The 57,671-nt window shown below is 37.1% G+C and carries 54 protein-coding genes (1 of these 54 running past the window's edge); 24 read left to right on the top strand and 30 right to left on the bottom strand.

Annotated elements, in window-relative coordinates:
- Nucleotides 1–3,098, bottom strand: partial view of an ATP-dependent RNA helicase HrpA gene (gene hrpA, locus CBE70_RS11020; RefSeq protein WP_100159383.1) — the 5' portion only. It extends 799 nt beyond the left edge of the window; the window shows 3,098 of its 3,897 coding nt (coding positions 1–3,098); it begins with the start codon at nt 3,096–3,098; its stop codon lies off the left edge, out of view.
- 233 nt (nt 3,099–3,331) lie between these two features.
- Between hrpA and CBE70_RS11015 the strand changes: the two genes are divergently transcribed.
- The 5 genes from CBE70_RS11015 to CBE70_RS10995 all read left to right on the top strand — a co-directional run bounded on the left by CBE70_RS11015 (nt 3,332) and on the right by CBE70_RS10995 (nt 8,603).
- On the top strand, nt 3,332–3,955 hold the full coding sequence (locus tag CBE70_RS11015) for an FMN-dependent NADH-azoreductase (RefSeq protein WP_100159382.1): 624 nt from the start codon (nt 3,332–3,334) through the stop codon (nt 3,953–3,955).
- 350 nt (nt 3,956–4,305) lie between these two features.
- Nucleotides 4,306–4,866 carry a fimbrial protein gene (locus tag CBE70_RS11010; protein WP_157926007.1) on the top strand — a complete coding sequence of 187 codons (561 nt, stop codon included), beginning with the start codon at nt 4,306–4,308 and terminating at the stop codon, nt 4,864–4,866.
- Between the two features lie 90 nt (nt 4,867–4,956).
- Nucleotides 4,957–5,658, top strand: coding sequence for a fimbrial biogenesis chaperone (locus CBE70_RS11005; protein WP_100159380.1), 702 nt, complete (start codon nt 4,957–4,959; stop codon nt 5,656–5,658).
- Nucleotides 5,648–8,017: a fimbria/pilus outer membrane usher protein gene (locus CBE70_RS11000; RefSeq protein ID WP_100159379.1), complete on the top strand. Its 2,370-nt coding sequence runs from the start codon at nt 5,648–5,650 to the stop codon at nt 8,015–8,017. The genes CBE70_RS11005 and CBE70_RS11000 overlap by 11 nt, the downstream gene beginning before the upstream one ends.
- Nucleotides 8,018–8,039: 22 nt before the next feature.
- A complete protein-coding gene (locus tag CBE70_RS10995) occupies nt 8,040–8,603 on the top strand; it encodes a fimbrial protein (protein ID WP_100159378.1) in 564 nt (187 codons plus the stop codon).
- 84 nt (nt 8,604–8,687) lie between these two features.
- On the opposite strand, the gene CBE70_RS10990 is transcribed toward CBE70_RS10995, so the two are convergent.
- From CBE70_RS10990 to CBE70_RS10980, 3 genes are read right to left on the bottom strand one after another with little or no spacing between them, the layout of a single operon-like run.
- The gene (locus tag CBE70_RS10990; RefSeq protein ID WP_100159377.1) at nt 8,688–9,020 is read right to left on the bottom strand and encodes a YdbL family protein; all 333 of its coding nucleotides are present in this window, start codon (nt 9,018–9,020) and stop codon (nt 8,688–8,690) included.
- 10 nt (nt 9,021–9,030) lie between these two features.
- Nucleotides 9,031–9,237, bottom strand: a complete 207-nt coding sequence (locus tag CBE70_RS10985) for a YnbE family lipoprotein (protein WP_100159376.1) — start codon at nt 9,235–9,237, stop codon at nt 9,031–9,033.
- A complete protein-coding gene (locus CBE70_RS10980; protein WP_100159375.1) occupies nt 9,234–11,870 on the bottom strand; it encodes a YdbH family protein in 2,637 nt (878 codons plus the stop codon). The genes CBE70_RS10985 and CBE70_RS10980 overlap by 4 nt, the downstream gene beginning before the upstream one ends.
- A gap of 149 nt (nt 11,871–12,019) precedes the next feature.
- Here CBE70_RS10980 and CBE70_RS10975 point away from each other — a divergent pair, with 149 nt between their 5' ends.
- Nucleotides 12,020–13,018, top strand: a complete 999-nt coding sequence (locus tag CBE70_RS10975; protein ID WP_100159374.1) for a 2-hydroxyacid dehydrogenase — start codon at nt 12,020–12,022, stop codon at nt 13,016–13,018.
- An 87-nt stretch (nt 13,019–13,105) separates the two neighbouring features.
- Here the strand turns inward: CBE70_RS10975 and CBE70_RS10970 are convergent, their stop codons facing one another.
- From CBE70_RS10970 to CBE70_RS10960, 3 genes are all read right to left on the bottom strand, one after another.
- Nucleotides 13,106–14,818, bottom strand: coding sequence for a methyl-accepting chemotaxis protein (locus CBE70_RS10970; protein WP_100159373.1), 1,713 nt, complete (start codon nt 14,816–14,818; stop codon nt 13,106–13,108).
- A 519-nt stretch (nt 14,819–15,337) separates the two neighbouring features.
- Nucleotides 15,338–15,814 (bottom strand): NUDIX hydrolase, encoded by a 477-nt coding sequence (locus CBE70_RS10965; protein ID WP_232797391.1) that lies wholly within the window; start codon nt 15,812–15,814, stop codon nt 15,338–15,340.
- A gap of 66 nt (nt 15,815–15,880) precedes the next feature.
- A complete protein-coding gene (locus CBE70_RS10960) occupies nt 15,881–16,501 on the bottom strand; it encodes a TetR family transcriptional regulator (protein ID WP_100159372.1) in 621 nt (206 codons plus the stop codon).
- A gap of 90 nt (nt 16,502–16,591) precedes the next feature.
- Here CBE70_RS10960 and CBE70_RS18625 point away from each other — a divergent pair, with 90 nt between their 5' ends.
- The 4 genes from CBE70_RS18625 to fetB all read left to right on the top strand — a co-directional run bounded on the left by CBE70_RS18625 (nt 16,592) and on the right by fetB (nt 20,228).
- Complete coding sequence (locus CBE70_RS18625; protein WP_100159371.1) at nt 16,592–17,506, top strand: helix-turn-helix domain-containing protein; 915 nt, start codon at nt 16,592–16,594, stop codon at nt 17,504–17,506.
- Nucleotides 17,507–17,688: 182 nt separating this feature from the next.
- The gene (locus tag CBE70_RS10950) at nt 17,689–18,609 is read left to right on the top strand and encodes an alpha/beta hydrolase family protein (protein WP_100159370.1); all 921 of its coding nucleotides are present in this window, start codon (nt 17,689–17,691) and stop codon (nt 18,607–18,609) included.
- A 144-nt stretch (nt 18,610–18,753) separates the two neighbouring features.
- Nucleotides 18,754–19,404 (top strand): iron efflux ABC transporter ATP-binding subunit FetA, encoded by a 651-nt coding sequence (gene fetA, locus CBE70_RS10945; protein WP_100159369.1) that lies wholly within the window; start codon nt 18,754–18,756, stop codon nt 19,402–19,404.
- A 50-nt stretch (nt 19,405–19,454) separates the two neighbouring features.
- Nucleotides 19,455–20,228 (top strand): iron efflux ABC transporter permease subunit FetB, encoded by a 774-nt coding sequence (gene fetB, locus CBE70_RS10940; RefSeq protein ID WP_088496032.1) that lies wholly within the window; start codon nt 19,455–19,457, stop codon nt 20,226–20,228.
- Nucleotides 20,229–20,347: 119 nt separating this feature from the next.
- On the opposite strand, the gene CBE70_RS10935 is transcribed toward fetB, so the two are convergent.
- From CBE70_RS10935 to CBE70_RS10920, 4 genes are read right to left on the bottom strand one after another with little or no spacing between them, the layout of a single operon-like run.
- Nucleotides 20,348–20,791, bottom strand: coding sequence for a YcgN family cysteine cluster protein (locus tag CBE70_RS10935; protein WP_100159368.1), 444 nt, complete (start codon nt 20,789–20,791; stop codon nt 20,348–20,350).
- 36 nt (nt 20,792–20,827) lie between these two features.
- Nucleotides 20,828–21,484, bottom strand: coding sequence for a fumarylacetoacetate hydrolase family protein (locus CBE70_RS10930; RefSeq protein ID WP_100159367.1), 657 nt, complete (start codon nt 21,482–21,484; stop codon nt 20,828–20,830).
- 53 nt (nt 21,485–21,537) lie between these two features.
- Nucleotides 21,538–22,665 (bottom strand): lytic murein transglycosylase, encoded by a 1,128-nt coding sequence (locus CBE70_RS10925; protein WP_100159366.1) that lies wholly within the window; start codon nt 22,663–22,665, stop codon nt 21,538–21,540.
- A gap of 24 nt (nt 22,666–22,689) precedes the next feature.
- Complete coding sequence (locus CBE70_RS10920; RefSeq protein WP_069369136.1) at nt 22,690–22,977, bottom strand: YcgL domain-containing protein; 288 nt, start codon at nt 22,975–22,977, stop codon at nt 22,690–22,692.
- Between the two features lie 133 nt (nt 22,978–23,110).
- Here CBE70_RS10920 and minC point away from each other — a divergent pair, with 133 nt between their 5' ends.
- From minC to minE, 3 genes are read left to right on the top strand one after another with little or no spacing between them, the layout of a single operon-like run.
- A complete protein-coding gene (gene minC, locus CBE70_RS10915) occupies nt 23,111–23,812 on the top strand; it encodes a septum site-determining protein MinC (protein WP_023582091.1) in 702 nt (233 codons plus the stop codon).
- A 22-nt stretch (nt 23,813–23,834) separates the two neighbouring features.
- A complete protein-coding gene (gene minD / locus CBE70_RS10910) occupies nt 23,835–24,647 on the top strand; it encodes a septum site-determining protein MinD (RefSeq protein ID WP_023582090.1) in 813 nt (270 codons plus the stop codon).
- A 3-nt stretch (nt 24,648–24,650) separates the two neighbouring features.
- Complete coding sequence (gene minE / locus CBE70_RS10905) at nt 24,651–24,920, top strand: cell division topological specificity factor MinE (protein ID WP_023582089.1); 270 nt, start codon at nt 24,651–24,653, stop codon at nt 24,918–24,920.
- 372 nt (nt 24,921–25,292) lie between these two features.
- Here minE and rnd read toward each other — a convergent pair whose 3' ends face one another.
- From rnd to CBE70_RS10880, 5 genes are all read right to left on the bottom strand, one after another.
- Nucleotides 25,293–26,411 (bottom strand): ribonuclease D, encoded by a 1,119-nt coding sequence (gene rnd / locus CBE70_RS10900; RefSeq protein WP_100159365.1) that lies wholly within the window; start codon nt 26,409–26,411, stop codon nt 25,293–25,295.
- Nucleotides 26,412–26,509: 98 nt separating this feature from the next.
- Nucleotides 26,510–28,198: a long-chain-fatty-acid--CoA ligase FadD gene (gene fadD, locus CBE70_RS10895; RefSeq protein ID WP_100159364.1), complete on the bottom strand. Its 1,689-nt coding sequence runs from the start codon at nt 28,196–28,198 to the stop codon at nt 26,510–26,512.
- Between the two features lie 301 nt (nt 28,199–28,499).
- Complete coding sequence (locus CBE70_RS10890; protein ID WP_100159363.1) at nt 28,500–29,096, bottom strand: Slp family lipoprotein; 597 nt, start codon at nt 29,094–29,096, stop codon at nt 28,500–28,502.
- A 92-nt stretch (nt 29,097–29,188) separates the two neighbouring features.
- The gene (tsaB, locus tag CBE70_RS10885) at nt 29,189–29,890 is read right to left on the bottom strand and encodes a tRNA (adenosine(37)-N6)-threonylcarbamoyltransferase complex dimerization subunit type 1 TsaB (protein ID WP_100159362.1); all 702 of its coding nucleotides are present in this window, start codon (nt 29,888–29,890) and stop codon (nt 29,189–29,191) included.
- 92 nt (nt 29,891–29,982) lie between these two features.
- Nucleotides 29,983–31,926: an ATP-dependent DNA helicase gene (locus CBE70_RS10880; protein WP_100159361.1), complete on the bottom strand. Its 1,944-nt coding sequence runs from the start codon at nt 31,924–31,926 to the stop codon at nt 29,983–29,985.
- A gap of 85 nt (nt 31,927–32,011) precedes the next feature.
- On the opposite strand from CBE70_RS10880, the gene CBE70_RS10875 reads away from it, so the two are divergent.
- Nucleotides 32,012–32,356: a RidA family protein gene (locus tag CBE70_RS10875; protein ID WP_100159360.1), complete on the top strand. Its 345-nt coding sequence runs from the start codon at nt 32,012–32,014 to the stop codon at nt 32,354–32,356.
- Nucleotides 32,357–32,497: 141 nt separating this feature from the next.
- Here the strand turns inward: CBE70_RS10875 and mdtI are convergent, their stop codons facing one another.
- From mdtI to zwf, 3 genes are all read right to left on the bottom strand, one after another.
- Nucleotides 32,498–32,830 carry a multidrug/spermidine efflux SMR transporter subunit MdtI gene (mdtI, locus tag CBE70_RS10870; protein WP_023582084.1) on the bottom strand — a complete coding sequence of 111 codons (333 nt, stop codon included), beginning with the start codon at nt 32,828–32,830 and terminating at the stop codon, nt 32,498–32,500.
- Nucleotides 32,831–32,832: 2 nt separating this feature from the next.
- Nucleotides 32,833–33,273 carry a multidrug/spermidine efflux SMR transporter subunit MdtJ gene (mdtJ, locus tag CBE70_RS10865; RefSeq protein ID WP_075671146.1) on the bottom strand — a complete coding sequence of 147 codons (441 nt, stop codon included), beginning with the start codon at nt 33,271–33,273 and terminating at the stop codon, nt 32,833–32,835.
- A gap of 586 nt (nt 33,274–33,859) precedes the next feature.
- Entirely contained in the window at nt 33,860–35,335 is a 1,476-nt protein-coding gene (zwf, locus tag CBE70_RS10860) for a glucose-6-phosphate dehydrogenase (RefSeq protein WP_088495462.1), read from the bottom strand.
- 351 nt (nt 35,336–35,686) lie between these two features.
- Between zwf and CBE70_RS10855 the strand changes: the two genes are divergently transcribed.
- Together CBE70_RS10855 and pyk are read left to right on the top strand one after the other, a co-directional pair.
- Complete coding sequence (locus CBE70_RS10855) at nt 35,687–36,529, top strand: MurR/RpiR family transcriptional regulator (RefSeq protein ID WP_100159359.1); 843 nt, start codon at nt 35,687–35,689, stop codon at nt 36,527–36,529.
- Nucleotides 36,530–36,759: 230 nt separating this feature from the next.
- Nucleotides 36,760–38,202 carry a pyruvate kinase gene (gene pyk, locus CBE70_RS10850; RefSeq protein ID WP_100159358.1) on the top strand — a complete coding sequence of 481 codons (1,443 nt, stop codon included), beginning with the start codon at nt 36,760–36,762 and terminating at the stop codon, nt 38,200–38,202.
- Between the two features lie 81 nt (nt 38,203–38,283).
- Here pyk and lpxM read toward each other — a convergent pair whose 3' ends face one another.
- From lpxM to znuA, 3 genes are all read right to left on the bottom strand, one after another.
- Nucleotides 38,284–39,258, bottom strand: a complete 975-nt coding sequence (lpxM, locus tag CBE70_RS10845) for a lauroyl-Kdo(2)-lipid IV(A) myristoyltransferase (protein WP_100159386.1) — start codon at nt 39,256–39,258, stop codon at nt 38,284–38,286.
- 105 nt (nt 39,259–39,363) lie between these two features.
- A complete protein-coding gene (gene mepM, locus CBE70_RS10840; RefSeq protein ID WP_100159357.1) occupies nt 39,364–40,689 on the bottom strand; it encodes a murein DD-endopeptidase MepM in 1,326 nt (441 codons plus the stop codon).
- Between the two features lie 12 nt (nt 40,690–40,701).
- On the bottom strand, nt 40,702–41,646 hold the full coding sequence (znuA, locus tag CBE70_RS10835) for a zinc ABC transporter substrate-binding protein ZnuA (protein WP_100159356.1): 945 nt from the start codon (nt 41,644–41,646) through the stop codon (nt 40,702–40,704).
- 74 nt (nt 41,647–41,720) lie between these two features.
- Here znuA and znuC point away from each other — a divergent pair, with 74 nt between their 5' ends.
- Entirely contained in the window at nt 41,721–42,446 is a 726-nt protein-coding gene (gene znuC, locus CBE70_RS10830) for a zinc ABC transporter ATP-binding protein ZnuC (protein ID WP_100159355.1), read from the top strand.
- Complete coding sequence (gene znuB / locus CBE70_RS10825) at nt 42,439–43,224, top strand: zinc ABC transporter permease subunit ZnuB (protein WP_100159354.1); 786 nt, start codon at nt 42,439–42,441, stop codon at nt 43,222–43,224. The genes znuC and znuB overlap by 8 nt, the downstream gene beginning before the upstream one ends.
- A gap of 114 nt (nt 43,225–43,338) precedes the next feature.
- Here the strand turns inward: znuB and ruvB are convergent, their stop codons facing one another.
- The 6 genes from ruvB to aspS form a co-directional block, all read right to left on the bottom strand.
- A complete protein-coding gene (ruvB, locus tag CBE70_RS10820) occupies nt 43,339–44,346 on the bottom strand; it encodes a Holliday junction branch migration DNA helicase RuvB (protein ID WP_099075472.1) in 1,008 nt (335 codons plus the stop codon).
- Nucleotides 44,347–44,358: 12 nt separating this feature from the next.
- Complete coding sequence (gene ruvA, locus CBE70_RS10815; RefSeq protein WP_075671063.1) at nt 44,359–44,979, bottom strand: Holliday junction branch migration protein RuvA; 621 nt, start codon at nt 44,977–44,979, stop codon at nt 44,359–44,361.
- A 103-nt stretch (nt 44,980–45,082) separates the two neighbouring features.
- Entirely contained in the window at nt 45,083–45,604 is a 522-nt protein-coding gene (ruvC, locus tag CBE70_RS10810) for a crossover junction endodeoxyribonuclease RuvC (RefSeq protein WP_006536599.1), read from the bottom strand.
- A gap of 124 nt (nt 45,605–45,728) precedes the next feature.
- Entirely contained in the window at nt 45,729–46,484 is a 756-nt protein-coding gene (locus CBE70_RS10805; RefSeq protein WP_023582074.1) for a YebC/PmpR family DNA-binding transcriptional regulator, read from the bottom strand.
- 27 nt (nt 46,485–46,511) lie between these two features.
- Nucleotides 46,512–46,946 (bottom strand): dihydroneopterin triphosphate diphosphatase, encoded by a 435-nt coding sequence (gene nudB / locus CBE70_RS10800; RefSeq protein WP_198585716.1) that lies wholly within the window; start codon nt 46,944–46,946, stop codon nt 46,512–46,514.
- Between the two features lie 3 nt (nt 46,947–46,949).
- Entirely contained in the window at nt 46,950–48,734 is a 1,785-nt protein-coding gene (gene aspS, locus CBE70_RS10795) for an aspartate--tRNA ligase (RefSeq protein ID WP_100159352.1), read from the bottom strand.
- A 266-nt stretch (nt 48,735–49,000) separates the two neighbouring features.
- Between aspS and CBE70_RS10790 the strand changes: the two genes are divergently transcribed.
- The 5 genes from CBE70_RS10790 (at nt 49,001) to CBE70_RS10770 (ending at nt 54,064) form a co-directional block, all read left to right on the top strand.
- The gene (locus tag CBE70_RS10790; protein WP_023582071.1) at nt 49,001–49,399 is read left to right on the top strand and encodes an MAPEG family protein; all 399 of its coding nucleotides are present in this window, start codon (nt 49,001–49,003) and stop codon (nt 49,397–49,399) included.
- 187 nt (nt 49,400–49,586) lie between these two features.
- A complete protein-coding gene (cmoA, locus tag CBE70_RS10785; RefSeq protein WP_100159385.1) occupies nt 49,587–50,339 on the top strand; it encodes a carboxy-S-adenosyl-L-methionine synthase CmoA in 753 nt (250 codons plus the stop codon).
- The gene (cmoB, locus tag CBE70_RS10780) at nt 50,339–51,313 is read left to right on the top strand and encodes a tRNA 5-methoxyuridine(34)/uridine 5-oxyacetic acid(34) synthase CmoB (RefSeq protein ID WP_100159351.1); all 975 of its coding nucleotides are present in this window, start codon (nt 50,339–50,341) and stop codon (nt 51,311–51,313) included. Before cmoA ends, cmoB begins: the two co-directional genes overlap by 1 nt.
- Before the next feature lie 128 nt (nt 51,314–51,441).
- On the top strand, nt 51,442–52,257 hold the full coding sequence (locus tag CBE70_RS10775) for a hypothetical protein (RefSeq protein ID WP_100159350.1): 816 nt from the start codon (nt 51,442–51,444) through the stop codon (nt 52,255–52,257).
- A gap of 235 nt (nt 52,258–52,492) precedes the next feature.
- Entirely contained in the window at nt 52,493–54,064 is a 1,572-nt protein-coding gene (locus tag CBE70_RS10770) for an ATP-binding cassette domain-containing protein (protein ID WP_100159349.1), read from the top strand.
- Between the two features lie 49 nt (nt 54,065–54,113).
- Here the strand turns inward: CBE70_RS10770 and cutC are convergent, their stop codons facing one another.
- Nucleotides 54,114–54,866: a copper homeostasis protein CutC gene (cutC, locus tag CBE70_RS10765; protein ID WP_100159348.1), complete on the bottom strand. Its 753-nt coding sequence runs from the start codon at nt 54,864–54,866 to the stop codon at nt 54,114–54,116.
- A gap of 154 nt (nt 54,867–55,020) precedes the next feature.
- Nucleotides 55,021–55,575: a VOC family protein gene (locus CBE70_RS10760; protein WP_100159347.1), complete on the bottom strand. Its 555-nt coding sequence runs from the start codon at nt 55,573–55,575 to the stop codon at nt 55,021–55,023.
- Nucleotides 55,576–55,747: 172 nt separating this feature from the next.
- On the opposite strand from CBE70_RS10760, the gene argS reads away from it, so the two are divergent.
- Nucleotides 55,748–57,478: an arginine--tRNA ligase gene (gene argS, locus CBE70_RS10755; protein ID WP_100159346.1), complete on the top strand. Its 1,731-nt coding sequence runs from the start codon at nt 55,748–55,750 to the stop codon at nt 57,476–57,478.
- The last annotated feature ends 193 nt before the right edge of the window (nt 57,479–57,671 follow it).

Genomic DNA, 57,671 nt, shown 5'->3' with positions numbered 1-57,671 from the left:
TAGCCACCCCGTTTTTGCTCATAACGCTGAGGCAAATCACCAAAACTCCAAATATGTAAATTTTGTTGTTCAATACCATCATCCGCGACTGCTGATAATGTTTCTTGCACTTTTTCCTTTAAGTTCTCTTTTAATTTATTGAGATCTTTACTTTCTGCCAGCGTTTTATTTTTATCGCCAACGACACGAAATGTCATTTTTAAGTGATCAGCAACTTGGTCAAGTTGCCAACTCTCCCTATCAACAGTCACTCCTGTCATACGACGCAATTCTTTTTCAAGTCTATCGAGTAAATCACCTTCAACTTGAGGTACACGCTCTAAAAAAGCTGAAGCATAGTTAGGTGCAGGTACAAAATTACGGCGAATAGGTTTTGGTAACGACTTAATTAATGCCACTATTAATTCATGACGGATACCCGGAATTTGCCAATCAAAACCTTCGTCTTTTACCTGATTTAAAATAGGTAATGGAATATGAACGGTGACACCATCAGCCGCAGTACCCGGTTCAAATTGATAGGTTAAGCGTAATTTAAGATTATCTTGATGCCAATAATTTGGATAATCTAGTGCGCTAACGCGTTTGGCATCATCTTTGATAAGCATACTTTTTTCAAAGTTAAGCAGATCAGGTGATGCCTTTTGCGCCTCTTTCCACCATTTATCAAAATGACGAGACGAAACGACATCCTGAGGTATTCGTTGATCGTAGAAAGTAAACATTGTTTCATCATCAACAAGAATATCTCGACGACGAGATTTATGCTCTAACTCTTCAACTTCTGTCCGTAGTTTTAAATTGTCACGGAAAAATGCATGACGAGTTTGCCAATCGCCCTCCACTAACGCATGGCGGATAAATAGCTCACGACATAAAAGCGGATCAATTTGACTGTAATTAATAGGTCGAGAAGCAACAATTGGCAAACCATATAGGGTCACTTTTTCATTAGCCATTACAGCGCCTTGCGCTTTTGACCAATGAGGTTCGCTATACTGATGTTTCACCAAATGTTCAGCAATAGGTTCAATCCATTCGGGTTCAACGCGCGCCGCAATTCGCCCCCATAAACGAGACGTCTCGACTAACTCTGCTACCATTGTCCATTTTGGTGGTTTTTTAAATAAACCCGAACCAGGATAAATAGAAAAACGGGCATTCCTTGCACCAGTAAACTCTTGTTTATCCGCATCTTTCTGTCCAATATGTGACAATAAGCCACTGAGTAGTGCAACATGAATACTTCTAAAATCAGCCGGTTCACTATTAACTGGAAAGCCTAATTCTTTAACAACTTGTCGCAATTGCGTATAAACATCTTGCCATTCTCGAACACGCATAAAGTTTAAAAATTCTTGGCGACACAGCTTTCTAAATTGGGAATGACTCAACTCTTTTTGTTGAGTTTTTAAATAATCCCACATATTTAAAAAAGACAAGAAATCAGAATCTTTATCTTGGAAGCGTCGATGTTTTTCATCAGAAGCTTGTTGTTTATCCATCGGTCTTTCACGAGGATCTTGAATTGAAAGTGCAGAAGTAATTACCATCAACTCTTTCACAGCACCATATTTACGTGCTTCAAGTACCATTCTCGCCAAACGAGGATCAATAGGAAGTTGTGCAAGTTGTTTTCCCATTGGGGTTAGACGATAAGCACCATTGTGGTCGGTTTCGTCTTGTAAGGCGCCTAGTTCCTCTAATAAACGAACACCATCTTGAATATTACGTTTATCGGGTGGCTGTACAAATGGGAAAGCACTAATATCACCTAACCCTATTGACGTCATTTGCAAAATAACAGATGCAAGGTTAGTTCTTAATATTTCAGGATCAGTAAATTCAGAACGTGAAATAAAATCATCTTCTGAATAAAGGCGAATACAAATACCATCAGAAACACGACCACAACGCCCTTTTCTTTGATTTGCTGAAGCTTGAGAAATAGGCTCTATTGGAAGTCGTTGTACTTTAGTACGATAACTATAACGGCTAACACGAGCAAAACCGGTATCAATAACATACTTAATACCCGGTACAGTTAATGAAGTTTCGGCAACGTTAGTTGCTAAAATAATTCGTCTGCCATTATGAGGATGAAAAATTCGATTTTGTTCACTGTTAGATAAGCGGGCAAATAAAGGCAATACTTCAGTATGGCGAAGTTGTAGTTTATTCAGCGCATCAGCAGTATCACGAATTTCTCGCTCACCGCTCATAAAAATAAGAATATCACCCGCACTTTCTCTACTTAATTCATCAATAGCGTCAACAATGCCATCTGTCATATCCTTATCACTATCAAGTTCGTCACCACCAATAGGGCGATATCTCACTTCAACAGGATAAGTCCGACCAGACACTTCTATAATCGGTGCTTGATTGAAATGTTTGGAAAAACGTTCAGGATCAATGGTTGCAGAAGTAATAATTACTTTTAAATCAGGACGTTTAGGTAATAGCTGCTTTAAATAGCCAAGAATAAAGTCGATATTTAAACTACGTTCATGGGCTTCATCAATAATAATAGTGTCATATTGTAATAACAGCTTATCTTGCTGTAATTCAGCCAATAAAATACCATCTGTCATTAGCTTAACGAGGGTATTATCACCGACATGATCACTAAAGCGAACCTTATAACCTACAGATCCGCCTAACGTACTTTTTAATTCATGAGCGATACGTTCAGCCACTGAGCGTGCAGCTAAACGACGAGGCTGAGTATGACCAATAAAACCCTTGATCCCTCGTCCTAATTCAAGACAAATTTTAGGGATCTGTGTTGTTTTACCAGAGCCTGTTTCCCCTGCAATAATAACGACTTGGTTATCTCTTATTGCATCATAAATGGCATCTTTCTTTTGACTAACAGGCAGGTTTTCTGGGTAAGTAATTTCAGGGCAATTGGCACGACGGTGAATTATCATCTGTTGTGCTGCTGTAATATCGTCTTTAATTGCACTTAATACCGCTTGTTTAGACTCTTCATTATTAATTTTAGCGACGCCACGTAGACGTTTTCTTAATCGTTGCTGCTCCCGCAACGATAATTGCTCTATTTCTTGATAGAGCGTGGCAGATGATAATGTCACCTTTTATTATCCTTTTTGAGGTTATTTTAATCAAAACTATTGAGTTCATAATATCACAACAGGCTATTTGCACATAAAGGCTTGATTAAATTTCTTAGTATATGATTTCATATAATCAATAATTTTGAATAGCATATTCAAAGGATTGTGATGTGATATTTTAAAGATTGGGTAAACTACTATTAACTAATAAATTTAAATAAATAGAACATTTTATAGACCACGAGAAAATAATGAAAAAGATCCTTGTACTGAAATCCAGCATTTTAGATAGCTATTCACACAGTAATAAAATGACCGATTACTTAATTGAAAATTGGCAAAAAAACCATAAAGATGACCTGATTACAGTACGTGATCTTGCTAAAAATCCTGTGCCTGCTTTAGATCAAGCTACACTATTTGCTTTTGGCAAAGAGGCAGCAATGCTATCGGATGAACAAAAAATAGCCAGAGCATTGTCGGATAAATTAATTAGTGAATTAAAAGCACACGATATGATTGTGATTGCTGCACCAATGTATAACTTCTCAATTTCAGCGCAATTAAAACATTATATCGATTTTATTGCTCGTGCAGGCGAAACATTTACTTATACAGAAGCGGGTGCTGTTGGTTTACTCGAAAACAAACAGGCTGTTGTATTAACAAGTCGTGGTGGTGTTCATAAAGATAAGCCTTCTGATTTGATTGTTCCATTCCTTACACAGTTTTTAGCTTTTATCGGTATCAATGACGTACAATTTATTATGGTTGAAGGTACAGCCTTTGGTGAAGAGTACGCACAGCAATCTCACCTACAAGCACAAAAAGAAATAGATACTGTAATTAGTATAAAAAATATTACCGCAAAATAATTAATTTTATCTTTTTATAAAAGCACCTAACTAGGTGCTTTTTTTATATCTAAATATTAAAAACATATCAATACCACTTAATTGTTTTTATAAAAAAGACATTATTAAATTATAACTAAAAAACATTAAAAGAAGATAATTCCAAGATAAGCCAATTTATTAAATAAATAGTTTAACACCTATATCTTCAATAAGATTTTATTACTATTTATTCTTTCATTCACCATAAAAATAAACATATTTAATTCAATTAAATTTGATTTTAAAAAGATACATTAATAATATTTTTTGGCTTCTAGAGATAAGAAGATTACTAAATAATTTTATTAATCCAACAAATGGAATTTGAAATGAAAAAAAATTTACTCTCAATATTCATTCTATCTACAACTTTTTTATCAGCTCAATCAAATGCTGTTGAATATAAAGATGATATAGGAGGTTCGGTTGATATTTCTGGACGAGTAACGACAAGTCTTAAATGTACATTACAACCTATAGCACCGGTCCGATTACTTCCCGTTCAATCAAATAATTTTACAGAAACTCATTTAGCTAACGTAGACTCACAATCAATTGAAATAATTTTTTCAAATTGTGATGACTCATTAAGAAATATAAAACTAGAAGTTAAAAATCAAGGAAGAAGTACATTACAAAATACAACAACGACCGATAATAATGGTAGTAATGTGTCTGTTGCCATTTTAGATACAGATGGAAATATAATCGATTTATCACAGGATAACCCTCTAGCGCTTAAAACAAATATTGATCAAGAACAACGCACTGCAAATTATACATTTGCTGCTAATTATAAAAAACCAGAGGATACCGAAGCTACACCAGGAATCGTAACAGCTAGCCTAAATTTTGATGTCATTTATTCTGATGTCGCTAGACAAGACTAATTTAAAATTAGACAAAACTGGGTCTCCAGTTTTGTCTTAACATTACATATTTATTATTAATAATATTACCTTAGCAGAAAATAATAAAAAATGATTGATAAAATAAAACTTACCATATTATATATAGTTATCACTTTTCCTATTTATGGTTATACATCAATAGAAATAAATAAGGATAAATTTATTTTTATTGAGAGTAAAGAACAAGAAATTATTGAAATAAAAAACAGTACAAATAGTGATTATTTTATACAAAGCTGGATTTCAAATTATGATGATAATAATAATGCTGAGTTACCTTTTATGATCACCCCGCCACTCTTTAAAATAGAGAAAGATGAAAATTACTCTTTGAAGATTATAAAAACAGACGAAGTAAAACAAAAAGATAGAGAAACATTATATAGAGTAAATATTAAAAGAATACCTTTACTATCTGACTCAGATGAAGACAAAAATTTATTACATATCTCAATGAATTCTATTTACAATTTAATATATAGACCGATATCAATCGAGAAAGATGCAATGGATGCATATGAAAAAATACAATTCTTAAAAAATGAAAAGAATGAATTTGTTGTAAACAACCCTACACCTTATTTTATAACTTTAATTAAAGTCAATTTTGAAGGAACTCTTTTTATTGATCAAAGTAAAACTATCCCACCCTTTAAAAAATATAATACAAAAAAAATAATCAAAAAAAATGGATTGATAAAATGGAAAACAATTGATCAATATGGTATGGAAATAAACGCAACTGAAAAGGTAATTATTAATGAATATTAATTCAAAAAAAATAGAGATCACTTTCTTTATTTTAATGATTACTTTCAACAACAATTCTATTGCTAAAAATAAACATCTTTCTCTTTATTCTCATTCATTTTCTAATGTTAATGATGAAACAATAAAACTTCTTCTTGAAAATAAAAAACCTGAAGGATTCTATCATTCTATTATTCATATTAATAATAGAAAAAAAATGGTGAAACTTCTCTATTATAAAGATGTAAAAAATAAATTAACGCCATGTCTTTCTGTCAACGACTTACTAACACTTGGTATTGATACTGATTTTTATAAAATCACAAAAGAAAATCAGGAAATAACTCCTTTAAGCGATTATTCTATTGATTTTAAATACCAATTTTCCAATCAAAAATTAAATTTAATCATTCCGCAAAAAGCATTAATCAAAAAAACAGACTATGTCATCAATGAACAAGATTGGGATGACGGAATTACTGCATTATTCACTCAATATTCCTATTGGATTAAATATCATCAGAAAAAATCGACTGAACAAAAACTAAATTTACACTCAGGTATTAACATGGGAGCTTGGCGTGTACGTAGTCAAAGTAGATTTAATTGGAGGAAAGATCGTTATCAATCTAAACTGTCATCAATTTACACCTATCGTCAAATTAATTCTTTTTCTTCTCTTTTTTATGGGGGCAAATTTTCACCTACAACACGAATATTATCAAATGATAAAATTATTGGCTTTCAATTAATATCCAATAATTTAATTGCAAACAAAAGTCTTTATGCTAACAGCCCAATTATTGAAGGCATTGCTGATACTCAAGCTGATATTATCATAAAACAAGGTGATAAAGTCATTTATGAAACAACGGTTCCTCCCGGCCCTTTTCTTTTAAATTCATTACCTTCAATAGGAAGTGAAAAACTCACTTTGGAGATCAAAGAAACAGACGGAAGAGTAAAAGTTTCGACACACTATTTCACATCATTACCTAATCAATTAAATAAAGGGAGTTATCAATATAATATCATCTCAGGCACATTACCTGACCATCCTAATAACAAAAAACCTCTTTTTCTTTTAGGTGAATTTTCATATGGCCTTAGCCAAAAAATCACTTCTTACAGCGCAATAAAAAAACATGATAAAAGACAAAGCTATTTATCAGGACTATCTCTAGATTTAGGTATTTTAGGTGGTTTAGCAACAAATATAAGTTATGAAAAAAATGATAATAATAAAATAAAATATCAATTTCGTTATCAAAAAAATATACCAATAGCACAAACTTATTTTACTTCTAGACTGTCATTTTATCATTATTTAGATGATTTTTTATTAGAGGATAAAATTAAAAAAGATCGCTCATTCTCTTTATCTAAAGATATTAATGAACTAGGTTATTTTTCTTTACACTATCATGATAAATCATATCATAACTCATCTAAAATATTTGAAATTGGAACGTCATTTTCATCTTCAGTAAATAAAATAAACTATAATTTAAAGTATGATTTTAAAAAAGAGAAATATTTTTCTGATCACTATTTTTCATTTAATTTTCATATTCCTATAGGTAATATTGAACATCATCATTGGATGAATAATCAAACTAGTTATCAAGTCAATGATAAGCGTTATACAAATAGTACAAATGTAGGCGGTTCATTGCTTAATAATAATTTAGGATATTCTATAAACTATCAACATTCACATCACCCTAAAAGAAAATATAATCAATTTTCTGCTAACTCACGCTATCAAAATAATTTTCAATCTTATAGTTTCTCTGGAAGAAAATCAGAAAATCATTATAACTTTAACTTATCAGTTAATGGTGCATTAGTACTCCACTCAGAAGGGATTACTCTAACACCCCGTCTAAGTAAGACCTTTGCTTTAGTGAATACACAGGGTATTACAGGTATTAAAACATCATTTTCACCTCATTTAGAAACAGATATTTTTGGGAACTTAGTTTTAAATAACATAACACCTTATCGAATAAATAAAATCAAACTAAATGCGGCGACACTCCCCCAATCCGTTGAAACCGAATATTATAGTAAAAATATTATTCCGACATTAGGTGCAATATCTAAAATTACTTTTCCAATGAAAATAGGCTATCGTATTATTTTTAAATCAATAACATCCCTTCCCTTTGCCTCAAAAGTTACCGTACTAGATAAAGAGAATAATATTATTTCACAAGGATTAGTGTCAGAAAATAATATTATTTTTCTTTCTGGAATTCCTGAACATGGATTAATAAAAGTAAAATGGGGAGAAGATAAACATTGTCAATTTAATTATAATTTGAGTTCCGATGAAAATAAAAAAAGCCTGATAAAAAAAGAAGTTAATTGTCTTTAATTCAAAAACAAAAGTACTAAATATGAAAAATAAAAAATATTTCGCCTATTTGATTATAATTTTACTCTATTCATCATTCTCATTTTCATCACCTCCAAGGCGTGGTGATCACGATATCCCACTAAGTTGCGATATGGACTATATATATGAAAATACGAATGATCGCTTTTCTATTAGCGAAAATGATTTTTTATCATATGAGAAAGGAGAGTTAGCGAATATTGATCCTCATATCATTCTTATTACTATAAAAGAATGTTCGAAAAGTAACGGGAATATTCGTTTAAAAATTGAAAACTCGAGTATTGATAATACAACAGGTTATTTGAAAAATATGATTAGTGCCTCTAATGCAAGCAGTAATATCGCTTTTCAATTATTGTACAATGATGAAGAAAGACCCATAAATCTTAATAAAGAAAGTGAATTTACTGAAGAACTGATTGATGGAGAAGCTGAGTTCTATTTTTTAGTTAACTACGTTAAAAAAGATAATAAGCCCCCCGCTTCTGGTTATATACGTTCAAATATTCATTTTATTGCCATGATTAATGACGATATTGTTAATTTCAATGGTAATGACTAATAATAAAAAAGCACGATAGAAATTTATCATATATCGTGCTTTTAAAATAAATAAGATAAAGTTAAATATACATTTAAGAATTAACTATTTCTTTACCCATTTTCCATTAATACCCTTTACAAACTCACCTTCATTAGCTCTTGCGACTAATTTTTCACCTGCAAGTCGAGCAACTGAATCAGGTGTTACTTGGTTAGTTTTAGCAATTTCAGCATATTTTGCTTTTCTTGCTTGATTTACTTCATCAACAAGTTGTTGCGCTTGTTTGTTATTTGTCTGTACAAGCTCAATATAACCGCTAAAGGTTTCCCCAACTAACCCTTGTGATCTCGCTTCATCAAGTGTTAATGCCACGGCATTGGTACTCGCTAAAGTCAACATTAGCGCAAAACTTAAGAGATATTTTTTATAATTCATCATTTATCCTTTAAAAAATGGCGCTGTTATTTTTTAAGAGGTCTTCAACTTGTCGGTCTATTTTTACATTAATTTCATGTTCAATTTTTACATTCATATTAATGTTAATGGGCTTATCCGGTGTGGCGACTTCTAACCGAATACATCCTGTTAATGCTGATATTCCCATCATCAAAGCTGTTAGTAAGAATAGTTTTCTTAAGAATAATGGTTTCACTCTGACTCACTCCCTAAATCTGATAAGCTCTTTTCTAACCACTCTTCCAATTGTGAACCAAATCGTAAACTTCGCCATAATTGGAAGACATTTTCTTCATGTCGATAATTTAAATTAACTTGTCGACGTTTATCTTCTAGAGGATTCGTTCCATTGATTTCCGCTTCTAATACCAACTCCCCCAAATTACTTAAATTAACGCGAGTCCAAGAACGGCTGATCTCTAAATAGCGCAACCATGCCATAGCAACGCCCGCAGACATATTACTTTCATCAATAGAATCCACAAAATCCTTATCAAGTCTTAACGTTAAATAAGATGAATTAGCCAGCCAACCATCTTTAATAATCCATTGATTATTATTAATAAAGAATGGAAATTCGCCGCTAACTTTACCTGATGCAGCAAATTGCGTCACTTTTAATAAAGTAAATAAGTTACTTAATTGAATATTATCAAGCGAAATAATCGCGGCATCATGTTGTGGTATAGCGAGTTTTGCCAATGAAATAGTTCCATCAAGCATGGCGACATTCACATTAGATAAGATTAATGGTTTATTTTCTGTTGCAGGATAAAAACCTTGAAGATCTGCTGTAATATCCGTCATTTCAAAGAGATTATTAACACGCTTTATCCGTAGCTGAACAGGCTGTTTAACACCTAATTGCCACTCATCCCCGTTTAAACGCCAAGGTAGAATAAAATCTAAACCTTCTAAAACGCCATCTTTAAGCCACATTCCACCTTGTTTAACCACAAGGTGTCCACCAGCAACAAGCCCTTGTTCTGGTGCAATAGAAAAATCTGCTTGTGTGTAAAGTTCACCTTTATCAAGAGTGATCCCTAAATCTTCTGGCAATAGCGATTGAAAAACATTAATCGATTGTGAAGGCCAACGCATTTGACCTCTTAATCTCGAACCATCCCAACGTGTATTAATTGCAATTGGTCCTATATTGGGTTTAGCACTTAGTTCGCCTTTTACATTAAAATTAAAAGGCGATTCACCACTAACCGTAGCAATAAAATCTATCTTATCTAAAAAACCACCAGCAGGAAAATCAATACGTTGGCTCGTTAATTTTAGCTTTCCATTAAATGTTGGGTTTTTATCATCTCTTATCCAACGAAATGGGCTTAACAAAGATAATCGTGGTGCAGTCATTACAGAATGTTGATATTTTAAAACATCAAAACCTGTATTAAGCTTTTCAAAACTGACTAATTTATCAGCCCAAAAGCCCGTTCCTGCAATATCCCAACGCGCTTTTAATGGTAGTAAATTTCCATCTCCCCAATAGCGCCATTGCCAAGTCCCATTATCAGGTAAAAAATCAATGGCTTTACCTTGAAAATGGATACGGTAATCCCCCCAAATACTATCTTGGGCGACGACTATCGCATTTAAACGCCCATTAAAACCTTTTGATGAAAGTGTGGTTCCGGCTAAAGGTAAACGAGCATCTGTGACGGTAAGCGTTTCAGTAACTGGCCCTTTAAAACGAAACAAAGAACCGGATTGAAATTCAACAGTAGGATCTGTCAACATACCCGTGACTTTAACCGGTAATTGCGCACTAGCTTGCATTAATTCTTTATTAACAACACCAGTGATTTGAATAGGGATTTGGGCATCTAACCAATTTACTGCCGTTTCAGGGATAGATATCACTAAATTTCCTTTCCCCGCATTGCCTTCTGTCACCATGTTTAATCGTGCAGTTAATCTTAAATCTGTTAATCCTTTTTGCCATTGGGCAATATTAATATTTACACCGCCTCGCAAAGGTTGATCTAATCCAAACCATTCCCAACGACCTTTCTCAATAACAATAGTTTCAGATGTGACTGTCCACGGTAATAAAGCCAATGCGTGACCACCACCTTGTTCAGCAACTGAAATAGTGCCAGATTGTCCTATCCATTCAAGAATAAAAACTAAAGGATGAGCATAATGAGAAGTTAATAATGTTGCACTAACGGTACCCTTTTCAGGTAATGACGCTATATCCAGAGGAAGTGCTATTTCAGCTGCAAGTTCAATATTATTGTCATCAGGTAAATTTACTTTAAGCTGTTTAATATCAAGCCACTGATTATCTCTAATAAAAATACCCAGTTGAGCATTTTTTCCTTGGTAAGTGATTAATCGCCCATTGTTTTGTGTTTTTAGCTGCAATGCACCTTGATAACGAGCATTTTCTTTTAAGAGCACATTATCGATATTAATAGATAAATGAGGTATTGAGGTTAGTAGTGAATTTATCTCAAGTGGAACAGTTGCTGTTTCTTCTTGCTTACTGGCAGGCATCATTGAAAAACATTGTTCATCAATGACAAGTTGTTGGCTATTAAATTGCAGTTTATCAATCTGCTCTTTTTGATAAGAGAAAACAAAGTTATCAAGATTAGCTAAAGTGCAGCTCTCTGTCTTTAATGCAATGTTTTCAATTGAAACACCCATACGCTGTAACTTGGGCTGCGATAAAGAAAGTGTTACACCTTCAGGTAAGTAATAATGGGCAACAACAGGTAACCAACGAGGAATAGACACCCATAAAGCAGTGCCTATTAGAGCTGTACCTAGTAGTATCGTCCCTGTCCATTTGATTGTTTTTCTTAACAACACATCATATTCCTTTTAAACAAACCTGAATCATCCACTTACCTCGTTAAATTGTTTATAATGATAGTATTAATTTCTTTCATATTGGGGCTGGATAATTCTTGTTTTTCCAGCCTCTGAATAAAATTTTAATCGAGAGTAGAGAAGACTGGATGAAAATCGTTTCCTATAGTACTAAACATTATGATCGTAAGCACATGGAATGGGTCAATCAACATAATGGATACCATTATGATATTGAATATTTCGATTTTAATCTGACAGAACAAACCGCAAAAAATGCCGTTGGCGCTGATGCTGTCTGTATTTTCGTCAATGACGATGCAAATCGTGCGGTTTTACAAGAACTGGCTAGCCTTAATATACGCATCCTCGCGTTACGCTGTGCAGGATTCAATAACGTCGACTTAGAAGCCGCCGCTGAATTAGGCATAACTGTTGTCCGTGTTCCTGCTTACTCACCAGAGGCTATTGCAGAACACGCTGTTGGTATGATGCTGTCACTTAATCGTCGTATACACAGAGCTTATCAACGTACTCGTGATGCTAACTTCTCATTAGAAGGCTTAACTGGCTTTAATATGCATAATCGTACTGCCGGTATTATTGGTACTGGTAAAATAGGATTAGCAACATTACGCATATTAAAAGGCTTTGGCATGAAGTTACTTGCTTATGATCCTTATCCAAATCAAGCAGTACTTGATTTAGGTGCCGAATATGTCGATCTGGCAACGCTCTATGCAAATTCTAATGTTATTTCGTTGCACTGCCCGTTAACTGCAGATAATCATCATCTATTAAATGAAACTGCTTTTTCACAGATGAAAGATGGTGTGATGATTATTAACACCAGTCGTGGTGCATTAATTGACTCCGCGGCTGCAATTAATGCATTGAAGCAAGGCAAAATTGGTGCGCTGGGAATGGACGTTTACGAAAATGAACGCGATCTTTTCTTTGAAGATAAATCAAATGACGTTATTCAAGATGATATTTTCCGTCGTCTTTCTTCTTGTCATAACGTGTTGTTCACAGGGCACCAAGCATTTTTAACAGAAGAAGCACTAATTAGTATTAGTGAAACGACACTACACAACATTAAAGATGTTGCTTCAGGTAATGAGTGCGTTAATCAGATCAAAGCTTAATTCTAAGTATTAAGAATAAATGTAGTAAAAAGCCCCTTCGCCATAGATTAACGAAGGGGCTTATTTTATTTATTATCGATACAACACTTATTTTTCTTGAGTATCGACAGCTTCTGTTGAATGCATTGGATCAAAACGTGAAAGAGTTTCTTTCTCTTCATCGACTTTAAATTGTGAAACCAATTTAGCTAATTGATGAGCTTCATCATCCATATTTGCTGTGATAGCGGCTGATTCTTCAACCAATGCTGCATTTTGCTGAGTAACGGTATCCATTTCACTGACAGCCAACGCAATTTGGTTAATACCCATGCTTTGTTCATTGGAAGCAAGGGCAATCTGTTGCATAAAGTCATTTACCTGATTAATGGTTGTAACGATCTCTGACATTGAACGTCCAGCTTGAGCAACCTGCTGCGAACCAACATGTACTTTATTAACAGAGTGCGTAATCAAATCATTGATCTCTTTCGCAGCTTCCGCACTACGACTGGCTAAACTGCGCACTTCAGATGCAACAACGGTAAATCCTCTACCTTGTTCACCTGCTCTTGCCGCTTCAACCGCCGCATTCAATGACAAAATATTCGTTTGATTGGCAATGCTGTTAATAATGTCATTGATATCTGCGATTTTCTTCGCGCTTTCAGAGATTNCACCTGCTCTTGCCGCTTCAACCGCCGCATTCAATGACAAAATATTCGTTTGATTGGCAATGCTGTTAATAATGTCATTGATATCTGCGATTTTCTTCGCGCTTTCAGAGATTGAAGACATCGTCTCTACCACGCTATCCATCACATTTTCACCATTTTGAGCAGATGCTGTTGCTGTTAGTGCTAATTTGCTGGCTTCGCGCGAGTTATCAGCATTTTTCTCAACCGTTGTTTTGATCTGTTCCATACTGGCAACTGTTTCTTGTAGCGCACTGGCTTGCTCTTCAGTGCGAGAAGATAAATCCGTATTTCCTGTCGCTATTTCACTTGCACTTACACTGATGGTATTTACTGCATTTTTGACAGATGCGATCATATGACTTAATGAATTTTTCATCTTATTCATTTCATTGAATAATTGACCAAATTCATTAGTACCATGATTATCCACACGCATGCTTAAATCGCCTTGGCTCATCTTACTAAAGATATTGATTAAGATTTTAATATTGCCAATAAACGTATGAGAGAACCAACGTAATATAAAGATAAATAAAAGAATAACGATAGTACCAGTAGAAATCGACACTAACATCAAGCGTTCTTGGGATGTTTTTGCAATATCGATATAGCTATTTTCAATACCATTAGCAACCGCATAGTATTGCATGGTGATATCATTCAGCTCATCCATTTTAACACTGGCAGAGTGTGTTGTTAGCTCACCTTTACGCAGTCTATCTAGTGCGCCAGTGAAGATATCAAGCAGTTCATCAAAACGCTTTGTCATATCATCGGCCAATTCTCGCCCTTCTAGGGTGAGTTTTTCCGTATCTGACCAACGGTGGATCTCTTCACGCGTTATTTCAATATATTCTGCGGTTTGGTGAAAGTATTTTGCTGAGGGTTTTTCATTAACGCGTAATTGCCCATCTAACCCATTAATATTTGCCCTGATCACGGCCATTTGATATCGCGCTTTGCCCATAAGTAACATTTGCTGGCTTAGGCTATTTGATGAAACGAAATTATTATAGGATCGAGTGGAAGCATCATAACTAAAATAAATAATGCTCATAATCAACGCAAATAAAATGGCCAGCATGACCTTAACGGTCTTTTCTATACTGATATTTTTAAACATGGTCATATTCCATCAAAATATACAGAGTTTTTTATCTGTACATTTGTAAGATATCAGAATGCACTCTTTCTCTGATAAAGAGCATATTCCCTGGTGTCAATAAAATAAGGCTCAGATTTATTCATTAGAATATAAAGGTACATAGGATCTACCTTTGTTTATAATGTCGGTAATAATGAGGGAAAACTTTAGAGCACAGTGAAAACCATTTTTCATTTATGAAATAAACGATTGTTTTATCCATCCAGATACAAATTAACTATACAATATCCCGCAATGAAGGTGATTTTACTCAGAAAAAGATAATTTATTAATTATTTTTTAGTTTTTGTGATTTTATTTATATACTTTCACCTTAAGTTTTAATAGGTATATCTACCTATTAACATTAATTTATTTAATTTTGAGATTAATTTATAGTAAGTTTTTAACGTGTTTTATTTCCAAAAAAATAAAGCAGTTTCTAAAAACTGCTTTTATTGTTTATTTATTATGAGTAATTTAACTTTATTAAGAAATTTAAATAATTTTTTCTATTAATAGTTTTTCAGTTAGTTCAATAAGTCTTATCACATTTAATGGAGTTTCTATTTTTTTAACTTCGTCCAAAGAAAGCCATTGGAAAGATTTATTTGTTAATTGGCTATTTTTTAACGGCTTACAAAGATAAATCATATCAATGTGATAATGAAATCCTTGTTTTTTATCGTGGATGGGTTCTTTTAAAATGGCGAGAGGTTTTACAAGTTCAATAACATCATTATTATTTAGGTTAAGGCTAAACTCCGGTTGATAGCACAGACACTCACACAGTAAACCTGTTTCTTCTTCTATTTCTCTTAATACTGCATTTTGTGGCTCTTCATTTTCTTCTATATGACCACCTGGTGGTAACCAACAACCTATTTTAGAATGTAAATGAAGAAGGAATTTACCCTGCTCATTGAATACAATGCCCGTTGCGGTGAAATGGCTCTTAGGCATTTCTATTGTCATAATATTCTGATCCTTTACTCTATTTATTTTTATCCAATGTACATTACACCTATCATTATTTTTGTACTATTTATGGTTTTTCGCATTTATCGAAGATTGTTTTATTCCCATTAAAAAATCAGAAAATATCGTTTTAAAATCCTTACAGGCATTTTCAGGTAATGTAGTTTCATTCTTTAAATTAATCGCGATATGCGTGACAAATCCATAAATTAAATTCACAACAATATCAGGAGAATAAGTACAAATTTCTTGTCTATCATAGAGGGTATCTACACATTTTCTAATTCGAGGAATAAGAATTTGTGAATCTATTTCGTCCCATTCTTTCCAACCTAGAACGGAAATTATTTCTTGTAAGGGAATAAGCTTATCTTTATGTTGATAAATATGATCAACACAGAAACTAAAAAGAACCTCTAACTCTTGCCACTGATCATCATAGGTAGGAATTTGAACCAATTTTTTGACAACTTTATCAACCTGAAAAAGATAACACTCTTTTAATAGGGCTTTCTTATTACTAAAATGGTGATAAAAAGCCCCTTTCGTTACCCTTGCATGACGTGATATTTCATCAACGGAAACATCACAATAGTTCTGATTTATAAATAGTTCTTGTGCCGCTTCACGTAATGCAGAGCGCGTTTGCTCTGAATTCTCTTGTTGCCGTGATTTTATTTTCATGATAAAACCCTTAAAACATACCATAAGTATGTAATAATATATGGGTATCAGTTTCGTGTAAACTGAACAAAATATTTTCAGGAAATTATCATGTCATCTCAGTACAATGGGCTTACCCCATCAAATACCTTATCCACTTTTAATATAGAAATTATCAAAGAACTTCTGCTCTGGATTGAGGTAAATCTGGAAAAACCGTTGCTACTTGATGATGTTGCGATCCGTTCTGGTTATACAAAATGGCACTTACAGCGCGTATTTAAGCAAGCAACAGGATTAACACTTGCTTCGTATATTCGAGGAAGACGTTTAACAAAAGCAGCGACCGAATTACGTTTAACCAAATTGCCTATTTTGACTGTGGCGTTGCGTTATCAGTTTGATTCTCAACAATCATTTACACGTCGTTTTAAAGCCACGTTTGGTGTAACACCTACGGAATACCGTAAACTTGATAATCTTTGTGGTAATAACTTTCAACCACCAATCAATTTTGATGTTGTTGATTTGCCTATTCCTAAAATTATGGAGTTACCTGAAAGCCATGTTTATGGAATGCAATATCAATATTTTTGCTCTATTGAAGATATAGGCAAATTGCACGAAGATATTCGTCACCAATTTTGGAATGATTTTTTACTGTATACGGATAAAAACTTTACAGAAAGTACTGTGCTTATCTCATACCAACCAAATACATTACGTAAAAATAAAATCCAGATTGATTATGAAATTGGGTTAAATAGCTTAGATCATTTTACAAAAACCAGTGGTTTTAGAAAAAGAGTGATTGAGGCAGGACGTTATGTCAGATTCCAATTTAAAGGAACGCTGGACGAATATAAACAATTTGCAATGAAAATTTATTTTTACACTCTGCCTGCATTAGGCTTATGTCGTCGCTTAGGCGCTGATATTGAAAGATATATCAGTATAGAAACTGATGTTGATTTAATGGAATTACCAAAAACCTTAGAGATTGATTATTTCGTTCCTATTCATTAATGATCCTCAAATAGCTTGAATTTTCAGGCTATTTTATTAAAAGTAGATTAATTTCATAGTGTCTATCTATGCGATAAGTTTTTCATCACTTGTTTTTGTACCATTATTCACTAAATTAGCTGTTTACTTATTATTAAAATAAAATTTCGTATTTCCTCCCTATAAAAACAAATAAGGTGATCATGCGTATTTCACTTCTATTTTTACTCTTTACTTTTTTGCTTCCCTCTTTTGCAAGTTATGCAGCAATATCGACACATCTACTTCCACGAAAAGATGGGAGTGAAATTAGCTATTACTTAGATGAACGAGCTGAAAAAAATCAAACTCTATTAGTATTAATGCAAGGCTCTGACTGTAACAGCATTAAAAACAACATATTTATCCAAGAAACCTTTGGTCAATGGTTACCAAATAGTGATGTTTTAATGGTGGAAAAATACGGTATTACCGCCCAATTACCTTATTCACAATATGATGGTGAACGTGTTGATTGCCCTAAAAGCTATAAGCGTCATGATAATCCCAAACAACGTACCGAAGATTATGAGGCTGTGTTAGATATACTATCCTCACGATATCCGAATATTATTTTAATTGGAGGCAGTGAAGGCGCTACAATGGTGCATTTAGTCGTAACTAAGCGCAATGATATTAAAGCAGCTATTGCTCTGAATGGCGGGGGGCGTTTTTTTCTTGATGACGTTCTTTATAATATCCGTCATACCACGCCAAAGGAACATGTTGAAGACGCGCTGAATGGCTTTCAGCAATTTGCTGACGCAATAAAAAATAATCAAATAGATGATGAACAATTTATAAGCGAACACAGTAAAATATGGTGGCAACAATTTTTTGCTATCGATTTACTTAAAGTCATTAAAAGTAATCAACACACCCCTGTATTAATAATTCAGACACTTAATGACACTAATGTAAATGTCGATGCATTTTATCAATTAAACCAAGATATCAACCAGCCTAATGTGACATTCATTAAATATAATAAGTTAGATCATGGGTTTTATAATGAACAAGGTGAGCGTTTAACGAATGAAATAATCAATGATATACAGCACTGGTATGCGCGATATATGAAATAATTTTATTTTTTTCATTGGCTCGCATTCTTATTATCCTATACTTAAAGAGTAGCAAATTTGCTTACTAACTGATTTAAAGCAGGATCTTGATATCGTTAATTCTATATAATGATAATTATTCTCTCTTTTAAGTTTGGGATAAGAATGGAAAGCACGACTTCACTTTTACGCCTTGATAAAATAAATTATCGCGTCAATGACAAAACTATCCTTGATAACATCAGCTTTGAACTTCAAACCTCTGAATTTAAACTTATCACAGGTCCTTCAGGTTGTGGTAAAAGCACCTTACTCAAGATTGTCGCTTCTCTACTATCACCCACCAAGGGTTCAATTTTTTTTGAAAATAAAGACTATTTAACGTTGTCCCCCGAAGAATATCGTCAACAAGTTTCTTATTGTACTCAAACACCAATGTTATTTGGTGAAACTGTTTACGATAACCTTAAATTTCCTTATTTCTTACGAAAAATCTCAGTGGATGATAAGAAACTGGCACATGACTTGGATTATTTTTGTTTACCTGAATCTATTATGAAAAAAGGAATTAATGAACTTTCGGGTGGTGAAAAACAGCGAATTTCACTGATTAGAAATCTACAATTTATGCCAAAAATCTTATTACTTGATGAGATAACAAGTGCATTAGATGAAGATAATAAAGCAAAAGTGAATGATGTTATTCACCACTATGTTAAAGATCAAAATCTTGCCGTGTTATGGGTCACGCACGATCAAAATGAAATAAAACATGCTGATGATGTGATCTTATTACCTTCTCACAATGATGCCTGATTTTTTATTTCTTTATCAGTCACCCTTTTGTTATGAGCGAACATAATATTATGAACGAACATACGATAAGCAATGAATCTCTGATTTTCTCGCTTTTATTAGTTCTCGTGGCTATTTTTATTAGTCGCAAAGAAAAACTAGCTTTAGAAAAAGATATTATTTGGAGTACAGCAAGAGCCATTGTTCAACTATTAATTGTTGGCTATGTCTTGACCTATATTTTCCATGTTGACCATTTTATTCTCACCTTCTTAATGGTGTTATTTATCTGTTATAACGCAGCGCATAATGCCAAAAAGCGAAGTAAATACGTTAAAGATATTTTTCTGATCTCTTTTACTGCTATTACAACTGGGGCATTATTAACTTTAACTATTTTATTGCTCACTAGTTCAATTGCTTTTACACCCATTCAAATTATTCCTATTACGGGAATGATTGCCGGTAATGCAATGATAGCGACAGGGCTTTGTTATAATAATTTGGGTCAACGTTTTCAAAATCAGCAACAGCAATTGCAAGAGATGCTAAGCCTTGGTGCGACACCTAAATTAGCCTCAATGAGTATTATTCGAGATAGCATTAAATCTTCATTGATCCCGACCGTTGATGCTGCAAAAACTGTGGGTATTGTGAGTTTACCGGGCATGATGTCAGGACTTATCTTCGCCGGTGTTGATCCATTACAAGCCGTTAAATACCAAATTATGGTGACTTTTATGTTGATGGCAACAGCCAGTATCTCAACCATTATTGCTTGCTATTTAACCTATAAGAAGTTTTTTAATCAGCGCCATCAGCTTATTAATTTTGAAAACCGCTAACTATGGTTATTTAGCTATAGCTATTTGACTAGTCCTGATATAGGTTGACAACTTTTCAGGACGGGTCATCCTTAAAACAAAAAGCGCCTATAAAGGCGCTTTTTAATGAAAATCAGAAATTAACCACGTCCTTTCGGACGATTAAGAATATGATCTTCCCAATCTTCAACTTCAGTTTCTGGCACCGCAATATATCTTACGGAAATATTGCCTTGGTGCATTTTTGCTTTATTACCTGCAAGAAGTGGATGCCAACTTTGTAACGTTTTGCCTTCTGCTAATAGGCGATACGCACATGTCATTGGTAGCCACTCAAATGTTGGTAAATTATACCGTGTAAGCTTTATACAATCTGGCTCATAACGGAAACGATCTTCATAATTACTGCATTGACAGGTTTTAATATTTAGCTGATTACAAGCGACATTGGTAAAATAAATTTCATCTGTGTCATCATCCATTAACTTGTGTAAACAACACTGCCCACATCCGTCACAGAGTGATTCCCACTCTTCATCACTCATTTCATCTAATGTTTTAGTCTGCCAAAAAGCCTGTGTCATCTCTACGTTATTACCTTATTGCTCATCTAATACAAATTAAATAACCCGCGTTGTCAGCTGATGTTCATTAACACTTAATACCAACATATCACCTGATTCTAGAGGACCAACACCTTCAGGTGTCCCCGTTAAAATCACATCACCAGGACGTAGGGTAAAAAAGCGAGACATATAGCTGATAAGGGGTAAAACAGGGGTTAGCATATCACGACTGTTACCTTGCTGACGAATTTCGTCATTAACACGTAACATTAAATCCGCATTTTGCGGGTCGCCAAATGAATTGACAGGGATAAAACCTGATAATGGTGCAGAGCCATCGAACGCTTTACTTTTTTCCCATGGTTGCCCTGCTTTTTTCAATTTACCTTGTAAATCACGTAATGTGAGATCAAGACCAAGACCGAAACCCGCAATTGCACGATCAACTCTATCTTCATTAGCTTGCTTAAGTGGCTGACCTATAAGTACTGCTAATTCTATTTCGTGATGAACCGCTCCCATATCTTTTGGGATAGCAATAGGTTGGCGAATATCACACATTGCTGTTTCTGGTTTGATAAAGATAACCGGCTCTTCTGAGCGAACGGATCCCATCTCTTTAATGTGATTGGCATAATTACTACCAACGCAAATCACTTTATTGACAGGAAAATCAAGTAATGCACCTTCCCAATCACGATGTTGATACATAATGTGTTCCTTTTAGGTAAATTGCTGTGTTTTATTTCACTGTAAAAACGCGATTAACTCGCGTTAGGTAGTGAATTTATTTTATTAGCAACGCCATCAGCCATTGTGACAATGCTGAGGGCAAAAAAGTAAGAGCTGTTCCAATGCATAATCGTACGGAAGTTCTGTGTCACTAAATAGCTTCTGTGCAAATCATCATCAGGAATAATTAACCATACAGGCATAGCATCGTTCAATTGGCTATTTACAGGTAATTGAACACCCAACGCTTTCCATTGAGCGACCGTTTTTTTCTGTTCGGTCTTAATACCTTCAAGCTGTTGGTTAAAATCTACCGATAAAGTAACCTGTTCACCCCAAGGAAGTCCACTTTTCCAACCTTCAGTCGCTAAATAGTTAGCAGCCGAAGCAAATGCATCTTCTTGAGTATTCCAAATATCGATTTTTCCATCACCATTGCCATCTGCAGCATAAGTTAGGAAAGAAGATGGCATAAACTGAGTTTGCCCCATAGCACCTGCCCAAGAGCCTTTGAGGCGCTGTCCTTGAGGGATATGCCCTTCTTCAATAATCTCTAATGCTGCCATTAATTGACGAGCAAAGAGTTCTTCTCGACGACCTTCAAACGCGAGCGTTGCAAGTGCGGAGACAACATCTTCTTTACCTTGCACCTTACCAAAACCACTCTCAAGTCCCCATAACGCAACAATATAGTTTGCAGGCACACCATATTTTTTGCTGATTTGTTCTAGGGTATCTCGATTCTCTTGGTAAAGCTTAGCCCCTTGGTTTAAACGACCATTGGTGACAATACGTGGTAAATAAACATCGAGAGTGATTTTCTTTTCCGGTTGATTTCGGTCTGATTTAATCACTCGTTCAATAAAATGTGCTTCTGAAAAAGCAAAATCTATTGTTTCTTGTTTATATCCCAATTGAACTGCTTTCAATTTTAACGCTTCAACATAAGCAGGAAATTGTGCAGAAGTACGAGTTTCTTTAGGAAATGCTTGTTCTAACGATGCAACATTCACTTGTTTCCATCGAGGCATGTTTTGTGTTTCAACTGCCTTTGCCTCTGGTGCAATAATTTGTCTTTCAGCCAACTTTTGTTGGCTATTAGTACACGCAGATAACATAAAACCGGAAACAATCACAGCGATGAATGAATATTTGAACATTTATGCTCCTTTTATCTCGATGATTTATTCAGTTTTTTCTGATTTTTTTAATTCATCTAAATAAGCATTTAACATACTTTCGACAGGGGGTGGAACTTGTAAGTAAAAACCCTGCTCAACTAATGCTTTTTTGACTTTTTCAATGTCAGCATGCGCTAAACGCTGTCTATCCGCGAGATTAAGCAACATTGAAAACTGTGGTTCGCCAAAACTTTGTAATAATTCGTCCGGAATTCGAGAGAAATCATCCTTTTTTTCGATGTATAAATAAGTTTGATCACGTTTGGTACTACGGTAAATTGCACAAATCATTTTCATTAAACTCTAATTATTAAAATAAGCGACTTGCCTGAATATTTTAGTAAATATAACATGCTTATATACTTTCGTAATATCGTCTCTGGTTTTTTGTGCCAGATTATAAAAAATTTACTGAGTCAGATAGATGTCAAACACGCCCATTGAGTTAAAAGGCAGTAATTTTACCCTTTCAGTACTCCATTTAAACGATGGAACACCGAAAGTTATTCGTCAGGCTATTTCAGAAAAAATTGCACAAGCGCCTCAATTTCTGAAAAACGCACCTGTGGTTATCAATGTCTCTGCTTTAGCAGATGAAAATATTGATTTTAAAAAACTGAGGCGAATTGTAGAAGATGCTGGCTTACGAGTCGTGGGAATTAGTGGTAGTTCAAACGCTCAACAGAAAGAAGCGATAATTGCCGCACAGTTACCTATCTTAAATGAAGGTAAAATAGTTAAGCCAAGCACTCAGGCAAATAACGATAAAACGAATGAAGCACCGGCAGTTGTTCGTCAAAAAACAAAAATCATCCATACTCCTGTTCGTTCAGGTCAGCGCATTTATGCTCAAAATAGCGATTTAGTCGTTATTAGTAATGTGAGTGCAGGTGCTGAATTAATTGCTGATGGTAATGTTCATGTCTACGGTGTGTTACGTGGACGTGTGCTGGCAGGCGCATCGGGTGATAAAGAGAGTCATATTTTTTGTACACATCTGTCTGCTGAACTTGTTTCTATTGCTGGTCAATATTGGCTAAGCGATCAAATTCCTACAGACTTTGTTGGTAAGTCAGTACAACTGAGTCTGCAAGAGAATGAATTAACAATCGAGAACTTAATTTAGAGCATCGACAAGGAATCACTCCATGGCACGCATTATTGTTGTTACGTCAGGTAAAGGTGGGGTTGGTAAAACAACTTCCAGCGCGGCCATTTCTACCGGCCTCGCTCAAAAAGGTCATAAGACGGTTGTTATCGACTTTGATATTGGGTTACGTAATTTAGACCTTATCATGGGTTGTGAACGTAGAGTTGTTTATGATTTTGTTAACGTTATTCAGGGCGATGCATCTTTAAATCAAGCATTGATTAAAGATAAGCGTACAGAAAATCTGTTTATTCTCCCTGCATCACAAACAAGAGATAAAGACGCTCTCACCCGTGATGGTGTCGAACAAGTATTAGATGAACTCGATGAGATGGGTTTTGATTTTATTATTTGTGATTCTCCTGCGGGCATTGAAAGTGGCGCATTAATGGCCCTTTACTTCGCAGATGAAGCCATTATCACAACAAACCCTGAAGTATCATCTGTACGTGACTCCGACCGTATTTTAGGTATTTTGGCATCGAAGTCACGTCGTGCTGAACGTGGTGAAGATCCAATTAAAGAACATCTGCTATTAACTCGTTATAATCCTGGTCGAGTTAACCGTGGTGACATGTTAAGTATGGAAGATGTCCTTGAGATTCTATGCATTCCACTATTGGGTGTTATTCCAGAAGATCAATCTGTTTTACGTTCATCTAACCAAGGTGAACCTGTTATTTTAGATGGCGAATCTGATGCAGGTAAAGCCTATTCAGATACAGTAAATCGTTTGTTAGGTGAAGAACATCCATTCCGTTTTATTGAAGAAGAGAAAAAAGGCTTTCTGAAACGCCTTTTTGGGGGGTAAAAGATGGCTTTACTAGATTTTTTCCTGTCGCGTAAAAAGTCGACAGCTAATATTGCCAAGGAGCGTCTACAAATTATCGTAGCAGAACGCCGCCGTGGTGATAGCGAGCCAGCTTATTTACCTGATATGAAAAGAGATTTATTGGGTGTCATCTGCAAATATGTGCAGATAGATCCAGAGATGCTTTCTGTTCAATTTGAACAAAAAGGTGATGATATCTCTGTATTAGAGCTAAATGTGACTTTACCTGAGAGTGAAGAACCTACAAAGTAAATCATATTTACGCTTTATCTAAGTCATTATTCACAGAGCCAGCCATGAACTATAATTAATTTGATTGGCTCTGTGTTTAATTATATACATATTGAAAACACCTGAATGCGCAAATAGCGCTATATCTCGTTGCTATTTTAATCATTGGTGATAAGTCAAAGGAGGCATGTTATTTCGCAATAACATCTATATTTACTAATAAATTATTTAACCTATTTATTGCCTTCACCTTTTCTAGGTGTTTTTTGTGTGCAAAAAATAAGAGCCTCAAAAGAGACTCCTATTTATCATTCTTTATTTTGTTTATTTATTAAACTTACAATTCCATCTTGTTTTGGGTATTAGAGATTAGAAAATAAACAATTAGTAAGACTATGGATATTGCGCAAGGATCTCTGTCACTTTCTCTTCTAATAATGCTTTACGCCAGCGCGAAATCAATTCAGGTTGCCCTTCTTTTATTTTCCAATGAATGCTCAATAATTGATTAATCTGTCTTCTTGAAGCTAACAATTCAGGGTTATAGCGCTTATCTTCACTAATTTCTTGAATAACCGCTTTAATCGCTTTAAATGCTTTTTTGTAATTTGGTTGCTCAATTAAATTGCCAATAGGCTCTGGGCAATCTTCATCTTTAATTTCTTTTGCTTTAACAACAAAATCTAACAAACGACGACCATGGCAACGGATCTCTTGACCTGAAAGCGACAATGCATCAAGTTCTGCTAATGATGAAGGAAGATAACGTGCAACAGACCATAAATGTTCTTCTCTTACAACGAAGTTTAATGCCATATCACGAGATTTAGCTTGATTTAAACGCCACTGAGCAAGCATTTGTAAGCATGCTAACTGCTGACCTTTTAATTGCCATGCGTTGCTAATATCACGATAGGCAAGCTCTGGTACAACCGTTTCTTGGCGACGCTCTGCAATCATGTTGCATTCATCTGCGATGGCATACATATAGCCTGCTTCTTCAGCTTCTTTAATTAATTTTTCAGCTAAAGGTAGCAAATAGAAAACATCACCACTAGCATATTGGCACTGTTTTTCAGTTAGAGGACGCGCTAACCAATCTGTTCGGGATTCACTTTTATCTAGTGCAACATTCTCATATTTCTCAACTAATGTCGCAAAACCACAAGAGATGGGATGACCTAAAAATGCAGCAATCACTTGAGTGTCAATCATAGGTGTTGGAACACAGCCAAACTGGTGAGAAAAGACTTCGAGATCTTCACTTCCCGCATGGAGAAACTTCATAATGCTTGGGTTTGTTAATAGCTCAACAAAAGGAGTCCAATCCTTAATTGCTAACGGATCAATAAGAGAGATCTGCTTACCGTCATACATCTGGATCAAACCAAGATGTGGGTAATAGGTACGTATGCGGACAAACTCTGTATCTAAAGCAATTTGTGAAGCTTCTGAAGCAGCTTTACAGGCGGTATCTAGTGCAGTGTCTGTCGTAATCAATTGATAATTCAAAACAGGTTTCTCTTATTTTTATGTCTAATGACTTTTTGTGTAATCACAAAAACGCCGGTATAAACCGGCGAAATTGAAAAAGGTTATTGAGTGTTGTATCAAGATTCAGTTGAGGTTTTCAACTCTTTTTCTTCATTTCTTAACTCTCTGCGTAAAATTTTACCAACATTCGATTTTGGTAATTCATCGCGAAACTCAATAATTTTAGGTACTTTATAACCAGTTAGGTAACGACGACAGTGTGTTTTTATCTCATCTTCTGTTAATGATGGATCTTTTTTCACAATGAAAACTTTAACTGTTTCACCTGAGTTTTTACTCGGTACGCCAATTGCAGCTGATTCTAAAACCTTAGGATGCGCCGAAACAACCTCTTCGACTTCATTAGGGTATACATTAAAGCCTGAAACTAAGATCATATCTTTTTTGCGATCAATTATACGAATAAAACCTTCATCATCCATTGTGGCAATATCACCGGTTGCAACCCAACCATCGTGTAAGACTTCATCCGTTGCATCAGGGCGATTCCAATAACCTTTCATTACTTGAGGGCCACGAACCCACATCTCACCACCTACAGTGCGGTCAACTTCGTTACCTTCATCATCCATAAACTTAACGTCTGTCGAAGGTACAGGTAATCCAATACTACCACTGTATTTTTTCAGATTATAAGGGTTACCAGTGACTAAAGGAGAGCATTCAGTCAAACCATAACCTTCTAACAAATGTTTACCCGTTAACGCTTCCCACTCTTTAGCAACACTACTTTGAACTGGCATGCCACCGCCAACAGAGAGGTTTAGTTTGGAGAAATCAAGCTGACGGAATTCTGGATTTTGTAACCAAGCATTAAATAAAGTATTTACGCCAGTAATTGCCGTGACAGGGTAACGTCCTAGTTCTTTAATTGTACCTTTCACATCACGAGGATTGGTAATAAGTAAATTTTTACCACCAATTTCAATAAACAGCAGACAGTTTACGGTTAAAGCAAAAACGTGATACAGCGGTAACGCTGTAACCACCAGCTCTTTACCTACATTTAGTGCTGGTACATAAGCCGCTTTTGCTTGCTCAAGGTTTGCCAACATATTGCGATGCGTTAACATTGCACCTTTAGCAATTCCCGTTGTTCCCCCTGTGTATTGTAAGAAGGCTAAGTCACTTCCTGTAATTTCAGGTTTGATATATTGCATACGATAGCCAAAATGCATTGCTCTACGGAATGAAATGGCATCAGGCAGATTATATTTGGGCACTAATCGTTTGATATATTTAACAACAAAATCGACTAATGTTGCTTTAGGACGAGATAGCTGATCACCCATTCGGGTTAAAATAACGTGTTTAATACAGGTATTAAATACGATTTTTTCAAGCGTATGAGCAAAGTTAGAGACTATTACAATGGCACTTGCACCACTGTCATTTAACTGATGTTCAAGTTCTCTTGGTGTGTAAAGTGGGTTTACGTTTACGACAACCATGCCTGCACGAAGAATACCGAAAAGCGCGATAGGATATTGCAGTAAATTAGGCATCATTAAAGCAACACGATCACCTTTTTTTAATCCTAAGCCATTTTGCAGGTATGCTGCAAAAGCACGGCTACGCTCTTCAAGTTTGCGATAAGTCATGACCTCGCCCATATTGATAAAGGCGGGTTGATCTGCGTAATTTGCGACAGCGTTTTCAAGCATCTCAGCAAGGGATGCAAAACGGTCCGGGTCAATTTCAGCCGGAACATCTGCCGGATAACGTTTAAGCCAGACTTTTTCCAAAGTAGTACTCCTGATTAATCGCACTTCTTGGGTTAATATTATGTTTCATTTTTAACAAAGTATTAACTCATCCTACCAGCACAAACAATTTTCTGTTGTGAAGATGCGAAGTGTGTCACTAAATATTTTATTTTTAGATTAACAAAAAAGAAGGCGGTCAAAACCGCCCTCTCTTTTATTTTTATTCAACTTTAATAACTCTATTAGATAGTTACCTAATATATTATAGATATTGATTATACACCGTTTCACACAAATGGAGATGAAATATTATATCGTCATGGGATTTAATACCCATTTTTTATTCTAAAACGGGCACAACCTGACCAGTTCCATATGGATATCCACCGTAACCGCCATATCCATGGTGATAACCCCAATAGGGACCATCTCCATAATATCCCCATGTCATAACAGGTGCTGGCATAATGACTTGTTGTGTCAGCGTCCAACGTTTCATACCCGTCACATCAATACGTAAAAATGGATAACTGGCCTCACCAACTTTGCCAGATTCAACACCTTTAATAGTACCCACAACTGTTACATACTGATTTTTATAATCAGTAGGATCTAAGAAATGCATAACATTAGCATAGAGACGCCCAACAGAAGGCTGTTGCAATTCGGGAGCAGCATCGTATTGAGAAAGAGGCATAACAGCAATTTCTAGCTGTGTTGATGATTGAAGGTTTTTAACATCAATCACTCGTCCACCAAAACGCCCTTCTTGGCCAATATAAAGCTCAGGTGCAACAAAAACTCCATTTAAATCAGTAACAGGCGTTGCTGATGTACCTTTGATTGATTCAGGTATAGAGACGCATCCCGCTAGAAACAAAGCACTAGATAGAAATAGCGCTTTGCTTACCAAACGGTAGTTTAATTGTCTGTTCATAAACCACCTCATTGCAAGTCAATATTAACGTTACTCTATAATAATATTATAGCTTAGCTTCACTCTTAGGCTTCTAATAGATACTCATAAATCTATTCACGACCGGGTAATTTTTTCCACGTCACTTCATTACGTAAATACACAGGCTCAGCGTCTTCAACTTTGGTTGCTTTGCCTTCATGCCAAGCGGTTACAGCAAGGGGTAACATATCTTGTGCAGCAGGAAGTGTAATTTCAGTTTCAACAACAGTGAAAGGTAACACCTTTTTTAAATCAGGATAAGCTTGCCAGCCTGTACCAGCCATTGCCCATATTCCTGTTGTTGATTGTAATGCTTCAATAAACTGTTCAGGTTTCATCACCGCTTCAGTGTCTTCCCCCACCCAAGTACCTGCATCATTACGCTGATATTGAGCGCAATAAATTTCACCCATACGGGCATCGATTGCCACGAGAACTTGTTTAATACCCGTTGTTCTAAAGACACCTTCAGCCATTGTGGCAAGTGATGAAATACCAATCATTGGTAACTCGGCACCTAACGCAATACCTTGAGCAACACCCACACCAATACGAACGCCGGTAAAACTTCCAGGGCCTCGTCCAAAAGCAAGTGCATCTAATGATTGCAATGTGATGTTTGCTTCTTCTAAAGCGCTTTTCACCATAGGTAAAATCTTTTGTGTATGTTCACGAGGTGAGATTTCAAAACGTGAAGCAACAACGCCTTCATTCCAAACTGCAACTGAACAAGATTCTGTTGCAGTATCAATTGCTAAAATTCGCAGTGACACGCCATAACTCCGGCAAATTAGATAATTAAAAGAGGAAGAATAATATCATAATAGTGTTCAACAGAATAAACACACATTCTGTGCGATCGCTATTATGAATCCGATATTTTTTGTATTTCATTCTGCTGCGCGCGTTGGCTCAAAAATTTCATTGTTTTTTCGAGTGAACGCGTTCGTGGTGATGGTGGCAAACTACTTAAAAAAACCTCGCCATATGCACGAGAAACCAACCTATCATCACAAACTATAATTGCACCATAATCGTGTACATCACGAATTAATCGCCCGACACCTTGTTTTAAACTAATAACAGCATCAGGAATTTGGACATCTCTAAATGCATCTCCGCCTCGCAACTCACAATCTTCAATACGCGCTCTTAATAAAGGATCATCAGGTGCTGTGAAAGGTAGTTTATCAATAATCACACAAGACAATGTATCACCACGCACATCAACACCTTCCCAAAAACTTTGGGTCGCAACTAAAAGTGCATTTCCTGATGAGACAAATTTTTGCAGTAATTGCGTTTTACTCATTTCACCTTGCATCAATACAGGTAATGGCAAACTGGCTTTAAATTCTTCGGCAAGTCCACGCATCATGGCATGTGATGTACAAAGGAAAAAACAGCGACCTTGGTTCTTTAAAATAACAGGCGTTAACATCGTGGCTAAACGTTTCGCCGTATAAGGTTGATTTAATGGTGGTAAATAACGTGGCACACAGAGTAATGTCTGATGTTGATAATCAAACGGACTGTTTAAAATCAGTGTTGTCGCATTTTCTAAGCCCAATCTATCTGTGTAATAAGACATCTGCTCATTCACAGAAAGTGTTGCAGAAGTAAATACCCAACTGCTTTTATGTGCTTTGATTAATTCGCGAAATTTATCCGCAACAGAGAGTGGCGTGATAGCTAATAAGAAATGGCGACCATAACTTTCAAACCAATAGCTATAACCCGCAATTGTGGTATCAATCAGGCGTTTTAAGCGATTGCGATAAACTGTGGCTCGTTCAAAAGCACTATCAAGTAATTGACTTCGCCCTAACGAAAGTTTCATTACGTCATAACTCAGCTCTAAGGCATCATCCAGTAACGTAAGAAAACGTTTTGTTTCACCACCTTGCAATAGCTCTCGTAAATTTCCTCGATAGCCCGTATCACCTAACGCTAAGCGAAAATCCATCACCATTTGCGTTAATCTATCAGCACTTTTTTGCAACTGAACTTGATCACGAACTTCTGTGCGGTAAGCCACAGTCATATCTCTGGCGAGATCAAAAAGCTGTCTACTGGTAAGTTGTTGACCAAAATAATGACTAGCAATATCTGGAATTTGATGGGCTTCATCAAAGATCATAATTTCAGCTTCCGGAATTAGCTCACCAAAACCGGTATCTTTAACGACAGTATCTGCCATAAATAAATGGTGATTAACCACCACAATATCCGCATCCATTGCTTTTTTACGTGCGCTTAAAACATAACACTCTTTATAGCGAGGGCAATCACTTCCTAAACAGTTATCGTTAGTGCTTGTGACTAAAGGCCAAACTCTGCTATCTTCTGCAACACTATGACAACGACTCACATCACCATCTTCGGTCTGTGTTGACCATTGGCGTACATACATTACATCAGACAAAACTTCGGCTTCAAGATCACCACCACTAAGCATTTGCTGATCAAGTCGTTCTAAACAGAGATAGTTAGAACGCCCTTTTAATAACGCCGTATTACCATCATAATTAATCGCTTCAATGATCGTGGGTAAATCTCGACTATATAATTGATCTTGCAAGGCTTTAGAGCCTGTTGAGATAATTGTTTTTTTACCTGAACGCAATGCGGGCACAAGATAAGCATACGTTTTTCCTGTACCTGTACCCGCTTCAGCGATAAGTACACCTTGCTTATCAATAGTTTCCGTTATTGATTTCGCCATTTGTCGTTGAGCTTCACGGGGATGAAATCCTGGAATCGTTCGGGTTAAAATCCCGTTTTCTGCAAAATCGTCTGACACAGGCATACTCTTTTTATAAAATAAGACGTAAATTATGCCAGTGGATAACCAAAAGTACCACCTATGCCGTTAATACAAAGGAGAACTCATAATGACAATTAAACGTATCGACCCTGAAGATCGCTGGTCTGAAGCCGTTATTCATAACGACACAATTTATTACACTGCAGTGCCAGAAAATTTATCAGGCGATATTATTGAACAAACAGCAGACACATTAGCGGCAATTGACGTTTTGTTACAACGTGTAAGTTCTGATAAAACTAAAATTCTTGATGCGACAATTTTTTTAGCTGATAAAGCCGATTTTGAAGGTATGAATAAAGCGTGGGATGCATGGGTTGCCAAAGGAAGCGCACCAGTGCGTTGTACTGTACAAGCACAATTAATGCACCCTGAATATAAAGTTGAAATTAAAATTATTGCGGCAATATAAATAGGTATATTTATAAGCCTGTTATATTGATATGAAAAAAAGCTGAATTCGTGAGAACTCAGCTTTTTTAATGTCACTTATCTTGCTGTGATAATTAGATTTTTTGTTTTATCAAGCTTTCATTTATTAAGTTAATTAGATTTAGGCAAATTTAATCATTACCATACCAACCAGTAATAATATAATTCCACCCCATCCTTTATAATTGAGTCTCTGATTAAATAAAATCCAACCGGCGGCGATAGTTGCAATAATTCCGAATGCCCCCCAAAGAGCATAAGCAACAGAAAGCTCTATCCCTTTGACTGCCATTGCCAGTGCACTAAAGGCACCTAATACACAAAACAGTGATAATATTCCTAACCCCATTCGGCTAAAGCCGTTAGACATTTTTAAGAATATATTCGCGACAATCTCAAGCACTACGGCAAGTATTAGAAACGCACCATGCCACCATTCAAATTGAGCTAACATAATTAAGCCTCCTTGATATTGGCAGGAATTGGCTTATTCGCTCCTTTTACAGCACTGGCAACGTGCTTGGCTTTACCAGCAATACTTTTTACCGATTCTGTTGTTTTCTTAGCAACAGCCGATTTTTTAGTACCTGATTTTATAAGCGTGATCCCTGCAATTAACATTGCTAGACCACCTAATTTTAATGGTGAGAGTGATTCACCAAACCACAGAACGCTAAATGTCGTAATAATGACAATTCCAATACCTTCCCACAGTGCATATGCTACACCTAATGCCACTTTTTTAACGGCTATGGCTAAAAAGATATAGGAAGTGGCAATCATTAACCACATAACTATCATACCGGTGTAACCACCGCTTACACTGGCGTACTTCATCGATAAAGTACCGATAACTTCACAAACAATAGCTAATGCTAAAAATATCCAATAAATCATTTTTTCATCTCTCATACACATTTGAAATACGCCGAAACGTTTCTTGCGCAGAAGATAGAGAATATGTAGATAGTCTTTCTGGCGGCAATAGTAGCCGAACGTTAAGGCAACGTCGTTTCCTGATAACTCAGGAATTAAGATGAGAGATTTCTATAATGCGCCACACCAGTAGTGTTCGCTGGATAAAATAGCAGAAAGGAATAACTTATAGGTAGAACGTTTAACTTTGACGCTTTTGGCGCTAGTCATGATTATTTATTCTTTCATCGCACAGACCATCCGCACGATATACTCCGAACCCTCATATAAGATGGTTAAATGTTACATGATATTTCTATCACGCCAAATTATTTAAAGCAATGCTTTTGAGGAAAATTTTTTAGTTAATTGGTTGGTTTTGTTTAAGTTTTAATTTTTTATCACACCATGATTTATCGGTTTTATGAATAGTTATTGAAACAATTTTCGTTTTAGCATGGGTTTTATTCATCTATTAGCAAGTAATTATGCTTAAAAATATTTACTGAAAAGAGAAACACCCAGCATAACTGGGTGTTTTCTTTTTAGAATGAACAATCAAATTCAATTATTCAATTTCATTCCAAGAACGACCATCACGGGTGATCATTGCAACAGAAGCAACGGGCCCCCATGTACCCGCTTGATATGGCTTAGGTAGCTCATTATCGCATTCCCATGCATTGATAATTGAGTCAACCCATTTCCATGCTTCTTCCACTTCGTCACGACGCACAAATAGCGCTTGAATGCCACGCATAGCTTCTAACAATAAACGCTCATAAGCATCCGCTAAATGCGTTTGGTTGAATGTTTCAGAGAAACTCAAGTCCAGCTTAGTTGTTTGTAAACGATGTTTGTGATCGAGTCCCGGTGCCTTGTTTAGCACTTCGATATCGATACCTTCATCTGGTTGTAAACGAATAGTCAGTTTATTTTGTGGTAACTCTTGATAAGTCTCGCTGAAAATATTCAACGCAGGCTTTTTAAAATACACCACAACTTCTGAACATTTACTTGGTAGGCGTTTACCTGTTCTTAAATAGAATGGAACACCTGCCCAACGCCAGTTATCGATATCAGCGCGGATTGCCACAAATGTTTCTGTATTGCTGGTTTTATTGGCACCTTCTTCATCAAGATAACCGGGTACTTTTTTACCTTGTACAAAGCCACCTGTATATTGTCCACGAACTGTTTTTTCGCGAATATTCGTGTTATCGATACGGCGTAATGAACGTAAAACTTTCACTTTTTCTTGACGAATACTGTCAGCTGTTAAGTCAGCTGGCGGTGACATCGCAATCATAGTCAGGATTTGTAATAGGTGATTTTGCACCATATCACGCATTTGACCAGCTTGATCAAAGTATCCCCAACGTCCTTCAATACCCACTTCTTCTGCAACCGTAATTTGGACATGATCAATCGTTTTATTGTCCCAGTTATTAACAAATAGTGAGTTTGCAAAGCGCAGTGCTAATAGGTTTAAAACGGTTTCTTTACCTAAATAGTGGTCGATACGATAAATTTGAGTCTCTTTAAAGTATTTTGCCACGCTATCGTTAATAGAAACAGAAGACGCTAAATCTGTCCCTAATGGTTTTTCCATTACGACACGATTAGGCTCTTTATTTAATTTCGCATGACCTAACCCCTGACACATCGCGCTAAAGGTGCTTGGTGGCATAGCGAAATAATAGATAGCCGGTAATTTATCTTGTTTTAGATGCTTTGATAACTCAATGAAATGGTCGGTTTCATTAACATCAAGATTACAAAAATCTAAGCGATCACTTAAACGTTGCCAAATTTCAGGGTTAATTTCTTCTTTTAAAAAGGTTTTTAACGCTTCATGAGCGACATTTTTATATGCTTCAACATCCCAATCAGCACGACCGACACCAATAATGCGAGAGTCAGGGTGAATATATCCTGCTTTTTCCAATTGATATAATGATGGAATGAGCTTACGGCGTGCTAGATCCCCTTTCGTACCGAAGATAACCAGATCACAGGCCTGAGCAGTCGATATCGCTGCCATAGAACGTCTCCTCATGATGAGATTTTGTAATTTTGTTACAGAATTTTGTATTAATGTACTCTTTTGGATGTATTCAGTAAATACACTTGCACATTTTAGTCTCTAACTTACCACACATATTATAATGCTTCATTTTATGTCTAGTGTTTTATCCTTTCTTGTAACTTTACAACAGTTTTGTTTCTTGTTTTCAGCTTTGAAAGTTAGACACACGTCATACTTTAACGAAAAAAGCCCCGTTTACCGATGGTTTACACTGCAAGCCTTGTTCTTTGCGTAGTATATTTTCATAAAACCGTTATAGATTTCTCCTTTTATTGAAATTGGCAAAGCCAAGGATCTGTATATTTAATGAATATATTGGAAAGGGTTCAGTCTAATCTGGACATCTTGAGTAAATCAGAAAAAAAAGTCGCAGAGGCTGTTTTAACTGCGCCACAAACAGTTATCCATTCAAGTATTGCCTTAATGGCTAAAACTTCTGATGTCAGTGAGCCGACTGTTAATCGATTTTGCCGACGTATGGCAACAAAAGGATTTCCTGATTTCAAATTACAATTAGCACAAAGCATTGCCAACGGCACGCCTTATGTAAATCGTAATATTGATGATTCCGATACTGTCTCTTCTTATACCAATAAAATTTTTGAATCCGCAATGGCGGGACTTGAAAACGTTAAAAATAATATTGATATCGCAGCTATCAATCGTGCAGTTGATATTTTGACGCAAGCTAAAAAAATCTCTTTTTTTGGTTTAGGTGCATCAGCAGCCGTTGCTCATGATGCCATGAATAAGTTTTCTCGTTTTAATATTCCTATCACTTATTTTGATGATGTGGTTATGCAACGTATGAGTTGCATAAATAGTACTGATGGTGATGTGGTCGTTATTATTTCACATACAGGACGTACTAAAAATTTAGTGGAAATTGCCAAGATCGCACGCGAAAACGATGCAGCGGTTATTGCCATTACAACTCCAGGCTCTCTTTTAGCCTCTGAAGCTACCCTTCCCATCTTGCTTGATGTACCTGAAGATACTGATATCTACATGCCGATGATCTCTCGCCTTGCTCAACTCACTATTATTGATGTGCTTGCAACAGGATTTATTTTGCGCCGAGGACCAAAATTCAGAGATAACTTGAAGCGCGTCAAAGAAGCTTTACGTGATTCACGGTTTGATAAGTAACCGTTTTTAATTATTCTGTTAGTATTGTCACACTTCCAATTGTGCCACTGACTAGATAAGTTTTTGAAAAATGGTAGCATATCTGCGAGCTAACCTCGCATATAATGAAAACAGTAGTGTATGTTGCAATTAGCTTGAAGCGTTTCACTTAACATATTGGGTAAAACACAGTCTGATTTCTGTTTTATCCAATTGCCAACACCTTTCGTTCAAGGTCAACGGAGTAATACATGTCCAGACGGCTCAGAAGAACAAAAATTGTTACCACCTTAGGCCCAGCAACAGATCGTGATAATAACTTAGAAAAAATTATTATTGCTGGCGCAAATGTTGTGCGATTAAATTTCTCTCATGGTTCTGCGGAAGATCATCTTGCTCGCGCTAATCGCACGCGTGAAATTGCAGCAAGATTAGGTCGCCATGTTGCTATTCTCGGGGATTTGCAAGGTCCTAAAATCCGTGTATCTACCTTTAAAGACGGAAAAGTTTTCCTGAATGTCGGTGATAAATTCTTACTTGATGCGGCGCTCGAAAAAGGCGAAGGCAATCAAAATCAAGTGGGTATTGATTATAAAGGCTTACCAGCCGATGTGGTTCCAGGCGATATTTTACTTCTTGATGATGGCCGCGTTCAGTTAAAAGTCCTCAAAGTGGAGGGTTTAAAAGTCTTTACTGAAGTGACTGTCGGTGGCCCTTTATCTAACAATAAAGGCATTAATAAGCTCGGTGGAGGCCTCTCTGCTGATGCATTAACAGAAAAAGATAAGCAAGATATTATCACTGCTGCAAAAATAGGTGTTGATTACCTTGCCGTTTCATTTCCAAGAACAGGCGAAGATCTTAACCTTGCTCGCCGTTTAGCCCGTGATGCTGGCTGTGAATGCCAAATCGTTTCCAAAGTAGAACGCGCTGAAGCGGTTGCTAATGATGAAATCATTGATGAAATCATTCTTGCTTCTGATGTGGTAATGGTTGCTCGTGGCGATTTAGGCGTTGAAATTGGTGATCCTGAGTTGGTTGGGGTACAGAAAAAATTAATTCGTCGTGCTCGTCAGCTTAATCGTGTCGTTATCACTGCCACTCAAATGATGGAGTCAATGATAACAAATCCAATGCCAACGCGCGCCGAAGTAATGGATGTTGCTAACGCCGTATTAGATGGTACTGATGCCGTTATGCTTTCCGCAGAAACTGCCGCAGGACAATATCCAGCAGAAACAGTCGCTTCAATGGCACAGGTCTGCTTAGGCGCTGAAAAAATGCCTGCCGCCAATGTTTCTAAACACCGTTTAGATATGGTGTTTGATACGGTTGAAGAAGCCATTGCGATGTCTACCATGTACGCAGCTAACCATATGAAAGGCGTTAATGCGATTATTGCGATGACTGAATCAGGCCGTACTGCACGCATGATGTCTCGTATTAGTACAGGTTTACCTATTTTTTCAATGTCTCGTCATGAGAAAACATTGAATCAGACCGCACTTTATCGTGGCGTAACACCCGTTTATTGCAGTACTCACACTGATGGTATTGCCGCTGCTAATGAAGCAATTGGTCGTTTACGTGATAAAGGTTTCTTAGTTTCTGGTGATTTAGTGTTAGTCACTCAAGGTGACCAAATGGGTACCGTCGGTAGCACCAATACATGCCGTATCTTGACGGTTGAATAACTCAGAGTCTTAAATCTTAATAACAAAACGGGCACATTATTTATGTGCCCGTTTTTTATTTACTTATTTTTTGTGCGAGAATTAGTCCAAGATATTCTCACGAGCGTATGGCTCTATTTCACCCTCTTTACGTGTCTTTAGTAATTTTAAAATCCACGTATATTGCTCAGGCGTTGGTGTCACTAATGCTTCTAGCTCTTCATTCATTCTGCGTGCAATGTAGGCATCATCTTTATCTTCAATATCGTCCATTGGTTCTCGAACAATAATACTAAGCTGATGTGTTTTATGACAATACACTGGAAACAACGGTACGATAGCCGCTCGGCATACTTTCATTAAACGCCCAATCGCGGGTAATGTCGCTTTATAGGTACCGAAAAAATCCACAAACTGGCTATGCTCCGCACCATGATCTTGATCTGGCAGATAATAACCCCAGTAACCTTGTCGCACAGAAGAAATAAAAGGCTTAATACCTGCTTCGCGCGAATGTAATCGACCATCAAAATGATGACGTGCTTTATTCCATAAATAATCAGCAACGGGATCTTTTTGGTGATGAAACATTGCTGCCATTTTTTGACCTGTTGATGCTAACAGCATTGCAGGAATATCAACGGCCCAGCCATGAGGTACCATAAAAATAACATTACGGCCTTGCTCTTTAAAACGCTCGATAATCTCTAGTCCCTGCCAAGATGTACGTTTTAATATACGTTCAGGACCTCTTAAGCAAAGCTCTGCTAACATCACAAAGGATTGAGGCGCAGTTTCAAACATACTGTCGAGTACATTTTCACGTTGCGTTTTATTCCATGTTGGAAAACAGTATCTCAAGTTGATATCTGCACGACGTCTTGCGCTTTTCGCTTTACGTCCAACAAAACGACCAATAGAAGCAAGAAATGGATCACGCCATTTTACTGGCATGTAAGCTAATGCACTTAATACACCTGCACCTAACCATGTTCCCCAATGACGAGGATGCAAATATGCACGGTGAAAAGTGGGTACATAACCCGCTTTGCTATCTGTATCTTTTTCTTTATTCATCAGATAACTCTCTGAACTGATACCCCAAATAGGCGTAAAAAACATTAAAACAAAAACGGATGATATCAATCATCCGCTTTTATGTCTTTAAAATCGTGTTTATTGTCAATCGGCTAGCACTAATTGAGGTTTAATCTCTTTTACTTTAGCAAGATATTCTTGTTTATCTTTACCTGTTAAACCGTCAGCACGAGGCAATGTTGCCGTTAGTGGATTGACTGCTTGTTGGTTGATCCACAGCTCATAGTGCAAATGAGGCCCAGTAGAACGTCCTGTATTTCCTGATAATGCAATTCTATCTCCACGCTTAACACGTTGTCCCGGTTTTACAAGTAACTGACGTAAGTGCATATAACGTGTTGTGTATTGGCTACCATGGCGAATAGCGATAAAGTTACCCGCTGCACCACTGTATTTAGCTACAATAACTTCACCATCCCCTGTTGCTAATACAGGTGTACCTACTGGCATAGCAAAGTCTACACCTTTATGAGCAGCTAAACGACCTGTAACAGGGTTAATACGACGAGGGTTAAATTGAGAGGAAACTCTAAACTGCTTCACTGTTGGGAATCGCATAAATCCACGTTCTAATCCACCAGCTTGACTATCATAAAAACGACCATCTTCAGCAAGGAAAGCATAATAGTCTTTGCCTGCACTACGTAAACGCACACCAATGAGTTCACTTTGCTCTGTACGACCATCAAGTACTTCGCGAGAAAAGAGCGCTGCAAATTGATCGCCACTTTGTAGTTTTTTAAAATCTACTTGCCATTGCAATGCTTTAGTCACTGCACGCGCTTCTGAATTTGTTAAACCCGCATTCGTTGCGCTAACGGAGAAACTGCCGCGAATAACGCCAGTGGTAACACTGTTTTTCCACTCACCTTTTTGAAATTCTTTTGTCTCTTTAAAGCCCGTTTCTGTACGGGTATAAACACGTGTTTCACGACGAGAAACGCCCCAGCTTAACTCTTTTAGCAACCCATTATCATCAAGCTCCCAACTAATAGGTTGTCCGATTTTAAGGTTTCTAAGATCTTTATTTTGATTAGAGATAGTTGCGATATCAGCAGAATCAATACCAAACTGAGTTAGTATTGAACTTAGTGAATCACCACTAGAGACAATATAAGTATGAGGAACTTGTGCAACGGCGGTGCTTGTATCTGAGCCATCATCGGCACCAACTAAGCCTTCGTCAGTAAGTTGATCACTACTGTCAGTAATAATGTCATCCGTATTTTCATCTTGGTTGGCAAGAGGCATTTGAATGCTGACAGGAACTTCTCGGCTTTGCTCATTTTGAAGAACCACTGGTCGCCAAATTGCGACGGCCAGTGTTGCAGCAGTTAACGAACCGAGCATGATCTTATGTGGGAGTGGTAAACTTAAATATACCTGTGCAATGGATTTCTTCTGCTGCACGTTCTTAATTCCTTATTGTGTTTCATTCAGGCAGCTCGCATATTGGTTAGCTAGTTGGGTAAGGAATTTTATATAGCTCTCTTGAGTTAGAGCAATCCCACTTCCTAGGGGGTCTAATACACCCATTTTAACCCCAGTGCCTTTCGCCACTGTTTCTATTACTGTCGGCCTAAATTGTGGCTCAGCAAAAATGCAGGTTGCTTTTTGCTCAACCAACTGTGTTCGTATTTGATGTAATTTCTGCGCACCCGGCTGTATTTCAGGGTTGATCGTAAAATGACCTAACGGCTTTAAATTATAATGTTTTTCGAAGTAGCCATAAGCATCATGAAAGACAAAATAACCCTTATTTCTCACAGGCGACAGAATATTAACAAGATTCTTATCAGTTTGCTTGAGTTGTTCGCTGAATTTACCTAGGTTTACGTCCAGAAGTTCTTTTTTATCTGGATAGAGAGTAATTAACCTTTTGTGGATCTGTTTTGCAGACGACAACGCAATTTCTGGTGATAACCAGATGTGCATATTATAATCACCGTGAGAATGATGTTCGTGATTTTCCTCATGTTTATGCACATTGTCATCATCATCTTTCAATAAAAGTGACTTTATTTCGTCAGTTTCCGCTAAAGCCAACTTATGATTGTCAGTAAGTCTGTTTAATGGCTTATCTAAAAACACTTCCATATCAGGCCCTACCCATACCATCAGGTCTGCGGAGGTGATTTTTTTCAAATCAGAGGGTTTTAATGCATAATCGTGTGGAGAGGCTCCATCGGGTAATAAAACCTCCGTTGGTGTTACTCCATCAGCGATAGCTGCAGCAATAAATCCTAATGGTCTAATGGAAACGACGACATCAGCCTGCACTGAAGCACTGAATGAGCTTATCATCGCTGTCGCTAAAAATGATTTCAATAAAAAACGATGCGCAAATTTGTTGTTTTTATGTAACATAGGAAGAATTCTCGTGAATCATCATTGGAAATGTTATATTATAACGTTTCAATGATTCTGCAAGTGCTAATTTTATGTCTGACTTGATTTGTTTAAAATCGGTTTGTGTTTCTTTTGGTGAAAGAGAAATTTTAAAAAATATCTCTTTTGATCTAAAAGCAGGCCGTATTCTTACTTTACTTGGCCCTAATGGTGCCGGTAAATCTACCGTTATCCGTTTAGTTCTTGGTTTATTGAACCCAACCTCAGGAAAAGTTGAGCGACAGAACGCACTACGAGTGGGCTATGTGCCACAAAAACTTTATCTCGATCCCACAATGCCACTTACCGTTAAACGGTTTATGACACTAAAACCAGGAGTTCATGATAGAGATATTCTCCCAGCTTTAGAACGAGTTAATGCGGCTAAATTAATCGATCAGCCTATGCAGAAACTTTCTGGTGGTGAGTCTCAACGTGTATTGTTAGCAAGAGCATTGCTTAATCAGCCCCAACTTTTAGTTTTAGATGAACCCACCCAAGGTGTTGATGTTAATGGTCAATTAGCTCTGTATGATTTAATTAATCAGCTTCGTCATGAATTAGGTTGTGCCATCTTGATGGTTTCTCATGACCTTCATCTTGTGATGGCAAAAACAGACGAAGTCCTCTGTTTAAATGGTCATATTTGCTGTTCGGGCACACCAGACGTTGTTTCTTCGCATCCTGAATTTATTGCCATGTTTGGAAGTCGTGGTGCTGAGCAACTTGGTATTTATCGTCATCATCACCAGCATAGTAAGGAGTGTCGTCATGATTGAGTTGCTGTTACCGGGTTGGATTGCCGGTATGCTCTTAGCAATGGCGGCGGGCCCTTTGGGCTCTTTTGTCGTTTGGCGTCGTATGTCTTATTTTGGTGATACTTTAGCTCACGCCTCACTGCTTGGTGTTGCTTTTGGTTTGCTGTTTAATATCGAGCCTTTTTATGCTGTTATCGCAGTCACGCTTCTGCTCGCTATTTTATTGGTCTGGTTAGAATTAAAACCTCAACTTTCTGTTGATACTCTTTTAGGGATCATGGCACACAGTGCGCTTTCTTTAGGGCTTGTGGTTGTTAGTTTAATGTCGAATGTGCGTGTTGATTTAATGGCTTATCTATTTGGTGATTTGCTGTCTGTAAATTATCAAGACGTTATCAGTATTTTTATTGGTATTGTGATTGTTTTATTTGTGATTATTCGCTCATGGCGTCCACTGCTTTCCATGACAATTAATCAAGATATGGCATTTGTTGATGGTGTGAATATTCAACGAGAACGCTTAAAGCTAATGATGATCACCGCATTAACCATTGGTTTAGCCATGAAGTTTGTCGGTGCGCTGATCATTACCTCTTTACTGATTATCCCTGCCGCAACTGCACGTCGTTTTGCTCGTTCTCCAGAGCAAATGGCACTGATTGCAATCGCGGTTGGTATGTTGGCAATTACAGGCGGTTTAACCTTCTCTGTTTTCTATGACACTCCTGCTGGCCCTTCTGTGGTTTTAGCCGCGAGTTGCTTATTTATTTTGAGTTTATTTGCTCCGACTAAACAGTAATCAATATATAGATTAAGACGTTATGCAAAAAATAACCCTCACTGTTAATTTTCAGGGAGGGTTATTTTTATCTATTCGTTATGCAGATCTTATTATTAATATATTGTGAAAAGTTTAATCTTCCATAATACGATTAAAATGACGATAGGCATGATTAGTCGCAACTCGGCCTCGTGGTGTGCGCTGAATAAAACCTTGCTGAATTAAATAAGGCTCTAATACATCTTCTATGGTTTCACGTTCTTCACCAATAGCTGCCGCAAGGTTATCTAATCCTACTGGGCCACCCATAAATTTATCAATGATGGCAAAAAGAAGTTTACGATCTAAATAATCAAAACCTGCCGCATCCACATTCAACATATCAAGCGCTTTAGAAGCAATCTCTTCATCAATGGCACCATTACCCTTTACTTGGGCAAAGTCTCTCACACGGCGCAATAATCGGTTAGTAATACGCGGTGTGCCTCGTGAACGCATAGCAATTTGGCGAGCACCTTCATCCGTCATCTCTAATCCCATAAAGCTGGCACTACGAGAAACAATGTGTTGAAGATCGTCAACATTATAAAACTCAAGACGTTGAACAATACCAAAACGGTCACGCAATGGAGATGTTAAAGAGCCTGCTCTTGTGGTTGCACCCACTAAGGTAAATGGAGGTAGATCGATTTTAATTGAACGAGCCGCGGGTCCTTCACCAATCATAATATCAAGTTGATAATCCTCCATTGCTGGATAAAGAATTTCTTCAACAACAGGTGAAAGACGATGAATCTCATCAATAAATAATACGTCATGAGGCTCAAGGTTAGTTAGCATAGCGGCTAGATCACCGGCTTTTTCAAGTACAGGGCCTGATGTCGTGCGTAAATTAACCCCCATTTCATTAGCAATGATATTTGCCAATGTGGTTTTACCTAATCCGGGAGGTCCAAAGATAAGCAAATGATCGAGCGCATCATGACGCAATTTAGCCGCCTGAATAAAAATCTCCATTTGTTCACGAACTTGCGGTTGCCCAACATATTCGGCAAGAGATTTAGGGCGAATAGCCCTATCAATAATTTCTTCTTCAGGTTGTTGAATTTCTGCTGAAATCAGGCGATCTGCTTCAATCACAGTGTGTTACTCCTAAATAGCCGCGCGCAACGCTTCTTTGATAAGCGTCTCGCTATCTGTACCCAGTTTTGCCACTTTGCTGATCATTTTTGCAGCTTCTTGTGGTTTATAGCCTAATGCAATTAATGCAGCAGAGGCTTCGGCTTCAATATCTGCCGCTTTTGGCGCTTTAGGTGAAGTGCTTTCTGGTAACTCAATATCACTATTTTCGAATAAATCACCATTAAGACCTTTAAAGCGATCTTTCATTTCAACAACTAAACGTTCAGCTGTTTTCTTACCTACACCCGGCAATTTCACTAGTGAAGTGATAGATTCATTTTCAATCGCAGTCACAAATTGGCGAGCAGACATACCAGATAGAATGGCTAATGCGAGTTTAGGCCCCACACCATTTACTTTAATTAATTCACGAAAGAGTGCGCGCTCTTGTTTCTGGTTAAAACCATAAAGTAATTGTGCATCTTCGCGTACGATAAATTGCGTATAGATAATGGCTTCTTGACCAATATCAGGCAATTCATAAAAACAGGTCATTGGCATATTGATTTCATAACCCACACCATTACCTGCCTCGATCAGCACCACTGGTGGCTGTTTTTCAAGAATAATTCCTCTGATACGACCTATCACCCTAACGCCTCCGCAAATATAATTACGTCAAGTTTATAACATAAAAAAAGCTGGACGTATATCCAGCCTGTAAAAAACCAAACACATTTACCAAGATAACAACTTATCTTAACCTGCCTCGTGTTAACACTAATCGAGGATCACCCACACGTAATAAATTTTGGTTAAAGTGACAATGCGTGATAGCAATCGCTAAAGCATCGGCAGCATCTGATTGTGGTGCCGCTGAGAGTTTTAGTATTGAGCGCACCATATGTTGTACTTGGCTTTTTTCAGCAGCGCCTGTACCAACAACGGTTTGTTTAACTTGGCGAGCTGCATATTCAAAAACAGGTAAATCATTGTTTACTGCGGCAAGTATCGCAACACCTCGCGCTTGCCCCAGTTTTAATGCGGAGTCAGCATTTTTAGCCATAAACACTTGTTCAACGGCAAACACATCCGGCGAAAATTGAGTAATAATTTCGCTCACACCAGCATAAATACGCTTAAGTCGATTGGGGAGATCGGGAACTTGTGTACGAATACAACCGCTTCCCAAATAGATAAGTTGACGCCCTTGCTGTCGAATTACGCCATAGCCTGTAACACGCGAACCGGGGTCTATACCTAGAATGATAGCCATATCAATTCCTGTTGCCGATATGGTCGATGGCGAGAGAAAAGAGCAAAAAAATCTGCTCTGCTCTTCTCTTCGCACTTTGAATAACAGCGTTAAACACCGTTATTTTCGATAATCGTTAGAACGATTACAGGATATCTTCCAGTTGTTTTGCAACTTCATCTGAGATATCACCGTTGTGATATACTTCTTGCACGTCATCACTGTCTTCTAACATATCGATAAGACGCATTAATTTTGGTGCAGTTTCAATATCTAATTCTGCTTTAGTTGATGGGATCATTGAAACTTCAGCTGATTCAGCAACAAAACCTGCTGCATCCATCGCATCTTTTACTTCACCAAAAGATTCTGGTGTCGTGTAAACATCAATAGCGCCATCATCAAAAGTTTCAACGTCATCAGCACCTGCTTCCAACGCAGCTTCCATAACGGCATCTTCATCAACACCTGGTGCGTATGAAATGACCCCTTTTTTGGTAAACAGATAAGATACAGAACCATCTGTTCCTAAGTTACCACCTGTTTTGGTAAATGCATGGCGAACATCGGAAACAGTACGGTTACGATTATCACTTAAGCATTCAACCATCACAGCAGTACCTGCTGGGCCGTAGCCTTCATAAATGATGGTTTCCATATTATCGTTTTCATCATTACCCACACCTCGTGCAATTGCACGATTTAAGGTGTCACGAGTCATGTTGTTCGATAATGCTTTATCAACTGCCGCACGTAAACGCGGGTTAGTTGCAGGATCACCACCACCTAAACGTGCTGCTGTAACTAATTCACGGATGATTTTAGTGAAAATTTTACCGCGTTTCGCATCTTGCGCTGCTTTACGGTGTTTTGTATTGGCCCATTTACTATGACCTGCCATGAAATATCTCCAAACGTGGTCTAATCATTAAATAACAAATTCTTCAATCGCTTGCTGATTACTGGCGGATTTTGTTAATTTTGCCGCCAGTGGCGCGTCTAACCATTGGTATTGCGAATGCTCAGTTAGCACAATATCTCGCTCTGCGGGCAGTGCTAACGAAAACCAATGTTCCTGACAATGAGTAACATCTGGTGCATAACGATGCCGAAAGTGTGCAAAAATTTCAAAAAGAATCGAACGATGGCAATCCACCAGCTCAAGATTTTCTTTTATGATATCAATTCCAACTTCTTCTTGCACTTCACGCAATGCCGTTTGAAAAGGCGTTTCACCCTCTTCTAAACTGCCAGTCACAGATTGCCAGAAATCAGGATCATCTCGACGCTTTAGCATAAGCACCCGCTTGGTCTTTTTTGCATAAATAACAACTAAAACGGATACCGGGCGCTTATATTTCATCATTTACTCTTTATCTTCGCTAACTTCTTTTTGAGTTACTGCAATCGCTAACTCTTTTAAAGAATCTTCATTAGCAAAGCTTGGTGCATTTGTCATTAAACACGCAGCTGCTGTTGTTTTAGGGAAAGCAATAACATCACGAATGTTATCAGTACCTGTTAACAACATCACTAAACGGTCTAAACCAAAGGCTAAACCTGCATGTGGTGGAGTACCAAATTTAAGTGCATCTAATAAGAAACCAAATTTCTCTTGTTGCTCATTTGGTGCAATACCTAAAATACTAAATACCGCTTGTTGCATTTCATTACGGTGAATACGCACTGAACCGCCACCCACTTCATAACCATTAATTACCATATCATAAGCATTTGCCACAGCACCTACTGGATGTGCAGTCAATTCAACTGGTGATAAGTCTTTTGGTGAAGTAAATGGATGGTGCATCGCGCTTAAGCTACCGGTTTCTTCATCTTCTTCAAACATTGGGAAGTCGATAACCCACAATGGTTTCCATGCATTTAAATCAGTCAGTTCAAGATCACGACCGACTTTCAGACGCAGAGCGCCCATTGCATCACTCATTGTGCCTTTACGACCAGCACCAAAGAAGATTAAATCGCCATCTGTTGCGCCTGTTGTTTCTAAAATAGCGTTAACAACATCGTTAGTCAGGAATTTAGCGATTGGGCTTTGTACACCGTCAATACCTTTCGCACTTTCGTTGACTTTCATCCACGCAAGACCTTTAGCACCGTAGATACCAACAAATTGTGTATATTCGTCAATATTTTTACGGGTTAATGATGCACCACCCGGTACACGCAACGCGATAACACGGCATCTTTCATCGTTGGCAGCTTGTGCAAATACACTGAACTCAACATCTTTAACTAAATCAGCGATGTCTTTAAGTTCCATTGGGTTACGTAAATCTGGTTTGTCTGAACCATAACGACGCATTGCTTCAGCAAAAGTCATTACTGGGAACGCACCTAAATCGACATTAAGAATATCTAACCATAAGGCATGGATCATACGCTCCATCACTTCGCGCACTTGATCTGCACTCATGAAAGAGGTTTCAACATCGATCTGTGTAAATTCAGGCTGACGGTCTGCACGTAAATCTTCATCGCGGAAGCATTTTACGATTTGATAGTAACGATCAAAGCCAGACATCATTAACAGCTGTTTAAAAAGCTGTGGTGATTGTGGCAATGCGTAGAATTTACCTTTATGTACACGACTTGGCACTAAATAGTCACGCGCACCTTCAGGTGTCGCTTTTGTCAGCATTGGGGTTTCAACATCAAGGAAACCTTCACCATCCATAAAACGGCGAACAAAGCTTGTGATTTTAGCACGGGTTTTTAAGCGATCTGACATTTCAGGGCGACGCAGGTCTAAATAACGATATGTTAAACGACGCTCTTCAGTATTTGTTTGATTGCTATCTAACGGTAATGGCTCTGAACGGTTAAAAATAGACAGAGATTCTGCCGCTAACTCAATTTCACCTGTTGCCATATTTTTATTAACTTGGCTATCAGGACGAGCGCGTACTGTTCCTGTGACTTGAATACAAAATTCATTACGCAGTTCTGAAGCCTGAGAAAATGCCTCTTTCTGCTCTGGGTCAAAGAAGACTTGAACAATACCTTCGCGATCTCGCATATCAATAAAGATAAGTCCACCTAAGTCACGGCGACGATTAACCCAACCACAAAGAGTCACTTTTTGGCCCACATGGGCGCTATTCAACTGCCCACAATAATTAGTACGCATACAATATCCTTTTACTCAGCTTGTTGTGCTTTCTGCTGCGGAAATTTTGGCAATAGTCTTTTTCGAGTAGTGTCAAAAAAAAGGCAGACATTATAACGAAAATTCTTCCTGGAGATAAGAGTATAGACCTAGTTTATATGATACATCTTTTCAAGGATTTGCTAATCCCCAAACAATTAATTAATAATAATTATTTATAGCGACAGAAGTCGCTTTGAGGTTTATCATTAAATTCGCCGTTTTTTGGCTTTGGCAATGGAGAAAAGATGGTTAGCTCGCTTTATATCGTACTGGGCGCACTATTATTGATTAAATTGTCCCTCAATGTCGTAAAACTAAGAACACAATATCGGGTTGCTTATGGTGATGGTGGCTTTTATGAATTACAAACAGCCATCCGTGTTCACGGCAATGCGGTAGAATATATTCCGATTTCCATGATCTTATTATTGGTCATGGAAATGAATGGTGCTTTTGTTTGGATGGTACACATCTGTGGCTCAATTTTAATCGCAGGTCGCTTTTTACACTCTTATGGATTAAAACACCGTGAACTTCGCTGGCGTCGTTCAGGCATGGCAGCCACTTACTTATCAATGGTATTGATGATCATTGCTAATATTTATTTCCTTCCTTGGATACAAATCTTTTCCTTTTATTACTAAGTCCTCGCGGGAATAACATGATCATCCATGATCAAAACCGACATCCTTGCTGTTGTGTCTAATAACGGCAAGGTATCAGAAAGGTTTATTTATTTTTTCCAATTTCTTTCTAAATAATGCAACTTTGTGAGCACCGTCGCTTCTGGTAGAATGCTTGCTTCTTTTATTCCTTAAACCTATTTTAGTTATGTCGAATTCAAAATCATCACAACAAGACAGCTTATTTGCGACACCTATTGCTAACCTTGGTGACTGGCGCTTTGATGAAAAAGTCGCTGAAGTGTTTCCTGATATGATAAAACGCTCTGTACCAGGTTACTCTAATATCATCTCCATGATTGGTATGCTTGCAGGTCGCTTTGTTACGCCCAATAGCCAAGTCTATGATTTAGGCTGTTCTTTAGGTGCAGCAACCCTTTCCATGCGTCGTAATATTGATGCTGCTGGCTGCAAAATTATTGGTGTTGATAATTCACCTGCCATGGTAGAACGCTGTCAGCGCCATATTGATGCCTATAAAGCAGATACACCCGTTGATATTATTGAAGGTGATATTCTTGATATCGAAATTAATAATGCCTCAATGGTCGTACTTAATTTCACCTTACAATTCTTAGCGCCGAACGATCGCCAAATATTGTTAAACCGAATTTACCAAGGTCTTAACCCTGGTGGCGTGTTAGTACTTTCTGAAAAATTCAGTTTTGAAGATAAAGAAATTGGTGAGTTACTGTTTAATATGCACCATGATTTCAAACGTGCTAACGGTTACAGTGAATTAGAAATTAGCCAAAAACGTAGCATGTTAGAAAATGTTATGCTGACCGATTCTGTTGAAACGCATAAAACTCGCTTACATAATGCAGGTTTTCCACATGCGGAAGTTTGGTTCCAATGTTTTAATTTCGGCTCTCTTTTAGCGATTAAAGGCAATAATTAATGATTAATTTTGGCTCGTTTTATCAACTTATTGCGCAAGATGAGCGCTTATTTCATTGGTTAGATACATTACCGGCTCAGTTATCAGAATGGCGTTCAAATGCGTTACACGGTCACTTTTCCTCTTGGGAAAGAATGCTTGATGGTTTACCAGAAATTACGCCGACTGAGATTGATTTGAAAAATGGTGTGATTGCTCAGCATACTCCAGCATTAAGCGCAGGTGAGCAACTAGGGTTAAACAACGTTTTAAAAAATTTAATGCCGTGGCGTAAAGGTCCATTTTCACTTTATGGCGTCAATATCGATACAGAATGGCGCTCTGATTGGAAATGGGATCGTGTTTTACCCCATCTTTCACCACTTGAAGGCCGTTTAGTATTAGATGTTGGTTGTGGCAGTGGCTATCACATGTGGCGAATGTTAGGTGAAGGCGCTGAATTTGTTGTAGGGATCGACCCTACTCAACTTTTCTTATGCCAATTTGAAGCTGTCAGAAAATTATTAGGTAATGACCAACGCGCACATTTAATTCCTGTTGGTATTGAGCAAATGCCAGAATTAAATGCCTTCGATACCGTATTCTCAATGGGTGTACTTTATCATCGCCGTTCACCACTTGATCATTTATGGCAATTAAAAAACCAATTAGTTTCTGGTGGCGAATTGGTATTAGAAAGCCTTGTTGTTGATGGTGATGAATTTCAATGCCTGATCCCTGGTGAACGTTATGCACAAATGCGTAACGTGTACTTTATTCCATCAGCAAAAATGCTAAAAGTTTGGCTAGAAAAATGTGGTTTTAAAGATGTACGCATTGTCGATGAAAACACGACTTCTCTTGATGAACAACGTAAAACAGATTGGATGGTAACGGATTCATTAGATGCATTCTTAGATGCTGATGATAAAACAAAAACAGTTGAAGGTTATCCCGCCCCTAAACGTGCGATATTAATTGCAACTAAGCCTTAATTTTTTATCTAAATTTAAAGGGATATCAAGTTATTAAATATCCCTTTCTTTCATAATATTCATCTTGTTTTTTTATTAAAGACACCTCATTCGTCTCCTTATTTGCAAATGAACGATTAAAGAAGATTATGGCAAAGAGATCAAAGAGCAAAGCTGCTACTCAAAAAGAAATAACACAAAAAAAACAACACGCTCTTTTACAAAAGAATAAGCGTCAGAAATATAATGATCCTATCTTTTCGTCCTTTGTCGAAACCACATCAGCAAAACGCCTTCCATTAACGCCATTACAACGAGGTGTTCAACTCTTTTTTTCATTATTTGACTATGCCACACAACTTTTATATATCGTGTTTATTATTACCGTTTGGTGGTTTCCTGAACATTTTTCAGTTCAAACAATTTATAATTTGACCGTTTTATTTTTATTTGAGTTTATTCTCGTGCACTCAGGTGTTTTTATGGCTGCATTTGCTCGTACTAAACTTGTTTTTGCTCTTATTCCCTTTTATGGAATATTTGCTCTTATTATCAATAGTATGATTATGGGTGATGAAAACCTGATTATTTGGCTTTATGCTGTGATTGTTGCTAATCGAATTATCAGTGGTTATCAAGTAAAAACTAAAGAAGAAATGGGAAAGAATTTATTCTATTCTGCACTATTAGTTTTAAATTTTATGCTATGCCTTTTTTCTGTCATGATTTTTAAGTTCCTAGTTCCTTACGGTGGATTAACGCCTCAATATTTAAATAAAATTGATTATCTCTATTTAATTCCACAGCACAGTGATTATTTTAATGTTCCACATATTGGTATGGCATACGGCACTCTATTTTATGGTATTCCTTTAGCTTGCATTACCTATATTAATATATCATCGATTTATAAACATATAATGTTCAGAATAAAAGCACGTAAAATGCGAACCGCACATAGATAACCTTATTTGACGCTTGTTGTTCATCTTTATTCATGTTTAAATACGCGCGTTATTTCTCCAATTATTTCTCTTTTTAAGAAGGCACTTCCCTACGATGAACTAAATTCTGCCAGAAAATTTTTTCAAATACCTTTTGGGGTATTCATTTTCTGTTACTGGCAGACAATAATTTATTTCGTCGCATCTAAAAAAGATCTCGGCTGTCTGCCACCTATTTCGCTTAGGAGGTATTACTATGACAATAGCCTGTCACTTTTCACAACTTACTATCGAATTTAATCAGCAAGGTCTTTTTCCGCCTTTAACTCGTTCGTTGGCTTGTCAGCAAAATGCATTAATCGGCCATAACGGTAAAGGGAAATCGGTACTATTAAGATTATTAGCACAAAAAATGTTACCGACCGCAGGTCAAATTAACTGGAATATGCCTTTTGTTCACGTTGATCAATTAACGCGATTACAAGGTGATACACTTGCTCAAGCGTTAGATATTCATGAAATTTATCAAGCATTCCAACGCGTTGATGCAGGTATTGCCACATTAGAAGATATAGAGTTACTCGATGGTAAATGGCAACTTCCTGTTATGTGGCAGAATTTATTAGATTCAGCACAACTTCCCGTCGCATTAGATACCCCTATTACGCATCTAAGCGGTGGAGAACAGACACGTTTAGCACTTTGTCGCGCCTTTTTATGCGAAGAGAGTTTTCTGCTCTTAGATGAGCCAGATAATCATCTTGATTATCAAGGACAACAATGGCTAATAAAGCAATTAGCTCAGCATAAAGCTGGTTCTCTTATTGTTAGTCACAATCGAAACTTACTCTCATATGCCGACACCATTCTTGAATTAAGTGAGAAAGGTTTATCTGAATATGGTGGAAATTATACTTTATATGAGACACAAAAAAGTGCAGAAATAGCATCGTTGGAAGCCGCAAGTGATCGGCTAAACAGCCAAATTAAAAATGAGAAACGCCAGCAACAAGCGACTTTGCAAAAAGCAGCACAACGGAAACGACAAGGCGAATCACTTAGGCAAAGTGGCTCGCAGTGCTTACTTTTATTAGATATGCAAACAAATCGAGCGGAACAACGACAATCAGCCGTTGCCAAACGACATCAGCGCGTAATTGATGATATGCAATCTCAAAAACAAGGTGTCGATGAGGAAAAAGCACATATTCATCAGCAAAAAATGGTATTGAATTATCAACCTGATGGCCATCGTTTAAATGTATTTGTTAATAATCTTCAGCTTCCATATGGTTATCAGCACTCTATTTCATTTTCAGCTTATGGCAATGAACATTGGCACATTAAAGGTAAGAATGGCTGTGGAAAATCAACATTATTAAAATGTTTGATCGAGCAATTTGCATCGCTTTCTGGTGAATTTCGTCTCAACAAAGACTATTGTTATCTTGATCAACACCTTGCGTTGCTTGATAAAACATTGCCGGTTGCACAAGCACTACACCAATATCAACCCGCGATTTCTATCGAGCAATGGCGAACGCGCCTTGGGATGTTGAGAATTAGGGGTGATAAATCTTTACTGCCACTTGAAAAACTAAGTGGTGGCGAGCAATTAAAAGCAACATTATTGGCTTTAACACATAGCCCAAAACCACCAGCAGTATTATTACTTGATGAGCCAGATAATCACCTTGATATCGAATCCAAACAACTATTGGAAAATCTACTTGTTGAATATCAAGGCACATTGTTACTGGTTTCGCATGATGAAGCCTTTGTTGAACGCTGTGGTATTACACATACGCTGTTATTAGGTGAGATTTAAAAAACTGCGCCATAAAAGGCGCAGTTATAAACTATTAAATTTGTATCAATCAAGATACTAGTGGCGCATAAATGCTCATAATATCTTTCATCGCTTCAACTGTATCTTCATCGACACAATAGTGTGTGAATTCATCCACTTCACTATCAGAACTCATTGTGACACCTGCTTTACGATAAACCATCGTAGAAAGGGCAACTTTTCCTGCTGAGCTATGAATTTCTTTCAATCCCGCATCTAGGAATTTTTGGATATTACTGAGCCTTACACCTGCTCCTGCCATAATTATAGGACCTTGTGTTTTTTCATTTAACGTTCGTAATAATGGCAAACCTAATTCTGCGTTTGCCTGTTGTCCTGACGTTAAAATACGAGAAACACCTAGCTGAGTCAGTTGTTCTAGCGCTAATAATGGATTAATACACATATCAAAAGCACGATGAAAAGTAATGGCTAATGGGCCTGCAAGCTCCATTAAAATTTCCATTTTAGGCAAATCAATATGCCCTTCTTCATTTAAAAGACCAACAACGGCACCTGAAAATCCCATATCACGGATCAAACTAATATCATTTTTCATTGCTGAAAAATCAGCTTGTGTATAACAAAAATCACCACCACGCGGGCGAACGATAGGATGAACGGGAATACGAACCAGATCCCTGACTTGTCGTAGCATTCCAAAGCTTGGTGTAATACCACCTTCTGCCGGACTCGTGCACAGCTCTATTCTGTCTGCGCCTGCTCGTTCTGCTACCAACGCACATTCAGCGCCAAAACAACAAATCTCCAACGTAGCCATATCATCCCTCTCCATCCTTAATAAAGAAAGTAATCAGAAAATAAATATCATTTCTTAGCGATTACTAACAATAGTTGTCGAATCTCGTTATTCATTCAATTCCACTATCAGAATTTTGTGCTGACACAAGCAAACTATTTTCTTAAAGTGTCGCTCAACACTCACTTTCAACGATTTCAAGTAACGAATAAGGATGATACTTCACTGTGACTTTTCCATTAGAAATAGCCACTGTTGGATTAGGTAAACGTTCTTTCTCACCTTTAGGTTCACTAATTTTTAAGCTAACACTCTCAGGTAACGTTTGAGGTAAAAAAGATATAACTTTATTCACTAGATCTGCGGGGGCGATGGAGATCACTTGCTCAATATGTTCCCAACCTTGGTATTCATATTTTTTATTCGTGGGAAAAGGTAATTCAACAATCGAAACAGATTGATTTAAAATAGTTAAAGGCATTTCTAATTGAAATAGATATATTGGGCGACCATTAATCACATTATCAGAAATACACTTTCCACACTGGCTTAGTCCTGTTCGCCACTGCTCTGCTAATACTAAATCGTGACAACGTAACGATACATGATCCGTACGGTAGACTGATAAATCTATACCCAAACTATCGGCAAATAGTGTCATATTTTCTTCAAACAAAGAAAGCTCGTGAGTTAAATCATTTAATTGAGAAATTGAAGAAAATAACGCCATTTTGAATAACCTTAATGAAAAAACAGAGAAAAAACCTTAAAGATAAGGCCGAGATGGTAGCATGTTCTAGCCGGAATATGTTATAAATTCAAGGTTAATCCTAATTCTTTATAAGAAACCTGTCAGACTTTTGTCGTCAGGTTTTATTTTCTCAATAATTTAAGGTAACCCGGTGAATATTCAGGCTTTTCTTTCAGAAAAAATCAGTGTGGCAATGTGTGCTGCTGGCGCACCCGCTGATAGCGAACCTCTTGTCCGTCAGTCAGCCAAAGTACAATTTGGTGACTATCAGGCAAATGGTGTCATGGGAGCTGCAAAAAAAATGGGGATCCCACCCCGACAACTCGCAGAAAAGATCCTAGAAAAGCTCGATATTACGGATGTTGCAGATAAAGTTGAAATCGCAGGCCCAGGTTTTATCAATATCTTTTTATCTCCACAATGGGTTGCAAAACAAGCTGAAGACGCATTAGCAGATGAACATCTAAACGTAACACCTGTTGAACCTCAAACTATTGTTATCGACTATTCATCACCGAACGTTGCAAAACAGATGCACGTTGGCCACTTACGCTCAACCATTATTGGTGATGCAAGTGCGCGTACTTTATCTTTCTTAGGTCATAATGTTGTTCGTGCCAATCACCTTGGTGATTGGGGTACGCAATTTGGTATGTTAATTGCGTATTTAGAGAAAAAACAGAATGAAAATGCCGCTGATATGGCGTTATCTGATCTCGAAGAGTTCTATCGTGAAGCGAAAAAACACTATGATGAAGATGAAGTATTCGCAGAGCGCGCCCGTAATTACGTTGTGAAGTTACAAAGTGGTGATGAATACTGCCGTACAATGTGGCGTAAATTAGTTGATATCACTATGCAACAAAACCAAGTGACTTATCAACGCCTTAACGTCACATTAACCGAAGATGACATTATGGGGGAAAGTCTTTATAACCCAATGTTGGCAGGTATTGTTGCTGATTTAAAAGCAAAAGGTCTTGCAGTAGAAAGTGAAGGTGCAACGGTTGTTTTCCTTGATGAATATAAAAACAAGGAAGGCGAACCTATGGGTGTTATCATTCAGAAAAAAGATGGTGGCTACCTATATACAACGACAGATATTGCTTGTGCAAAATACCGTCACGAAACATTACATGCTGATCGTGTACTTTATTATATCGACTCTCGTCAGCACCAGCATTTAATGCAAGCTTGGACGATTGTACGTAAAGCAGGTTATATTCCTGAGTCTATGACACTTGAACACCATATGTTCGGTATGATGTTAGGTAAAGATGGTCGCCCATTTAAAACTCGTTCTGGTGGCACAATTCGTTTAACCGACTTACTTGATGAAGCTCAAGAAAGAGCGCGCTCATTAATCGCTGAAAAAAATCCAGACATGGATAAAGACGAATTAAATAACGTTGCTCGCGTTGTGGGTATTGGCGCTGTTAAATACGCTGATTTATCTAAAAACCGTACAACAGATTACATCTTTGATTGGGATCTGATGTTAAGTTTCGAAGGTAACACTGCACCTTATATGCAATACGCTTATACTCGTGTTGCTTCAATCTTTAAACGTGCAGAAATTGATGAAAATGCGTTAACACAACCTATCGCATTAACCCAATCTCATGAAAGACAGCTTGCATTACGTTTAGTCCAATTTGATGAAACAATTATGCAAGTTTCTCGTGATGGAACGCCTCACGTTATGTGTGCTTATCTTTACGATCTGGCACAAGCCTTCTCTGGCTTTTATGAAAATTGCCCTATCTTATCTGCTGAAGATGAAAACACTCGCCAAAGTCGTCTAAAACTGGCTCGTTTAACCGCGAGAACCTTAAAGCAAGGTTTAGATACTTTAGGTATTGAAACCGTAGATAGAATGTAATTCATCTCTGCTTTCAAATAGTAGTGATAAAAAAACCGATGGTATTAATGAACTGCACCCCAAAAGTTGGACACCAACTTTGGGGTGTTTTTCTATGGCTAAATATTCTCTCGATTTTAAACTCAATGTGATTAATTTTTATCTCGAAGGCAATAGCTTTCTATCAACGGCTAAGCATTTTTCTATTGATACT

Origin of the sequence: Proteus columbae (genome assembly GCF_002777965.1) — a bacterium.
GTDB lineage: Bacteria > Pseudomonadota > Gammaproteobacteria > Enterobacterales > Enterobacteriaceae > Proteus > Proteus columbae.
This window is presented reverse-complemented; position numbering and strand designations above follow the sequence as displayed.

What these genes read in the sequence shown, in the direction of transcription:
- CBE70_RS10925 (WP_100159366.1), bottom strand. Translation starts at nt 22,665, where the DNA reads ATGTTCAAATATTCATTCATCGCTGTGATTGTTTCCGGTTTTATGTTA.
- CBE70_RS10935 (WP_100159368.1), bottom strand. Translation starts at nt 20,791, where the DNA reads ATGACACAGGCTTTTTGGCAGACTAAAACATTAGATGAAATGAGTGAT.
- minE (WP_023582089.1), top strand. Translation starts at nt 24,651, where the DNA reads ATGGCTTTACTAGATTTTTTCCTGTCGCGTAAAAAGTCGACAGCTAAT.
- CBE70_RS11015 (WP_100159382.1), top strand. Translation starts at nt 3,332, where the DNA reads ATGAAAAAGATCCTTGTACTGAAATCCAGCATTTTAGATAGCTATTCA.
- CBE70_RS10855 (WP_100159359.1), top strand. Translation starts at nt 35,687, where the DNA reads ATGAATATATTGGAAAGGGTTCAGTCTAATCTGGACATCTTGAGTAAA.
- CBE70_RS10775 (WP_100159350.1), top strand. Translation starts at nt 51,442, where the DNA reads ATGGCAAAGAGATCAAAGAGCAAAGCTGCTACTCAAAAAGAAATAACA.
- CBE70_RS10770 (WP_100159349.1), top strand. Translation starts at nt 52,493, where the DNA reads ATGACAATAGCCTGTCACTTTTCACAACTTACTATCGAATTTAATCAG.
- znuA (WP_100159356.1), bottom strand. Translation starts at nt 41,646, where the DNA reads ATGTTACATAAAAACAACAAATTTGCGCATCGTTTTTTATTGAAATCA.
- CBE70_RS10995 (WP_100159378.1), top strand. Translation starts at nt 8,040, where the DNA reads ATGAAAAATAAAAAATATTTCGCCTATTTGATTATAATTTTACTCTAT.
- CBE70_RS10920 (WP_069369136.1), bottom strand. Translation starts at nt 22,977, where the DNA reads ATGATTTGTGCAATTTACCGTAGTACCAAACGTGATCAAACTTATTTA.
- minC (WP_023582091.1), top strand. Translation starts at nt 23,111, where the DNA reads ATGTCAAACACGCCCATTGAGTTAAAAGGCAGTAATTTTACCCTTTCA.
- zwf (WP_088495462.1), bottom strand. Translation starts at nt 35,335, where the DNA reads ATGGCAGCGATATCGACTGCTCAGGCCTGTGATCTGGTTATCTTCGGT.
- CBE70_RS10875 (WP_100159360.1), top strand. Translation starts at nt 32,012, where the DNA reads ATGACAATTAAACGTATCGACCCTGAAGATCGCTGGTCTGAAGCCGTT.
- CBE70_RS10975 (WP_100159374.1), top strand. Translation starts at nt 12,020, where the DNA reads ATGAAAATCGTTTCCTATAGTACTAAACATTATGATCGTAAGCACATG.
- CBE70_RS11010 (WP_157926007.1), top strand. Translation starts at nt 4,306, where the DNA reads ATGAAAAAAAATTTACTCTCAATATTCATTCTATCTACAACTTTTTTA.
- aspS (WP_100159352.1), bottom strand. Translation starts at nt 48,734, where the DNA reads ATGCGTACTAATTATTGTGGGCAGTTGAATAGCGCCCATGTGGGCCAA.
- CBE70_RS10990 (WP_100159377.1), bottom strand. Translation starts at nt 9,020, where the DNA reads ATGAATTATAAAAAATATCTCTTAAGTTTTGCGCTAATGTTGACTTTA.
- mdtI (WP_023582084.1), bottom strand. Translation starts at nt 32,830, where the DNA reads ATGTTAGCTCAATTTGAATGGTGGCATGGTGCGTTTCTAATACTTGCC.
- znuC (WP_100159355.1), top strand. Translation starts at nt 41,721, where the DNA reads ATGTCTGACTTGATTTGTTTAAAATCGGTTTGTGTTTCTTTTGGTGAA.
- CBE70_RS18625 (WP_100159371.1), top strand. Translation starts at nt 16,592, where the DNA reads ATGTCATCTCAGTACAATGGGCTTACCCCATCAAATACCTTATCCACT.
- CBE70_RS10760 (WP_100159347.1), bottom strand. Translation starts at nt 55,575, where the DNA reads ATGGCGTTATTTTCTTCAATTTCTCAATTAAATGATTTAACTCACGAG.
- CBE70_RS10790 (WP_023582071.1), top strand. Translation starts at nt 49,001, where the DNA reads ATGGTTAGCTCGCTTTATATCGTACTGGGCGCACTATTATTGATTAAA.
- CBE70_RS10965 (WP_232797391.1), bottom strand. Translation starts at nt 15,814, where the DNA reads ATGACAATAGAAATGCCTAAGAGCCATTTCACCGCAACGGGCATTGTA.
- mdtJ (WP_075671146.1), bottom strand. Translation starts at nt 33,273, where the DNA reads ATGATTTATTGGATATTTTTAGCATTAGCTATTGTTTGTGAAGTTATC.
- cmoB (WP_100159351.1), top strand. Translation starts at nt 50,339, where the DNA reads ATGATTAATTTTGGCTCGTTTTATCAACTTATTGCGCAAGATGAGCGC.
- fetB (WP_088496032.1), top strand. Translation starts at nt 19,455, where the DNA reads ATGAACGAACATACGATAAGCAATGAATCTCTGATTTTCTCGCTTTTA.
- CBE70_RS11005 (WP_100159380.1), top strand. Translation starts at nt 4,957, where the DNA reads ATGATTGATAAAATAAAACTTACCATATTATATATAGTTATCACTTTT.
- CBE70_RS10805 (WP_023582074.1), bottom strand. Translation starts at nt 46,484, where the DNA reads ATGGCAGGTCATAGTAAATGGGCCAATACAAAACACCGTAAAGCAGCG.
- minD (WP_023582090.1), top strand. Translation starts at nt 23,835, where the DNA reads ATGGCACGCATTATTGTTGTTACGTCAGGTAAAGGTGGGGTTGGTAAA.
- fetA (WP_100159369.1), top strand. Translation starts at nt 18,754, where the DNA reads ATGGAAAGCACGACTTCACTTTTACGCCTTGATAAAATAAATTATCGC.
- CBE70_RS10950 (WP_100159370.1), top strand. Translation starts at nt 17,689, where the DNA reads ATGCGTATTTCACTTCTATTTTTACTCTTTACTTTTTTGCTTCCCTCT.
- cmoA (WP_100159385.1), top strand. Translation starts at nt 49,587, where the DNA reads ATGTCGAATTCAAAATCATCACAACAAGACAGCTTATTTGCGACACCT.
- lpxM (WP_100159386.1), bottom strand. Translation starts at nt 39,258, where the DNA reads ATGAATAAAGAAAAAGATACAGATAGCAAAGCGGGTTATGTACCCACT.
- CBE70_RS11000 (WP_100159379.1), top strand. Translation starts at nt 5,648, where the DNA reads ATGAATATTAATTCAAAAAAAATAGAGATCACTTTCTTTATTTTAATG.
- CBE70_RS10930 (WP_100159367.1), bottom strand. Translation starts at nt 21,484, where the DNA reads ATGTATCAACATCGTGATTGGGAAGGTGCATTACTTGATTTTCCTGTC.
- CBE70_RS10890 (WP_100159363.1), bottom strand. Translation starts at nt 29,096, where the DNA reads ATGAACAGACAATTAAACTACCGTTTGGTAAGCAAAGCGCTATTTCTA.
- cutC (WP_100159348.1), bottom strand. Translation starts at nt 54,866, where the DNA reads ATGGCTACGTTGGAGATTTGTTGTTTTGGCGCTGAATGTGCGTTGGTA.
- nudB (WP_198585716.1), bottom strand. Translation starts at nt 46,946, where the DNA reads ATGAAATATAAGCGCCCGGTATCCGTTTTAGTTGTTATTTATGCAAAA.
- pyk (WP_100159358.1), top strand. Translation starts at nt 36,760, where the DNA reads ATGTCCAGACGGCTCAGAAGAACAAAAATTGTTACCACCTTAGGCCCA.
- ruvC (WP_006536599.1), bottom strand. Translation starts at nt 45,604, where the DNA reads ATGGCTATCATTCTAGGTATAGACCCCGGTTCGCGTGTTACAGGCTAT.
- CBE70_RS10960 (WP_100159372.1), bottom strand. Translation starts at nt 16,501, where the DNA reads ATGAAAATAAAATCACGGCAACAAGAGAATTCAGAGCAAACGCGCTCT.
- znuB (WP_100159354.1), top strand. Translation starts at nt 42,439, where the DNA reads ATGATTGAGTTGCTGTTACCGGGTTGGATTGCCGGTATGCTCTTAGCA.
- CBE70_RS10880 (WP_100159361.1), bottom strand. Translation starts at nt 31,926, where the DNA reads ATGCCTGTGTCAGACGATTTTGCAGAAAACGGGATTTTAACCCGAACG.